General features: G+C 57.6%; 52 protein-coding genes and 2 pseudogenes (2 of these 54 running past the window's edge). 39 read left to right on the top strand and 15 right to left on the bottom strand.

The features are described from left to right. Nucleotides 1-2,479, bottom strand: partial view of a response regulator gene (locus tag LVD08_RS03560; RefSeq protein WP_247267419.1) — the 5' portion only. It extends 1,022 nt beyond the left edge of the window; the window shows 2,479 of its 3,501 coding nt (coding positions 1-2,479); it begins with the start codon at nt 2,477-2,479; the stop codon falls past the left edge of the window. Nucleotides 2,480-2,741: 262 nt separating this feature from the next. Between LVD08_RS03560 and LVD08_RS03555 the strand changes: the two genes are divergently transcribed. The 12 genes from LVD08_RS03555 to LVD08_RS03500 all read left to right on the top strand — a co-directional run bounded on the left by LVD08_RS03555 (nt 2,742) and on the right by LVD08_RS03500 (nt 16,043). Next, nucleotides 2,742-3,104, top strand: coding sequence for a response regulator (locus LVD08_RS03555; RefSeq protein ID WP_247267418.1), 363 nt, complete (start codon nt 2,742-2,744; stop codon nt 3,102-3,104). An 82-nt stretch (nt 3,105-3,186) separates the two neighbouring features. Next, complete coding sequence (locus tag LVD08_RS03550; RefSeq protein ID WP_247267417.1) at nt 3,187-4,479, top strand: glycosyltransferase; 1,293 nt, start codon at nt 3,187-3,189, stop codon at nt 4,477-4,479. 144 nt (nt 4,480-4,623) lie between these two features. Further along, complete coding sequence (locus LVD08_RS03545) at nt 4,624-5,493, top strand: phosphatidylinositol-specific phospholipase C domain-containing protein (RefSeq protein ID WP_247267416.1); 870 nt, start codon at nt 4,624-4,626, stop codon at nt 5,491-5,493. A gap of 68 nt (nt 5,494-5,561) precedes the next feature. Beyond that, entirely contained in the window at nt 5,562-6,467 is a 906-nt protein-coding gene (locus LVD08_RS03540; protein ID WP_247267415.1) for an AraC family transcriptional regulator, read from the top strand. Nucleotides 6,468-6,808: 341 nt separating this feature from the next. Continuing rightward, nucleotides 6,809-8,119, top strand: coding sequence for an ABC transporter substrate-binding protein (locus LVD08_RS03535; RefSeq protein WP_103367022.1), 1,311 nt, complete (start codon nt 6,809-6,811; stop codon nt 8,117-8,119). 153 nt (nt 8,120-8,272) lie between these two features. Further along, a complete protein-coding gene (locus tag LVD08_RS03530; RefSeq protein ID WP_003225141.1) occupies nt 8,273-9,199 on the top strand; it encodes a carbohydrate ABC transporter permease in 927 nt (308 codons plus the stop codon). An 8-nt stretch (nt 9,200-9,207) separates the two neighbouring features. Continuing rightward, nucleotides 9,208-10,038, top strand: coding sequence for a carbohydrate ABC transporter permease (locus tag LVD08_RS03525; protein WP_247267414.1), 831 nt, complete (start codon nt 9,208-9,210; stop codon nt 10,036-10,038). A 164-nt stretch (nt 10,039-10,202) separates the two neighbouring features. Continuing rightward, nucleotides 10,203-11,306 (top strand): ABC transporter ATP-binding protein, encoded by a 1,104-nt coding sequence (locus LVD08_RS03520; protein ID WP_247267413.1) that lies wholly within the window; start codon nt 10,203-10,205, stop codon nt 11,304-11,306. A 17-nt stretch (nt 11,307-11,323) separates the two neighbouring features. After that, nucleotides 11,324-12,799, top strand: coding sequence for a mannitol dehydrogenase family protein (locus tag LVD08_RS03515; RefSeq protein ID WP_247267412.1), 1,476 nt, complete (start codon nt 11,324-11,326; stop codon nt 12,797-12,799). Nucleotides 12,800-12,930: 131 nt separating this feature from the next. Continuing rightward, the gene (gene xylB, locus LVD08_RS03510; protein ID WP_247267411.1) at nt 12,931-14,427 is read left to right on the top strand and encodes a xylulokinase; all 1,497 of its coding nucleotides are present in this window, start codon (nt 12,931-12,933) and stop codon (nt 14,425-14,427) included. Nucleotides 14,428-14,440: 13 nt separating this feature from the next. Then, entirely contained in the window at nt 14,441-15,379 is a 939-nt protein-coding gene (locus LVD08_RS03505) for a carbohydrate kinase family protein (RefSeq protein WP_247267410.1), read from the top strand. A gap of 58 nt (nt 15,380-15,437) precedes the next feature. Beyond that, the gene (locus tag LVD08_RS03500; protein WP_431061421.1) at nt 15,438-16,043 is read left to right on the top strand and encodes a transglycosylase SLT domain-containing protein; all 606 of its coding nucleotides are present in this window, start codon (nt 15,438-15,440) and stop codon (nt 16,041-16,043) included. A gap of 142 nt (nt 16,044-16,185) precedes the next feature. On the opposite strand, the gene LVD08_RS03495 is transcribed toward LVD08_RS03500, so the two are convergent. Next, the gene (locus LVD08_RS03495) at nt 16,186-17,487 is read right to left on the bottom strand and encodes an OprD family porin (RefSeq protein ID WP_247267408.1); all 1,302 of its coding nucleotides are present in this window, start codon (nt 17,485-17,487) and stop codon (nt 16,186-16,188) included. A gap of 374 nt (nt 17,488-17,861) precedes the next feature. On the opposite strand from LVD08_RS03495, the gene LVD08_RS03490 reads away from it, so the two are divergent. From LVD08_RS03490 to LVD08_RS03455, 8 genes are all read left to right on the top strand, one after another. Then, a complete protein-coding gene (locus tag LVD08_RS03490) occupies nt 17,862-19,916 on the top strand; it encodes a type VI secretion system Vgr family protein (protein ID WP_247267407.1) in 2,055 nt (684 codons plus the stop codon). Then, on the top strand, nt 19,907-20,770 hold the full coding sequence (locus LVD08_RS03485; RefSeq protein WP_247267406.1) for a DUF4123 domain-containing protein: 864 nt from the start codon (nt 19,907-19,909) through the stop codon (nt 20,768-20,770). The genes LVD08_RS03490 and LVD08_RS03485 overlap by 10 nt, the downstream gene beginning before the upstream one ends. Nucleotides 20,771-20,803: 33 nt before the next feature. Next, complete coding sequence (locus LVD08_RS03480; protein ID WP_247267405.1) at nt 20,804-24,100, top strand: hypothetical protein; 3,297 nt, start codon at nt 20,804-20,806, stop codon at nt 24,098-24,100. A gap of 14 nt (nt 24,101-24,114) precedes the next feature. After that, nucleotides 24,115-25,089, top strand: a complete 975-nt coding sequence (locus LVD08_RS03475) for a tetratricopeptide repeat protein (protein WP_183779994.1) — start codon at nt 24,115-24,117, stop codon at nt 25,087-25,089. A gap of 116 nt (nt 25,090-25,205) precedes the next feature. After that, complete coding sequence (locus tag LVD08_RS03470; RefSeq protein ID WP_247267404.1) at nt 25,206-26,192, top strand: tetratricopeptide repeat protein; 987 nt, start codon at nt 25,206-25,208, stop codon at nt 26,190-26,192. A gap of 5 nt (nt 26,193-26,197) precedes the next feature. Continuing rightward, nucleotides 26,198-27,166 (top strand): tetratricopeptide repeat protein, encoded by a 969-nt coding sequence (locus LVD08_RS03465; protein ID WP_247267403.1) that lies wholly within the window; start codon nt 26,198-26,200, stop codon nt 27,164-27,166. Beyond that, entirely contained in the window at nt 27,112-28,140 is a 1,029-nt protein-coding gene (locus LVD08_RS03460; RefSeq protein WP_247267402.1) for a tetratricopeptide repeat protein, read from the top strand. The genes LVD08_RS03465 and LVD08_RS03460 overlap by 55 nt, the downstream gene beginning before the upstream one ends. A gap of 157 nt (nt 28,141-28,297) precedes the next feature. Then, on the top strand, nt 28,298-29,272 hold the full coding sequence (locus tag LVD08_RS03455) for a tetratricopeptide repeat protein (RefSeq protein ID WP_247267401.1): 975 nt from the start codon (nt 28,298-28,300) through the stop codon (nt 29,270-29,272). A 103-nt stretch (nt 29,273-29,375) separates the two neighbouring features. Here the strand turns inward: LVD08_RS03455 and LVD08_RS03450 are convergent, their stop codons facing one another. Beyond that, the gene (locus tag LVD08_RS03450) at nt 29,376-29,672 is read right to left on the bottom strand and encodes a hypothetical protein (RefSeq protein WP_047597132.1); all 297 of its coding nucleotides are present in this window, start codon (nt 29,670-29,672) and stop codon (nt 29,376-29,378) included. A gap of 490 nt (nt 29,673-30,162) precedes the next feature. On the opposite strand from LVD08_RS03450, the gene LVD08_RS03445 reads away from it, so the two are divergent. Beyond that, entirely contained in the window at nt 30,163-30,432 is a 270-nt protein-coding gene (locus LVD08_RS03445; RefSeq protein ID WP_247267400.1) for a DUF2790 domain-containing protein, read from the top strand. A gap of 89 nt (nt 30,433-30,521) precedes the next feature. Further along, nucleotides 30,522-30,920, top strand: coding sequence for a hypothetical protein (locus tag LVD08_RS03440; RefSeq protein WP_247267399.1), 399 nt, complete (start codon nt 30,522-30,524; stop codon nt 30,918-30,920). Here the strand turns inward: LVD08_RS03440 and LVD08_RS03435 are convergent. Beyond that, nucleotides 30,917-31,186: a DUF1652 domain-containing protein gene (locus tag LVD08_RS03435; protein WP_007964586.1), complete on the bottom strand. Its 270-nt coding sequence runs from the start codon at nt 31,184-31,186 to the stop codon at nt 30,917-30,919. The two genes, LVD08_RS03440 and LVD08_RS03435, sit on opposite strands and share 4 nt — an antisense overlap. Before the next feature lie 370 nt (nt 31,187-31,556). Here LVD08_RS03435 and eco point away from each other — a divergent pair, with 370 nt between their 5' ends. Together eco and LVD08_RS03425 are read left to right on the top strand one after the other, a co-directional pair. Continuing rightward, nucleotides 31,557-32,042 (top strand): serine protease inhibitor ecotin, encoded by a 486-nt coding sequence (gene eco / locus LVD08_RS03430; RefSeq protein WP_096796565.1) that lies wholly within the window; start codon nt 31,557-31,559, stop codon nt 32,040-32,042. A gap of 21 nt (nt 32,043-32,063) precedes the next feature. Then, nucleotides 32,064-32,369, top strand: a complete 306-nt coding sequence (locus tag LVD08_RS03425; RefSeq protein WP_003225174.1) for an NIPSNAP family protein — start codon at nt 32,064-32,066, stop codon at nt 32,367-32,369. Nucleotides 32,370-32,399: 30 nt separating this feature from the next. Here LVD08_RS03425 and ilvA read toward each other — a convergent pair. Further along, nucleotides 32,400-33,389, bottom strand: a pseudogene (gene ilvA, locus LVD08_RS03420) (threonine ammonia-lyase, biosynthetic); the annotation flags it as partial. Between the two features lie 251 nt (nt 33,390-33,640). On the opposite strand from ilvA, the gene LVD08_RS03415 reads away from it, so the two are divergent. Continuing rightward, nucleotides 33,641-33,976 (top strand): DUF2834 domain-containing protein, encoded by a 336-nt coding sequence (locus tag LVD08_RS03415; RefSeq protein WP_247267398.1) that lies wholly within the window; start codon nt 33,641-33,643, stop codon nt 33,974-33,976. Between the two features lie 112 nt (nt 33,977-34,088). Here LVD08_RS03415 and LVD08_RS03410 read toward each other — a convergent pair whose 3' ends face one another. Beyond that, nucleotides 34,089-35,012: a magnesium transporter CorA family protein gene (locus LVD08_RS03410; RefSeq protein ID WP_103367005.1), complete on the bottom strand. Its 924-nt coding sequence runs from the start codon at nt 35,010-35,012 to the stop codon at nt 34,089-34,091. 7 nt (nt 35,013-35,019) lie between these two features. Next, nucleotides 35,020-36,594 (bottom strand): RimK family protein, encoded by a 1,575-nt coding sequence (locus LVD08_RS03405; RefSeq protein WP_096796561.1) that lies wholly within the window; start codon nt 36,592-36,594, stop codon nt 35,020-35,022. A gap of 92 nt (nt 36,595-36,686) precedes the next feature. Here LVD08_RS03405 and rimI point away from each other — a divergent pair, with 92 nt between their 5' ends. Continuing rightward, nucleotides 36,687-37,796, top strand: coding sequence for a ribosomal protein S18-alanine N-acetyltransferase (gene rimI / locus LVD08_RS03400; protein WP_097087368.1), 1,110 nt, complete (start codon nt 36,687-36,689; stop codon nt 37,794-37,796). Between the two features lie 144 nt (nt 37,797-37,940). On the opposite strand, the pseudogene LVD08_RS03395 reads toward rimI, so the two are convergent. Both LVD08_RS03395 and LVD08_RS03390 read right to left on the bottom strand, forming a co-directional pair. Continuing rightward, nucleotides 37,941-39,086, bottom strand: a pseudogene (locus LVD08_RS03395) (PQQ-dependent sugar dehydrogenase). 52 nt (nt 39,087-39,138) lie between these two features. Further along, the gene (locus LVD08_RS03390; protein WP_247267397.1) at nt 39,139-39,480 is read right to left on the bottom strand and encodes a hypothetical protein; all 342 of its coding nucleotides are present in this window, start codon (nt 39,478-39,480) and stop codon (nt 39,139-39,141) included. A gap of 189 nt (nt 39,481-39,669) precedes the next feature. Here LVD08_RS03390 and ku point away from each other — a divergent pair, with 189 nt between their 5' ends. After that, the gene (gene ku, locus LVD08_RS03385) at nt 39,670-40,542 is read left to right on the top strand and encodes a non-homologous end joining protein Ku (RefSeq protein ID WP_134786487.1); all 873 of its coding nucleotides are present in this window, start codon (nt 39,670-39,672) and stop codon (nt 40,540-40,542) included. A 135-nt stretch (nt 40,543-40,677) separates the two neighbouring features. On the opposite strand, the gene lpxO is transcribed toward ku, so the two are convergent. Next, nucleotides 40,678-41,577: a lipid A hydroxylase LpxO gene (gene lpxO, locus LVD08_RS03380; protein WP_027612715.1), complete on the bottom strand. Its 900-nt coding sequence runs from the start codon at nt 41,575-41,577 to the stop codon at nt 40,678-40,680. Nucleotides 41,578-42,025: 448 nt separating this feature from the next. Beyond that, nucleotides 42,026-42,493, bottom strand: a complete 468-nt coding sequence (locus LVD08_RS03375; RefSeq protein ID WP_247267396.1) for an anti-virulence regulator CigR family protein — start codon at nt 42,491-42,493, stop codon at nt 42,026-42,028. A gap of 394 nt (nt 42,494-42,887) precedes the next feature. On the opposite strand from LVD08_RS03375, the gene LVD08_RS03370 reads away from it, so the two are divergent. Both LVD08_RS03370 and LVD08_RS03365 read left to right on the top strand, forming a co-directional pair. After that, nucleotides 42,888-44,474 carry an ABC-F family ATPase gene (locus LVD08_RS03370; RefSeq protein WP_027612713.1) on the top strand — a complete coding sequence of 529 codons (1,587 nt, stop codon included), beginning with the start codon at nt 42,888-42,890 and terminating at the stop codon, nt 44,472-44,474. 264 nt (nt 44,475-44,738) lie between these two features. After that, complete coding sequence (locus LVD08_RS03365; protein WP_098964135.1) at nt 44,739-45,926, top strand: MFS transporter; 1,188 nt, start codon at nt 44,739-44,741, stop codon at nt 45,924-45,926. Between the two features lie 122 nt (nt 45,927-46,048). On the opposite strand, the gene LVD08_RS03360 is transcribed toward LVD08_RS03365, so the two are convergent. Together LVD08_RS03360 and LVD08_RS03355 are read right to left on the bottom strand one after the other, a co-directional pair. Then, nucleotides 46,049-47,086: an alpha/beta hydrolase family protein gene (locus tag LVD08_RS03360; RefSeq protein ID WP_027612711.1), complete on the bottom strand. Its 1,038-nt coding sequence runs from the start codon at nt 47,084-47,086 to the stop codon at nt 46,049-46,051. A gap of 238 nt (nt 47,087-47,324) precedes the next feature. Further along, nucleotides 47,325-47,936, bottom strand: coding sequence for an FMN-dependent NADH-azoreductase (locus LVD08_RS03355; RefSeq protein ID WP_027612710.1), 612 nt, complete (start codon nt 47,934-47,936; stop codon nt 47,325-47,327). Nucleotides 47,937-48,061: 125 nt separating this feature from the next. Between LVD08_RS03355 and LVD08_RS03350 the strand changes: the two genes are divergently transcribed. Both LVD08_RS03350 and LVD08_RS03345 read left to right on the top strand, forming a co-directional pair. Beyond that, the gene (locus tag LVD08_RS03350; RefSeq protein WP_007964611.1) at nt 48,062-48,970 is read left to right on the top strand and encodes a LysR substrate-binding domain-containing protein; all 909 of its coding nucleotides are present in this window, start codon (nt 48,062-48,064) and stop codon (nt 48,968-48,970) included. Beyond that, nucleotides 48,967-49,326: an MmcQ/YjbR family DNA-binding protein gene (locus LVD08_RS03345; RefSeq protein ID WP_247267395.1), complete on the top strand. Its 360-nt coding sequence runs from the start codon at nt 48,967-48,969 to the stop codon at nt 49,324-49,326. Before LVD08_RS03350 ends, LVD08_RS03345 begins: the two co-directional genes overlap by 4 nt. 133 nt (nt 49,327-49,459) lie before the next feature. On the opposite strand, the gene LVD08_RS03340 is transcribed toward LVD08_RS03345, so the two are convergent. Together LVD08_RS03340 and LVD08_RS03335 are read right to left on the bottom strand one after the other, a co-directional pair. Next, nucleotides 49,460-49,888 (bottom strand): DUF1294 domain-containing protein, encoded by a 429-nt coding sequence (locus LVD08_RS03340; RefSeq protein WP_183780036.1) that lies wholly within the window; start codon nt 49,886-49,888, stop codon nt 49,460-49,462. Next, nucleotides 49,885-50,715, bottom strand: coding sequence for an undecaprenyl-diphosphate phosphatase (locus LVD08_RS03335; protein ID WP_027612707.1), 831 nt, complete (start codon nt 50,713-50,715; stop codon nt 49,885-49,887). Before LVD08_RS03335 ends, LVD08_RS03340 begins: the two co-directional genes overlap by 4 nt. A 304-nt stretch (nt 50,716-51,019) precedes the next feature. Between LVD08_RS03335 and LVD08_RS03330 the strand changes: the two genes are divergently transcribed. The 8 genes from LVD08_RS03330 to LVD08_RS03295 form a co-directional block, all read left to right on the top strand. Continuing rightward, nucleotides 51,020-52,654, top strand: coding sequence for a methyl-accepting chemotaxis protein (locus LVD08_RS03330; RefSeq protein ID WP_247267394.1), 1,635 nt, complete (start codon nt 51,020-51,022; stop codon nt 52,652-52,654). A 168-nt stretch (nt 52,655-52,822) separates the two neighbouring features. Further along, a complete protein-coding gene (gene pnuC, locus LVD08_RS03325; RefSeq protein ID WP_098964140.1) occupies nt 52,823-53,386 on the top strand; it encodes a nicotinamide riboside transporter PnuC in 564 nt (187 codons plus the stop codon). Beyond that, on the top strand, nt 53,383-53,907 hold the full coding sequence (locus tag LVD08_RS03320) for an AAA family ATPase (RefSeq protein ID WP_098964141.1): 525 nt from the start codon (nt 53,383-53,385) through the stop codon (nt 53,905-53,907). The genes pnuC and LVD08_RS03320 overlap by 4 nt, the downstream gene beginning before the upstream one ends. 335 nt (nt 53,908-54,242) lie before the next feature. Next, a complete protein-coding gene (locus tag LVD08_RS03315; protein ID WP_027612703.1) occupies nt 54,243-54,692 on the top strand; it encodes a hypothetical protein in 450 nt (149 codons plus the stop codon). A gap of 1 nt (nt 54,693) precedes the next feature. Then, a complete protein-coding gene (locus LVD08_RS03310; RefSeq protein WP_027612702.1) occupies nt 54,694-55,266 on the top strand; it encodes a hypothetical protein in 573 nt (190 codons plus the stop codon). Between the two features lie 73 nt (nt 55,267-55,339). Continuing rightward, nucleotides 55,340-56,341: a hypothetical protein gene (locus tag LVD08_RS03305; protein ID WP_007964628.1), complete on the top strand. Its 1,002-nt coding sequence runs from the start codon at nt 55,340-55,342 to the stop codon at nt 56,339-56,341. 63 nt (nt 56,342-56,404) lie between these two features. Then, a complete protein-coding gene (locus LVD08_RS03300; protein WP_007964629.1) occupies nt 56,405-57,085 on the top strand; it encodes a C39 family peptidase in 681 nt (226 codons plus the stop codon). A gap of 44 nt (nt 57,086-57,129) precedes the next feature. Beyond that, nucleotides 57,130-57,671 carry the 5' portion of a hypothetical protein gene (locus LVD08_RS03295; RefSeq protein ID WP_027612700.1) on the top strand. Its footprint extends 205 nt past the window's final position, so 542 of the gene's 747 nt are visible here — the first part of the coding sequence; the start codon lies at nt 57,130-57,132; its stop codon lies off the right edge, out of view.

Raw genomic sequence — 57,671 nt, 5'->3', positions numbered from 1 at the left:
GACGCATATCGAGCAGAATCGCGTCCGGCACGAACTCGCGGGCCAGGTCATAACCTTCATCCGCTCCGTGCGCCACCAGACACTGATAACCCAGTTCGTGGGCCAGGTCGTAAAGGATGTGGGCGAAATTCGGCTCGTCTTCCACCACCAGAATGCAGCGCGTGGCGAACGGCGCCTTGCCACGGTCATCGGCAAAACGCGGGATGTGCACCGGCGCCAGCGGCGACACCGCGATCGATGGCGGCTGCACCACTGGGGCCGGGGCCGATACCGGCGGCGTGAAGGTCAGCGGGATCGCAGGGCTGTCACCCGGCTCGCTGTATTGCTGCGGCAGCACCAGGGTAAACACGCTGCCCTGCCCCGGCGCGCTGCTGACGCTGATCGAGCCGCCGAGCAAGGCCGCCAGATCACGCGAGATCGACAGGCCCAGACCGGTGCCACCGTATTTGCGGTTGGTGGTGCCGTCAGCCTGACGGAACGCTTCGAAGATGCTTTCCTGCTGATCTGCGGCGATACCGATCCCCGAATCGCGCACGATGAATGCAATGCGCTCGTTCGGCTGGCCGGCGATGGTCAGGCTGACCGCGCCGTGTTCAGTGAACTTCACGGCGTTGGACAGCAGGTTCTTGATCACCTGCTCCAGACGCTGGCGATCGGTGTACAGCATGATCGGCGCATCCGGCTGCAACTCGACGCTGAACGTCAGTTGCTTGTCCGCCGCCAGCGGTTCGAACACGCTGCGCAGGCCGTCGGCCAGCCGCGCGACACTGGTGTTTTCCGGGATCACTTCCAGCTTGCCGGCCTCGACCTTGGAAATGTCGAGAATGTCGTTGATCAGGTTCAGCAGATCGTTGCCCGCCGAATAGATCGACTCGGCGAACTTGACCTGTTCGGCCGTCAGATTGTCCTGCGGGTTCTCGGCCAGCAACTTGGCGAGGATCAGCGAACTGTTCAGCGGCGTGCGCAGTTCGTGGGACATGTTGGCGAGGAATTCGGACTTGTACTTGCTCGAACGCTGCAGTTCTTCGGCGCGTTCTTCGAGCTGCACCTGAGCCTGATTGAGTTCGGTGTTCTTCTGGTCCATGGCGTCGCGCTGCTCGGCCAGAGTCTGCGCCTGTTCGGCCAGCTGCTCGTTGGTCTGCTCCAGCTCGACTTGCTGGGTTTCCAGATGCGCCTGGGATTCCTTGAGAATCCGCGACTGTTCTTCCAACTCCTCGTTGGCGGTTTTCAGCTCCTCCTGCTGCACCTGCAACTCTTCGTTGAGCTGCTGGGTTTCGGCCAGCACTTCCTGCAGACGCTGGCGATAACGTGCCGCTTCGATCGAGGTGCCGATGTTGCCGGCAATCAGTTCCAGCAAATCGATATCGCGGTCGGTGAGCGGGCGCAGGAAGCCCAGTTCGATCACCCCGTTGACCCGGTCATCATCACTGGTCGGCACCACCAGCACACTGTGCGGCAGGCCCGCGCCCAGGCCGGAGCTGACTTTGAAGTAGTCGGCCGGAACCGAATCCAGGCGAATCAGTTGCCCCTGCTGGGCAACCTGGCCGACGATGCCTTCGCCGCTGTAGATCTGCTGATCTTTTTCTTCCTGTTCGCGGGAGAACCCATAGGACGCCACGCGCTTGAGGCCGCCGTGCTCTTCGCGTACGTACAGCGCCGCCACCGCCGTGCCGAGGTATTGCGCGCAGAACTGCAGAATATTGCGCCCCAGCAGGTTAAGCGTCAGTTGCCCCAGCACCTGTTCCGCCAGTTCGGTCTGGCCGCTACGCATCCACGCCTGGCGCTCCAGACGCTCGGCGCTGGCTTGCTGCGCCGCAAGGTTGGCGCTGTAGCTGTCCGACAGGCTGACCAGATCGCGGCGACCGACATAGGCCAGCAAACCGCTGATCCCGGCTATAAACAGCAGGTACAGAGTGATGCTCCAGATCGTGGTACGGCGCACCTCTTCGTTGCGCGTGGTGCGCAACTGCTGCTCCATGTCGATCACGTCTTCGAACTGCTTGCGGATCTCATCGGTCAAGCGCTTGCCGCGCCCGGCCTTGACCGCGCCCCGGTAGTCACCGCTGGAGCGCTGCAGATCGATCATCGATTGCGCGTAGTTGCTCCACTCGGTCTGCAAGGCCTGCAGACGCCGCAACCGGTCGGTCTGGATCGGATTGTCGGCAGTGAGTTCGAGCAAGGTATTGAGCGCCACGTTGATCCGCGGCTTGGCGGTCTCGTACGGGTCGAGGAAGTGCTCGTCGCCGCTGAGCAGGAAGCCGCGCATGCCGGTTTCCAGATCAACGGTGAGTTTCACCGCTTCGTTGGCGTTATTGATCACCCGATCGGTGTGTTCCACCCACTGGATCACCGAGAGCAAATAGGTGATCAGCGAAATGAAAAACACTGCACTGATCGCGCCGACGCCCAAAGGCAGACTGATGTTGCGCGTCAGGAGTTTACGGAACCGTGTTTCGTCAACTGTAGACCGAGTGGACATGGGGCAGCCTTGTCGAACTGTCGAAACCCGGGAGTTTGCCCCAAAACGGTACTATGGATCCATTTTTCTCACCGCCATGATGGCAATTTCCTACATTTGCTGCACTTCCCGATCAGGCAACGGGTATCCTTGCCGCCCCGATTTGCAGCTAATCTTTTTCGTATCCGCTCGGGAACTTGTGGCTATGCGCCACTTACTCATGCAAGAGCCCGGCATTTTCGACCGGTCGCCGTTCCGATTTCATTTCTTGAGAGCTATCCCTATGTCCACCCCAGCGTCCACCATCCTTGTAGTAGAAGACGACGACATCGTACGCATGCTCATCGTCGATGTGCTCGAGGAGCTGGAATTCAGTGTGTTGGAGGCCGATGACGGCGAGTCTGCGCTGGAGATTCTCGGGGATCAGAGCAAGGCTATCGACTTGATGATGACTGACTACGGCCTGCCGGGCATGACAGGCAGTGAACTGGCCGGCAAGGCACGTGAACTGCGCTCCACCCTGCCCGTTCTGTTCGCCAGCGGTTACGCCGAAAACATCGACGTTCCCGCCGGCATGCACGTGATCGGCAAACCCTTCTCGATCAATCAACTGCGTGACAAGGTCAAGGGCATTCTGACCAAGTGATTGGCCTTGATCCGGCAGCGGCTGCAGATGTGCTCTAATTGCGCGCCATTTTCAGCCGCCTGCCTGCAAGGATTACCCGTCAATGAATGCATCACCCGCCACCAAAGTTCTGGTCATCGGTTACGTCTGGCCCGAACCGCGCTCTTCGGCAGCCAGCGGGCATGTGATGCAGATCCTCGAGACGTTTTTGCAGCAAGGCTGGGACATCACCTTCAGCAGCCCGGCCGGCCCGGGCGAGCACAAGGCTGACCTGACCGCGCTGGGCATCCGCGAAGTGCCGATCGAACTGAACAACAGCAGCTTCGATAGTTTCATCAGTGAACTGGCCCCGGATATCGTGCTGTTCGACCAGTTCATGATGGAAGAGCAGTTCGGCTGGCGCGTCGAAAAGCAATGCCCGAATGCCTTGCGCGTACTGGAGACGTCCGACCTGCAGAGCCTGCGCCACGCCCGCCACCAACGGCTCAAGGAGCGCTTGAAAGACGACCCGGACAATCAGGACTTCAGCGCACTGTTCGCGCCGGCGCTGCGCGAAGAGTTCGAGTTGATGGCCGATACGGACCTGGCCAAACGGGAAATCGCCGCGTTGTATCGCTGCGATCTGAATCTGATGATTTCCGAAGTTGAAATTCAGTTGCTGGTCGAACAGTTTCAAGTCCCTGGCGAGCTGCTGCACTGGTGCCCGCTGATGCTCGAACCACCGCGCGATTCGTTCGTCCCCTTTGAAGAGCGGGCGCACTTTCTGAGTATTGGCAACTTCCGTCACGCGCCCAACTGGGACGCCGTGCTGTGGATGAAGACCGCCATCTGGCCGCTGATCCGCCAGCAATTGCCCGGCGCCCAACTGCATATCTACGGTGCCTATACGCCGCCCAAGGCCACAGCCCTGCACAACGCGGCGCAGGGGTTTCATGTGATGAACTGGGCAGAAGATGCGCTGCAAGTGATGTCGCAAGCCCGGGTTTGCCTGGCGCCTTTGCGTTTCGGCGCTGGGATCAAGGGCAAGATCGTCGATGCAATGCTCTGCGGCACGCCCAACGTCACGACGCCCATCGGCGCCGAAGGCATGGGCGGCGCATTGCCCTGGCCCGGTGCGGTGGCTCAGTCGGCCCAGGCCCTGGCCGACGCCGCTGTGGCGCTGCACGAAGACAGATTGCGCTGGACTGATGCACAGCAGGCCGGCGTCGCGTTGTTGAATGCGCGCTATCGGCAGAATGATCACGGCCCGGCGCTGATCGCTCGCCTGCAACATTGCCGCGACAACTTGTCAGCATTACGTCGCGCCAACTTTACTGGCAGCATGTTGCGTCACCACTTGCATAAAAGCACCCAATACATGGCGCAGTGGATCGAAGCAAAGAACCAGAAAAGTTGATAATTAAAGTGCAAAATCACATTGCCAATACTTTGCAAAGAGTGCTGGCTTGTACTTTTTCCATTTGCACCAAAGAATAACTTCCGAACTGACCAAACAAGTTGACTGGTCGGAAATTAAACTTTATCTGCAACGGAATGCACCATGAGTAATTACCCTTTCAAAAACTGGATGGCGGCTACACCGGATATGGACCGACTGACCCTTGGCGAAGTGGTCTGGCCCGGCGCGCATAATTCCGGGCTGGATTTTGATTTTCCGTACCCGGCTTATCTCCAACCCGCCCAGAACTGGTTTGTCTGTCAGGACGGTCCGTTCATTCAGCAACTTAATGAAGGCGTGCGCGCCTTCGACTTGCGTCTGCATGCCGATGAACACTGGCTGGGCATCAGGAAGTTTCATACCTTTCATGGCGTGAAACTGCTCCAGGGACGCTCCTTGAGCGAGTTGGTAAAAAGTCTCAATTTTTTCCTCAATGAAAATCCGAACGAATTCATCGTATTGGACTTACATGAACTCAAGGGCACCAACGATCAGCCATTCGATTACAAAGGTTTCCATGAAGTCATCACTACGGAACTGGCTTCGCGGCTTATCCCCCGAAACAACAGTCATCTGACCCTTGAACAACTTAAAAGGGCCAGTTCGCTACAACGCGTGGTGTTGGCAAGCAACTCGCACCCGGATTTCAATTCGCCCCTGTACTGGCCGAAAATCCGCCATGAATGGAGCGGGTCGGACATCACCTCGCCAGAGCAACTCAAGCAACACATCACCCGAACCCTGGCCAACCCGCCGGCATACGGCAGCCTCTGGTCGTTGTCGGCCACCAGCTACGGCGAACTGGCCGGCGTCAAGCGGATCACCAACGAACTCGATCATTGGTTCGCCCCAGACTCGGAATGGGCGCCGAAGTGCAGCATTATCAATGCCGACTTCATCGGTGGCACTCCATTGATCAGCCATTGCCAGCAGGTCAACCAGTCCAAGGGTCTACGCAAGGCCCGGGGCTGAGGCGCTGGAACTGTCCGTGACGCGCGTGCATGATGGGCGCCTGAACACCACAACAAGACGCATCGGACATGACTCGGGCAACCAGAATCACTGATCCCTCCTACGAACTGATGGACGACCATAACGGGTTGTCCATCATCTACCGTCAGCATGGTTTTCCTTGCCCGTTAGTGCGCTGGCATTTTCACAAGGAATACGAACTGCACCTGATCGTCGCCAGTTCCGGCAAGGTCTTCATCGGCGACTACATCGGCAACTTTTATCCGCAAACACTATTCCTCACCGGGCCCAATCTGCCGCACAACTGGATCAGCCAGGTGGCCGAAGACGAAGTGGTGGAAAAGCGCGACATGCTGGTGAACTTCACCGATGAGTTGTTCGACAGCGGGCACCAGGTGTTCGCCGAACTCAAGACCCTGGCGCCGCTACTGGAGCGTGCGCAATATGGCATCGAATTTCGCGACAAGGATACGATCCGTCAGGCCATGACGTTGATGCAGCGAATTGCCGACACGCGCGGCGTTACCCGTCTCGGACACTTTTTCATTTTGATGGAGCTGCTGGCGGCGACTGACGATTATCAATTGCTCTCCGGCGCCACTAACACGCAACTGGCCGACGAGCACAACATCGACCGCACCAACCGCGCGGTCGACTTCATCTTCGACCACTACGCCCGCGAATTGACTCTGGAAGAAGTCGCCGAGCATCTGGGGATGAAGCCGACCTATTTCAGCCGCGTGTTCAAACAGGCCACCGGGCGCAACTTCATCGAGTTCGTCAATCGCCTGCGCATCAGTAAATCCTGCGAACTGCTCGCTGACGGCGACAAACCGGTGACCGAGGTGTGTTTCGAGTCGGGCTTCAACAACATTTCCAACTTCAATCGGCGCTTCCAGCAACTCAAGGGCATGACGCCGTCGCACTATCGACGCCTCGCTGTACAGCGCCTGACCGAACAAAACCTCGGCTGATACCACCGCCCCCTGTAGGAGTGAGCCTGCTCGCGAAAGCGGGGTATCAGTCAACTGATCGGCAAACTGACACAGCGCTTTCGCGAGCAAGCCCGCTCCCACAAAAAGCATCTTATGCGATGAAACCTGTACTGATTCAATAGCCCCTCCCCACTGAAAAGCCCTTCCCTGCGTCTACCGCAACAAACACCAGTGCAAAAAAGTATTGATTTGAGTGCGACGGATGATTTGTCAGTCCGTCGATTGAGGGCTGTAATCAGCGCACATTCTTCCTGCACCGGAAGACACAAAAACAATAACTGTCCTTCTGCCTCCCAACGGACGCAGAAAAGGAGTGCACGATGCAACCCACTGCAAAAGCTCTGCTAGCCCTCACCTGCATGACCCTCAGCAGCGTCAGCCTTGGCGCCCAGACCCTGACCATCGCCACCGTCAACAACAGCGACATGATCCGCATGCAGAAGCTCTCGAAAACTTTCGAGTCCGAGCATCCGGAGATCAAGCTCAACTGGGTGGTGCTGGAAGAGAACGTCCTGCGTCAGCGCCTGACTACCGACATCGCCACTCAGGGCGGACAGTTCGATGTGTTGACCATCGGCATGTACGAAGCGGCACTCTGGGGCGCCAAGGGCTGGCTCGAACCGATGAAGGATCTGCCGGCTTCTTACGCCCTCGACGATGTGTTCCCGTCGGTGCGCGAAGGCCTGTCGGTCAAGGGTTCGCTGTATGCCCTGCCGTTCTACGCCGAAAGCTCGATCACCTATTACCGCACCGACCTGTTCAAGGACGCCGGCCTGAGCATGCCCGAGCGCCCGACCTGGGAACAGATCGCCGGTTTCGCAGAAAAACTCACTAATAAAGACAAAGAACAGTACGGCATCTGCCTGCGCGGCAAGGCCGGCTGGGGAGAGAACATGGCGTTGATCACCACCGTCGCCAATGCTTACGGCGCGCGCTGGTTCGATGAGAAATGGCAGCCGGAATTCACCGGCCCGGAATGGAAAAACGCGCTGAATTTCTACGTCGACACCATGAAGAAATCCGGCCCGCCGGGCGCCTCCAGTAACGGTTTCAACGAAAACCTCGCGCTGTTCAACAGCGGCAAATGCGCGATCTGGGTTGACGCTTCCGTCGCCGGCTCGTTCGTCACCGACAAGACCCAGAGCAAGGTCGCCGATCACGTCGGCTTCACCTTCGCCCCGCATCAGGTCACCGATAAAGGATCGGCGTGGCTGTATTCGTGGGCACTGGCGATTCCGACCAGTTCCAAGGCCAAGGACGCCGCCAAAGCGTTCAGCGCCTGGGCCACCTCCAAAGAATATGGGGAACTGGTGGCCAAGACCGACGGCATCGCCAACGTGCCGCCGGGCACCCGCGCCTCAACCTACAGCGATGCTTACATGAGCGCCGCGCCGTTCGCCAAGGTCACGCTGGAATCGCTGAAAGCGGCGGATCCGAGCAAACCGACGCTGAAACCGGTGCCTTACATCGGCATTCAGCTGGTGACCATTCCTGAATTCCAGGGCGTGGGCACCCAGGTCGGCAAGCTGTTCTCGGCAGCGCTGATCGGCCAGACCACGGTGGATCAGGCCCTGACCGCCGCGCAGCAAACCACCGAACGCGAGATGAAGCGCGCCGGTTATCCCAAGTAACCACACTGCTCGCTCCTGCCTTTTGTAGGAGTGAGCCTGCTCGCGATGGCGGTTTTCCATCAAACCCCATTGGTGGCTGACACACCGCTATCGCGAGCAGGCTCACTCCTACATTAGATCTCCATAGGTCTGTATGACTCGGTTGTGATCACCATGAATACTTCAACTGCCAAAGCCCACCTCGACTTGTCGCAACCCCAGCGCAAAGTCCGCGTACGCAATCCCGGCTGGTTTCTGGTCAGCCCTTCGGTGGCCCTGTTGCTGCTGTGGATGATCGTGCCGTTGGGCATGACCATTTACTTCTCGATGATTCGCTACAACCTGCTCGATCCGGGCGTCAACGAATTCGTCGGGCTGGAGAACTTCACTTACTTTCTGACCGACTCCGGGTTCCTGCCCGGTGCCACCAACACCCTGTTGCTGGTGGGCAGCGTGCTGTTGATCAGCGTGGTGTTCGGGGTGTTGATCAGCGCGTTGCTTGAGGCCAGCGAATTTCTCGGACGCGGCATCGTGCGGGTGATGCTGATCTCGCCGTTCTTCATCATGCCCACCGTCGGTGCGCTGATCTGGAAGAACCTGATTTTCCATCCGGTGTCGGGGATTCTCGCCTACGTCTGGCGGCTGTTCGGCGCCGAGCCGGTGGACTGGCTGGCGCATTACCCGCTGCTGTCGATCATCATCATTGTTTCGTGGCAATGGCTACCCTTCGCGATCCTGATCCTGATGACCGCCATGCAGTCCCTCGACCAGGAACAGAAGGAAGCCGCGCGTCTCGATGGTGCCGGCCCCGTCGCGATCTTCTGGCACCTGACCCTGCCGCACCTGGCGCGGCCGATTGCCGTGGTGGTGATGATCGAAACGATCTTCCTGCTGTCGGTGTTCGCCGAGATTTTCACCACCACCAACGGCGGCCCCGGCTACGCCTCGACCAACCTAGCCTACCTGATCTACAACCAGGCGCTGGTGCAGTTCGACGTCGGCATGGCCTCGGCGGGCGGCTTGATTGCCGTGGTCATCGCCAACATCGCCGCGATCATTCTGGTGCGGATGATCGGCAAAAACCTGACTGACAAAGCCTGAGGCCTGCCATGACTCTTCAACAATCCCGCCGGCTGCAAAGCCTGCTGCTCGGCACCCTGGCCTGGGCCATCGCGATCGTGATTTTCTTCCCGATCTTCTGGATGGTGATGACCAGTTTCAAGACCGAAATCGACGCCTTTGCCACGCCGCCGCAGTTCATCTTCACGCCGACGCTGGAGAACTATCTGCACATCAACGAACGCAGCGACTACTTCAGTTTTGCCTGGAACTCGGTGGTGATTTCCTTCAGTGCCACGGCGCTGTGCCTGGTGATCGCGGTGCCCGCCGCCTATTCGATGGCGTTCTACGAAACCCAGCGCACCAAAGGCACGCTGCTGTGGATGCTCTCGACCAAGATGCTGCCGCCGGTGGGCGTACTGATGCCGATCTACCTGCTGGCCAAGAGTTTCGGCCTGCTCGACACGCGCATCGCGTTGATCGGGATCTACACCCTGATCAACCTGCCGATTGTGGTGTGGATGATTTACACCTACTTCAAGGACATCCCCAAAGACATCCTCGAAGCCGCCCGCCTCGACGGCGCCACCCTGTGGCAGGAAATGGTCCGCGTGCTGCTGCCGATCGCCAAGGGCGGCCTCGCCTCGACCGTGTTGCTGTCGCTGATCCTGTGCTGGAACGAAGCGTTCTGGTCGCTGAACCTGACCTCGTCGAAAGCCGCGCCGCTGACCGCGCTGATCGCCTCGTATTCAAGCCCTGAAGGCTTGTTCTGGGCCAAGTTGTCAGCGGTCTCGACCCTGGCCTGCGCGCCGATCCTGATCTTCGGCTGGATCAGCCAGAAGCAACTGGTGCGCGGCCTGTCGTTCGGTGCCGTGAAATGAATATTCCTGAACCAACACCTTCCCCTGTGGGAGCGGGCTTGCTCGCGAAAGCGGTGGGTCATCCAACAATGATGGTGACTGACACGGCCCCTTCGCGAGCAAGCCCGCTCCCACCAAAAGCATGCCCTGCGCCATTGAATTAACTTAAGCGGAGGCCCATCACCATGGCCAACCTGAAAATCAAGAATCTGCAAAAAGGCTTCGAAGGTTTCTCCATCATCAAGGGCATCGACCTTGAGGTGAATGACAAGGAGTTCGTGGTCTTCGTCGGCCCGTCCGGCTGCGGCAAATCCACCTTGCTACGACTGATCGCCGGGCTGGAAGAAGTCAGCGGCGGCACCATCGAACTTGATGGCCGCGACATCACCGAAGTCAGCCCGGCCAAGCGCGATCTGGCGATGGTGTTCCAGACCTACGCGCTGTACCCGCACATGACCGTGAAGAAAAACATGTCGTTCGCCCTCGATCTGGCCGGTGTACCGAAAGCCGAAGTCGAGAAAAAGGTCGGCGAAGCGGCGCGCATTCTCGAACTCGGGCCGATGCTCGAGCGCAAGCCCAAACAGCTGTCCGGCGGCCAACGGCAACGGGTCGCCATCGGCCGGGCGATCGTGCGCAATCCGAAGATCTTCCTGTTCGACGAACCGCTGTCCAACCTCGACGCCGCGCTGCGGGTGCAGATGCGTCTGGAGCTGCTACGTCTGCACAAGGACCTGCAAGCCACGATGATCTACGTGACCCACGATCAGGTCGAAGCCATGACCATGGCCGACAAAGTCGTGGTGCTCAACGGCGGCAAAATCGAGCAGGTCGGCTCGCCGCTGGACCTCTATCACAACCCGGCCAACCTGTTCGTCGCCGGGTTCCTCGGCACGCCGAAAATGGGTTTCCTCAAGGGCAAGATCGCCCGCATCGACGGCCAGAGCTGCGAAGTCTCGCTGGACGCCGGTACGCGCATCACATTGCCGTTCAACGCCGCCAACCTGAGCGTCGGAAGCGCGGTGACCCTGGGCATTCGCCCGGAACATCTGGAGCTGGCACAACCGGGCGACTGCACCCTGCAAGTCACCGCCGACGTCAGCGAACGCCTGGGCAGCGACACCTTCTGCCACGTCACCACCAGCGCCGGCGAAGCCCTGACCATGCGCGTGCGCGGTGACCTGGCGAGCCGCTACGGCGAGCAACTGAACCTGCACCTGGACGCCAGCCATTGCCACCTGTTCGACGCCGATGGCGTGGCGCTGACCCGCCCGCTTCGCGCCGCGGCCTGAATTTCGAGACCTGCCCGATGAAACTGAATGAACAAAACCTGCACCGCCTCGCGCCCGAGGTGCAACTGCCGGCCTACAGCCTCGGCGACACCCGTCACGGCATCGCGCACATTGGCGTCGGCGGTTTCCATCGTGCGCATCAGGCGTATTACACCGACGCACTGATGAACACTGGTCAGGCGCTGGACTGGGCAATCTGCGGCGTCGGCCTGCGCGCGGAAGACCGCCGCGCCCGTGACGACCTCAAAGAGCAGGATTACCTGTTTACCCTGTTCGAACTCGGCGACAGCCATGACACCGAAGTGCGGGTGATCGGTGCGATCCGCGACATGCTCCTGGCCGAAGATGGCGCGCAGGCGCTGATCGACAAACTCGCCGATCCGCAGATCCGCATTGTCTCGCTGACCATCACCGAAGGCGGCTACTGCATCGACGACAGCAACGGCGAATTCATGGCGCACCTGCCGCAGATTCAACACGATCTGGCACATCCGCAGGCGCCGAAAACCGTGTTCGGTTTCCTCTGCGCGGCGCTGGAAAAACGCCGTGGCGCGGGCATACCGGCGTTCACGATCATGTCCTGCGATAACCTGCCGCATAACGGCGCGGTGACCCGCAAGGCGCTGCTCGCCTTCGCCACCCTGCGTGACCCGGGGCTGCGCGACTGGATCGCGCAGAACGTCAGTTTCCCCAACGCCATGGTCGATCGCATCACACCGATGACCAGCACCGCGCATCGCCTGCAACTGGCCGACAAACACGCGGTCGACGATGCCTGGCCGGTGGTCTGTGAGCCGTTTGTACAATGGGTGCTGGAAGATAAATTCGTCAACGGTCGCCCGGCCTGGGAACAGGTCGGCGTGCAGTTCACCGATGACGTTTCGCCCTACGAAGAAATGAAGATCAAACTGCTCAACGGCAGCCATCTGGCGCTGACGTATTTGGGCTTTTTGAAGGGCTATCGCTTCGTTCACGAAACCATGAACGACCCGCTGTTCGTGCGTTACATGCGCGCCTACATGGACCTCGACGTCACCCCGCAACTGGCGCCGGTGCCGGGCATCGATCTGACCGACTACAAGAACACGCTGGTGGCGCGCTTTTCCAATCAGGCGATTGCCGATCAGCTGGAACGGGTGTGCTCGGATGGCTCGTCGAAGTTTCCCAAGTTCACCATCCCGACGATCAATCGCTTGATTGCCGATGGCCAGGAGACCAAGCGCGCAGCGTTGGTGGTGGCGGCCTGGGCGTTGTATTTGAAGGGCGTGGATGAGAATGGCGATACCTATTCGATCCCTGATCCACGGGCGGAATTCTGTCAGGGACTGGTGGCGGACGATGCGTTGATCACCCAGCGGTTGTTGGCGGTCGAGGAGATCTTCGGCACGGCGATTCCGCGTTCGGCGGCGTTTGTGGCGGCGTTCGAGTGGTGCTGCAACAGCTTGCGTGAGGTGGGTGTGACGCGCACTTTGGAGCGGGTTCTGGCTGAGTGATGCGGTGACTCTACAGACGCCTTCGCGAGCAAGCCCGCTCCCACATTTTGAAACGCGTTCCCCTGTGGGAGCGGGCTTGCTCGCGAATGGCAGCCTCACCCTGGCAAACCTGACATCCTGAGGACCTCACTGTGACCACCCGACAACTCTTCCTCGGCATCGACTGCGGCACCCAGGGCACCAAGGCGATCATCCTCGATGCCAGCAGCGGTCAGGTGCTCGGCGAAGGCGCGGCCACGCACACGATGATCAGCGGTGCCAACGGCCGGCGCGAGCAGGACACCCAACAGTGGCTGGACGCCTTCGCCCTCGCCACCCGCCGCGCCTTGCTCGCAGCCAATGTTGACGGTCAGGCGATCCTCGGCATCGGCGTTTCCGGCCAGCAACACGGTCTGGTGCTGCTCGACGATCAGGGCCAGGTGCTGCGCCCGGCCAAGCTGTGGTGCGACACCGAAACCACTGACGAAAACGACCGTCTGCTCAAACACCTCGGCGGTGAAAAAGGCTCTCTGGAGCGCCTCGGGGTGGTCATCGCGCCGGGCTACACCGTGTCGAAACTGCTCTGGACCAAAGAACAGCATCCTGAGGTGTTCTCGCGCATCGCACGCATCCTGCTGCCCCACGATTATCTGAACTTCTGGCTCACCGGCCGCGCCTGCAGCGAGTACGGCGACGCCTCTGGCACCGGCTATTTCAACGTGCGCAGTCGCCAGTGGGATTTACAACTGCTGCGCGACATCGACACCACGGGTCGCCTGCAAGCCGCGTTGCCGGAGCTGATCGACGCACATCAGGCGGTCGGCACCCTGCTGCCGGCGATTGCCGAACAGCTCGGCCTTAACCCTAATGCGCTGGTCGCCAGCGGCGGTGGCGACAACATGATGGGCGCCATCGGCACCGGCAACATTCAGCCGGGAGCGATCACCATGAGCCTCGGTTCCTCCGGCACGGTGTACGCCTACGCCGAGGCGCCAAAAGTCAGCGCTGACGCTTCGGTCGCGACCTTCTGTTCGTCCAGCGGCGGCTGGCTGCCGCTGATCTGCACCATGAACCTGACCAACGCCACCGGTGCGATCCGCGAACTGTTCGACCTCGATCTCCAGCAGTTCAATGACCTCGTGGCCGAGGCGCCGATCGGTGCCGAAGGCGTGAGCATGCTGCCATTTCTCAACGGCGAGCGCGTCCCCGCCCTGCCCCATGCCACCGGCAGCCTGCACGGCCTGACCTTGAGCAACCTGACCCAGGCCAACCTGTGTCGCGCGGTAGTTGAAGGCACCACCTTCGGTTTGCGTTATGGACTGGATCTGTTGCGCCACAATGGTTTACAAAGCCGCAGCATTTGCCTGATCGGCGGCGGTTCGAAAAGCGCGGTGTGGCGGCAGATCGTCGCCGACATCATGAATACCCCGGTGATCTGCACCGAACACAGCGAAGCCGCAGCCCTTGGCGCGGCGATTCAGGCGGCGTGGTGCAAGTCATGGTCGAACGGCCACGAAGACACTTTGGCCGATCTGTGCCAGCGCTGCGTGAAGCTCGATCTGCACAGTGAAACCCTGCCGGTTGCCGCCAATGTCGCGGCGTTCCAGCAGGCCTATGAACGCTATCAACAGCATGTCGCAACCCTATAAAGAGCAAACAATTATGTATTTGGTGTGTGGCGAAGCCCTGTTCGATTTCTTCAGCGAAGACGATGCCAGCGGTCTGGCTTCGAAAGTGAATTTCAAGGCGATTGCCGGCGGCTCGCCGTTCAACGTCGCGGTCGGCTTGCGCCGCTTGGGTGTGGATTCGGCGTTGTTTGCCGGGCTGTCCACCGACTATCTCGGCCGACGCTTGCAGCAGGTGTTGCAGGATGAAGGCGTGCGTGCGGACTACCTGATCGACTTCGCCGCGCCAACCACGCTGGCGATGGTCGCGGTCGGCGCCAATGGCTCGCCGCATTATAGTTTTCGCGGCGAGGGCTGCGCTGATCGCCAATTAAGCCTCACCCACCTGCCCCAGCTCGGCCCTGAAGTGCGTGGTCTGCACATCGGCTCGTTCTCGCTGGTGGTGCAACCGATCGCCGACACCCTGCTGACCCTGGTGCAGCGCGAAAGCGGCAAGCGCCTGATCACCCTCGACCCCAACGTGCGCCTCAACCCGGAACCGAACATCGACCTGTGGCGCGAGCGCGTGGCGACCCTGGTGCAACTGGCCGACATGATCAAGGTCAGCGACGAAGACCTCAGCCTGTTGTATCCCGAGCAGGACCCAAAACGCGTGATCGAAGGCTGGCTGCAGCATCGCTGCCAGTTGGTGTTCCTCACCCGTGGCGGCGAAGGCGCCACCGTATTCAGCCGCGCCCACGGTTCGTGGTCGGTGCCAGCGTGCTCGGTGAAGATCGCGGATACCGTCGGCGCCGGCGATACCTTTCAAGCGGCGCTGATCACCTGGCTGACCGAACAAGGTATGGACTCGGTTGAGGGCGTGCGACAGCTCAGCCGCGAGCAGATCGACGCGATGCTCAGGTTTGCCGTACAGGCGGCCGCCCTTACGTGCAGCAAGACCGGTCCGGATTTGCCCTATCGTCACCAGTTGAGCTGAGCGCGTAGACTGTCGGCCTTTTTGCGCGCATGGGGATGACGGTTTGATGTCGGGGCGGATGGCGGGACTTTTGATACTGGCGGGATTACTCAGCGGCTGCGGCACCTCGCCGCCGCGTTCGCCGGAAGACATTTGCGAGATCTTCCGCGAGAAAAGCGACTGGTACGATGCGGCGCAAGTCACGCAAAAGCGTTGGGGCGTGCCGATCCAGGTGCCCTTCGCGATCATGTATCAGGAGTCCGGCTACCGCTACGACGCCAAGACGCCGCGCAAATACCTGTTGTGGGTAATCCCGTGGGGCCGGGTGACGACTGCCTCGGGCTATGCCCAGGCCAAGGATGAAGTCTGGGCCGATTATCAGAAGAGTACCGGGCGCAACTGGGCCGACCGCGAAGACTTCGATGACGCCATCGATTTCGTCGGCTGGTACATGGACAAGACCACCTCGATCAACGGCGTGTACAAGTACGACGCCTATAACCAGTACCTGAACTACCACGAAGGCTGGGGCGGTTTCCGCAACAAGACCTACGCCAGCAAGGCCTGGCTGATGCCGACTGCGCGCAAAGTGCAGGCGCGCTCCGACGTGTATGCGCGGCAGTATGCCGGGTGCAAAGAGGATCTGAATCGCGGCTTCTGGAGCCGGTTCTGGCATTGGTTGTAGGGATGACTATCAGGCCCAATCGCGAGCAGGCTCACTCCTACAAGGGATCGATGGCGAACACGCTATCGCCGTCTACCTAAATCCCTTTGTAGGAGTGAGCCTGCTCGCGATAGCGGTCATCCAGGCGCCATAGTTCTCAGGGTTACAACACCGAAAAGTTGTAACTCACAATCAACCGGGTCTCATCCACATCCCGGGCAAACTTTTCATAGTTGGTGCGGTAAGTCGCATTGCGCAGGCGCAGGCTGACATCCTTGAACGTGCCTGTCTGGATCACGTACTTCAACTCGCTGTCGCGTTCCCACTCTTTGCCTTCCTGATCGCTGCCCGGGACCTTGATGTGATCACCGTTGACATAGCGGGTCAGGAAGCTCAAACCGTTGATGCCGATGGCCTTGAAGTCATAGTCGTAACGCAACTGCCAGGAACGCTCCTGCGCCGCGGCGAAGTCGTTGACCTGCACGTAGTTGACCAGATACGGATTGCTGCCATCGAGGTACGGCATCGAGTTGTCGCCGTTCATGCGCTGCCAGCCGGCACTGAAGGTGTGGCCGCTGATGCCGTACGAGAGCATGCCGCTCAAGGCGCGGTTGTCGATGGAGCCGGCTTTGGCATCACCGCTGTCGGCACTTTTCAGCAAACGCAGATCGGCCTTCAGCACACCGTCACCCAGCGGTTGGTTGCCGAGCAAGCCAATGAAGTGCTGGCGGTAGATGTCTTCCAGCTCGGCGTAGTAATACTGCGCGGTCAGGCGATCGTTGATCTTGTAATCGATGCCGTACATGTCGAAATGATCGGCGGTGGTGTTGCAGGCGTAGCGCTTGTTCTTACAGTGCACGCGGATGTCTTGCGAATCCGTGGAATCACGCGCGGTGTACTTGTCCAGACGCGCGGCCATGAAGGTCAGATCCTTCACTTCTTTGGAGGTCAGCATCGCACCGTTGAACATGGTCGGCAGCAAGCGGCCGTCGTTGTACTTGAGCAGTGGCAGATCCGGCAGCAGTGCGCCGTACTTCAACACCGTGTCCGAGACCTTGACCTTGGCGGTCAGGCCCATTTTTGCGTACTGACCCTTCGAGCCGCGCGGGTTCTCGCCACTGGACGGCAGCAAGCCGCTGTTGCTGCGATCGGGGCTGGAGTCGAGCTGAAACCCGAGCATGCCCAGCGCATCGATACCGAAGCCGACCGTGCCCTCGGTGTAACCCGATTGCAGATTCAGAATAAAACCTTGCGCCGACTCTTCACGCTTGGAAGCGCCCTGATCGCTGGAGGTATGCCCATCACGGAAGTCGCGGTTGAAGTACACCGTGCGCGATTCGATTTTCGCCGTGGTGTCTTCGAGAAAACCGCTGGCCTGAACCTGCGCGACAAAACCGGCGCACAGCACAACGGCTCCGAAGCCAAACGACTGGCGCGGGGTGATGAGAGGGAATGGGGGACGCATGAAAAACTCCAACAGTACAGCGTTTGCGCCGGGGCGCAGTCAGCCAGAAAAATAGCTCCCGTCCCGGGTCAAAAACAGCCGGGAAGAAGTGGACACGCAGGGGTGAGTTGCAATGATGGCAGATGGCTTTTACGGGTTGAAGGCGACTTTAGTCTGAAACTGACTGGCGATTCTTCGGCCTGCGATTGGCTCAAATCATGCGCTGACCAAGGGCTCACGACTGCGAAGCCCCCGGTTTCATTGGGTTTAAACGCCGTCATAGGGGTTTTCCCTATACCCTGCGGGTCCCTTCCCTACGGCATTTGCGCCTTGAACGAGGCGGTCTAATCCTCCATCATCCGTCACCTGCTTATTCAATGGACGGAATTCAAGGCATGCTGGACGCCAACGCTACCCACATTACCCTTACCCTCGAAGGCGCCTCCGCCGACCTGCAAGTGCTCAGCTTCACCGGTCGCGAAGCCCTCAACGAGCCTTTCCGTTTCGACCTCGAACTGGTCAGCGCCCGCCCCGACCTCAAACTCGAAGAGCTGCTGCACAAGCCCGGCGTCCTGACCTTCGGTGCCACCGGCGAAGGCAAGATTCATGGCCTGGTGTATCGCATCGAACAAGGCGATTCCGGCAAAACCCTGACCCGTTACAGCATCAGCCTGGTGCCGCAGCTGGCCTATCTGCGGCACAACCATGACCAGCAGATTTTCCAGAACCTCACGGTGCCGAAGATCATCGCCCAGGTGCTGGAAGATCGCGGCATTCTGGCCGACGCCTACAGCTTCCAGCTCAACGCTGAGTACCCGCAGCGCGATTACTGCGTGCAGTACGACGAGTCCGACCTGCATTTCATCCAGCGCCTGTGCGAAGAGGAAGGCATTCACTTCCACTTCCAGCACAGCAGCAGCGGGCACAAACTGGTGTTCGGCGACGATCAGACGGTGTTCCGCAAACTCAAGGCCGTGAGCTACCAGCAAGACTCCGGCATGAGCGCCGATAAACCGGTGATCAAGCGCTTCAACCTGCGCCTGGAAACCCGCACCACGCGCGTCAGCCGCCGCGACTACGACTTCGAAAAACCGAAGATCCTGCCCGAAGGCGCGGTCAAATCCGAGTTCGCCCCGGATCTTGAGGACTACGATTACCCCGGTCGTTTCACCACCCGCGAGCGCGGCAAATTCCTCTCGACCCGCGCCCTCGAACGTCATCGCAGCGACTACAAACTCGCCGAAGGCAAAGGTGACGAACCGACCCTGACCAGCGGCCACTTCCTGACCTTGGCCGAACACCCGCGCGCTGAATGGAACGACTTGTGGCTGCTGCTGGAAGTCTTCCACGAAGGCAAACAACCGCAAGTGCTCGGTGAAAACGTCACCAGCGACGTCACCGACAACAAAAGCGATTTCCACCAGGGCTACCGCAACAGCTTCCTCGCCACCCCGTGGGATGCGCACTACCGCCCTGCCCTCGAACACCCGAAACCCAAAGTCCTCGGCAGCCAGACCGCCATCGTCACCGGCCCGGCCGGCGAAGAGATCCACTGCGACCAGTACGGCCGCATCAAAGTCCAGTTCCACTGGGACCGCGACGGCCAGTCCGACGACAAAACCACCTGCTGGCTGCGCGTCGCCAGCGGCTGGGCCGGCGCCGCCTACGGCGGCATCGCCATCCCGCGCATCGGCATGGAAGTCCTCGTCACCTTCCTCGAAGGCGACCCCGACCAGCCACTCGTCACCGGCTGCCTGTACCACAAGGAAAACGTCGTCCCCTACGACCTGCCGGCAAACAAGACCCGCAGCACCTTCAAAACCCTCAGCTCCCCGGGCGGCAAGGGCTACAACGAGTTTCGGATTGAAGACAAAAAGGGTGTGGAGCAGATCTACATCCATGCGCAGCGGGATTGGGACGAGAACATCGAGCACGACCAGAAGATCCGCGTGGGCAATGAGCGGCATGACACGGTTGAGGCCAACACCTACAGCGAATTCAAAGTCGAAGAGCACCGCATCACCCATTTGAATCGTGTCAGTGAAATGCGCGCAGATGATCACCTGACCGTCGCAGTCACCCAGCACCTCAAAGTAGGCACAGCGCAATTCGTCGAAGCCGGCAGCGAAATCCATTACTACGCCGGCCAGAAAGTCGTCGTCGAAGGCGCAATGGAACTGACCGCCAAAGCCGGCGGCAGCTTCGTCAAGGTCGACGCCGGTGGCGTGACCATCAGCGGTGCCGAGGTGAAGGTCAATACCGGCGGTGCACCGGGTGTAGGTACGCCGGCCGCGCCGTTGCTGCCAGGGCCGATGAAAGTGGCGGATGTGGATAAGGCGGGCAAAGTGCTCATCCCGCTGCCCAAACGCCTCAACGAGTCCGGTATCACGCCGTTGTGCGGCAAACAAAGCAACGGCGCTTGCAGCCGTAAGGATTGCACATGCATGTAAAAGCACTGAGCGCCCTCCTCGAAGCGCCGCGCTACGCCTTCGAGGGTTTGCCGAAAGAAAGCTCCGACCTGAGCCTGTGTTTCATCATTGATCGCATCCGTCAGCCAGAAGCCATGAGCCGCCTCTACCGGGTCGGCGAACCCGTCGACACTCAAGGCCTGTTCCTCAACACCGACTTCGCCGAAATCGCCGCTGACGGCCCTCTCTGGCTAGTCGCACCGTGGGGCAGTCGTCTCGCTGCAGAAGCGGCAAGTCTCTGCGAAGAGAACTTTGCCGGCATCGCCCTCACCACAGCAGATCCAGTCAAAGCACTTGCACACGCCCGCTGGCTCCTGCGTGCCAACGATGGCTCCGGCGGTCAAAGTCTGTTGAGTTATCACAAGCCAAGTCTGTGGGCCGCGCTGGCCTACACCGCCGGTGAAAGTTCGCATCAGCTCTACGGCCCTTGGCAACACGTATACAGCCCGGCACCGGTTCACTTCGGGCGCAATCGCGGTCGCTGGCTCAGTTGGCGAGCCCTTTCGGAACTTGAATGGCTGGGCGACGTCTCAGCGTTCAACCTGCCACCAGCAGCGCCAAAGGTTCAGGAGCATCTTGGATGGGTTTACTGGGCAGACGAGCAATACTCTGCCTACGGTGAACCTACCGACGAACAACTGCCCAACCTCGTGGAAAACCTCAATGTGCTGGTTGCCCACAACATTTACGAAGGTCGTCATTTACTGAAACTGGGCCAAATCACCAACGGCCCGCTGCTCGAAACGCAGCCACAGGCAATGGCCATCCTGCAATCAAGGGAAGAGTCGTTCATCAAAGTGCAGCAGTTGCAGCAACTCGCTAACAGCGCTGCTTGATGAGCCCGTCCGTAAAGAATGAATGGAAGCGAAATGGAAACTGAAATTTCAGAAGCACCCGAGGTAGATCTCAACGGACCACGTGCGAACGCGTCGACTTCAGCGGTACCGGTCGAAAGCAAGCCTGCTTTGGAACTTGATCCCCAGCCTGAGGCGCCTGACAGTTGCTCTAACGCGTTCGACGAAGTGAAGGCGGCCTGCTCGACGGAATATGGCGAAGTGATTTACGCCACCAAGGAAAAAATGTTCTACCTGTTGCCTAAGCGAGCGGCCAGCTCGATCAAAGAGGCGATGAATGAACTCGAGCAACACATCAGCGCCAGCAAGTCTCCGGAAGAACGACTCAAGGGAATGAACACCGCAGGGCTTCTAGAGTACTTTCTGGAGCCCAAACTGAGTAATTTCCTGCAAGGCGAGCAAAAAAGCCGAATGCTCGAAATCGAGGCTCAGGAACCCGATATCGCGCAGCCCACCATGGCTATGCGATTGAAGGCTGTCAGCCGAGAGGCCCGGAACTCCGCTGCTTTGGACAAACTGCCAGACCAAAGCGAATACGCTCGCAATCGGGAGCTTGCCAATCAACAGCAAGCGAGCCTGCTTGAAGCCAACTCTGACGGCCAGAAACTGCAGCGCCTCTACAACGAATGGAAGAAGCTGAAAGCGATTGCAGTTGCACAGGCAAAAATTGCTGGCTACACCTACGAGAGCGGCAACCTGTTTTCCCCGGGGGCGATCGAAGCAAGAAATCGCGTGCAGACTTACTTGAAAGCCCGCGCTGCGCTCACGAAGAGTGGCAAGTTGACGACTCTGAAGGAGGCAGACTTTCAGAAAGACAAAAAGGCTTATCTGGACGCCACAAACTGCGTAATCGATGGCAAAGCCCGGATGTGTGGTTATTTAAAGGAAGTCGCTAACGAGCGCAAAAAAGTCGAAAAAGACTTCTCTGCTTATATCGATGCGATTTTGAAAGTTGCCGACTACGGATTGGCCCTACCGGAGTTTGCGCTCATTCCTGAGACGGGTGACATCAGCGCAGGTGTCGAGAAGTTCAAAGCATATCTCGAGATGGAGCAGCAACAGATCAAGCTCACCGAGCAGATCCGCACGAAATATAAAGCCTGGATTGACGCCAGCGGCCAAAACGTCGCGCCCCCCACAGGAATCGTGGAAGCGGAGCAAGCAGAGTGGCAGCGCATCCAACAAGATCGCCTTAAACTCCGCGAAGACGCTGAAGCGGCGGTTGCTGCAGCCCTGCCATTACGACATCTCCTGTGGGAACCAGAGCAGTTTCAACCAAAACCGGAAGAGCGCTTGGTCAAAGCAGAATTTCCTTTGCGCGAAGTTGCACTTTTCAATAGTCCCAACAGTCCCGTTAAACACCTGAGTCTGCTCAATCTGGAGGGCATCACAAAGGTACTGAAAAAGGACGCGAGTGAAATCGGCGCCAAAGCAAGCAAGGACTTGAAGAAACTTCCGGGAAACAGCAACGGAAAAGCAACATCGGACACTGACGACAATCCTTTCCATGAGTGGCTGCGAGCGGAAGGTGCACTAGCCATCAAAGATCAGCAGAGTGACTGGTTTGATGAGAAAGGCTGGTTTGATGTAGAGCTGTTCCATTCTTACCTGAAGTCGAAAAACTACAAGGTCGAAACCTTTGAGGATGCAGGAGCCCGCAAGGACTGGGGACTTCGTCTTCGTCAGTTGCTCTTCAAAGAAGAAGTCAGAAGCTCGTTGCGCCTGTTCGACAATAGCCCCCAAGCGCAACTCGTGCGTTGCCTCACACCGCCGCAGTCATCAATCCACACTGGCGCTAAAATAAACGGCCCGACATTCAGTGTCGCGGATAACTTCAAAGCTTCCGCCAAGGCTGAAGCAAGCCTGGCCATTGACCTCGCACGTGGCGAAGTCGAACTGATGAAAATGGATCTTCCGGGCAGAGATCAGGCCAAAGACATCCTGATTCCTTACCTCGACTACGACAAAAATCGCAAAAACCTGAATCTCGGTCGGTTCTCCATCCACCTGGGCGCCAGAGCGTGGGGATACACGGGTGCCACTCTCCTTCTTTCCTCCAGCGTTCAGTTGGGACGTGCAAACGTACAAGGCGGCCTTAACCTTCCGGAAATCACCGACGCAGAACGTCCAGAAGCGACAAATTCAACCGCTGGAACTGCGAGAAGCGAACCGGTGCTGGAAGGCAATGCCGCCAAAATTCGAGTAGAGGACGGCGCCAAAGCTAAATTTAACCTCTTCGCGGGAGTGCAAGCAGGGATCCTGCTGACCGGCGCTTTGAACTGGGCACCACCGAAAGACATAGCAGCCCTGCGCACCGCGCCAACACCCGGAATGGGTAACAGTGTCAACAGCACAAAGGCCAGCCAATGGTCCAGTCTTGCCAAACTTACTGCTGGTTTTACCGCCGCATACGGGCTAGGCACGAATGCAGACATCGGCATTTCTTTGCACGAAGGCCGCTTCATTATGCGGTTCAAGGCATCACTAATTGTCGGTGCGGGAGCGGGAGGCGAATTCCAGTTCGAAGTCGGTTATGACGGGGTTACTGACCTGATTAATCTCGTGCGTCGAGAAATCCACAAAAACCAGGATAAAACGCTAATTTTTGTAACCGATGATGCAGCTGATTACATAGACAAGCTTAACTTCCTTGGCGCTGCAGGCATGGAAGTTGCGATGTTTTATATGCAAGGCGTGGACATGGTGATGTCCTTATACGAGGCGTTAACTGGCGGTGGCAGAGGGGCGACGATTGCACATACGATCATGAACTATCGCAATCAAACTGAGCTTGAACAATGGATATTAGCAGCAACCCCTGGTGCGCTTGGCCCAATGCTCATGACACTAACCTCTGAGGCCAGCTCATTTAAGATTAGAGAGTATGGGATGCAGGAGACTGATATTAAACCTGCGGAAAAGGAATACTCAAAAGCCCAATGCCACTTAATCCAACAGCAAGCTATTGAGCGCATACTTGGACTGATTGTTCGCCAAGCTGAAACACAGGGAACAATCCCCCTTGCACAAGCACAATTTGAAGAGGCGTGCATGAGCATGAATCGCTTTGGGACAAAAGACGCCAGCGACCCTGAGCAAACTTATTGTGAAAATAGACTAGGAATTGATAACTTCATGTCTGAAGCCGTCCTAAGACTAGTTAGCGTAGATAATGACAGAATGCGCAGTCGATACAAAAAGCACGTTGAGGTGCTTGGCGCACGCCTGGATGGATATTGCAAGCGAATAAAATATTATGGCAATACATTCCTGCCGAGCGGTCAAGCTACTTATGTTGGCCCAAAGAATTAAAGAGAAGATTACTTATGTCAATCAAATCCATATTGTGCGCAGGATTATTTACCCTGACATTATGCAGCCAAGTGCATGCCGATCTTTCTTCATCACAAAAAGAGGCAAAAGAGAGAGGATTGGTACTTTATAACCAATACAAACCCGCAGCCGCAGAATTAAAAATTGCTGCAGAAGCAGGAGACGCCGAGGCGCAATATTATTTAGCGGAAGAACTTCGACAGCAAAAACAATACATTACTTCCGAGGCTCAAAAATGGTATGAATCTGCTGCTTTGCAAGGCGATTTGTACGCAATGTTAAGACTTGCGACATCAAACAATGACTTATGCGAGGTCATGAATAATTGTCCTCAAGGCTCGAAAAAACGCGCCGACTGGTTAGAATTATTAAATAAAGAGACCGTACGAAAGTCAGACGATGGTGACGGTGAGGCGATGTATATTAAATATCTGTCTTCTGGGAAATTAGAGTGGCTGGAAAAATCCGCAACAGCTAACTTCGCCAGAGGGCAGTGGCTTTTGGCAAATCGCTACAAAGAAGGTGAAAAATTTTTTCTGCCTTGGAAACGAACGGAAGAAGTCGGACGTTGGTTAAAAGCATCAGCTGAAAATGGTTTTCCCGCAGGAATGCTTGAATACTCCGCATTTCTTTATGAAAACGGCGGCGATATCGGGGTAGCCCGACATTGGATAGAAGAGGCGGCAAAAACGGGGTATGAGTCTGGCGTTAGTAGCTACGGAGCTTATCTTGCTCATGCCCCTTCTTTATATGACTTCCCGCTTGACCTAGTAAAAGGCTACGCACTGACATCGTTACTGAAGGAACTCGATGGCGGTGGAAACATACAGCCTTACGTAGATGAAGTTCTGCCGGAAATTGCTGAAAAAATGAGTGCTGAGCAGCTAATAGAAGCCAAGGTATTCGCTCAGCAGTGGAAAAGCACACATCCACCTCTATCCTTTTATCCCGGAAAATATGGATTTTGACAAAAAAGTCTTTATTGCGCCAAAGGAACGCATTTTAGAAAAATACTGTGTAAGCACGAAAACAGCTACATACCAAAATCGTCAGCAAGATACTCAGCTCCAGCGAGCAAACCAAATTGAAATTTATAAAATTATTCAACACCTCTCTTTGTATTTTCTTCATATTGCTCTGCAACACTGCGAATGCCGCTCTCACCCAGCAGCAAGAAGAAGCCAAAAAAAAAGGTATTGAACTTTACAATCAATACAAGGCTATTTCTGCAATCGAACCACTCAAAATAGCGGCCGAAGGCGGTGATGATGAAGCACTTTATTATCTGGGTGAGGCATTAAGAAAAAACAACCGCTTCATGACTCCGGAAGCTAAAAAAGCATATGAAAGTTCCGCAAGAAAGGGGAATATCTACTCTATGATTCGCCTCGGGAGAATTGGAGACGACTTGTGTTCAACCATGAAAAACTGTCCACCGGGTGAAGAATCTCCTAGCAGTTGGGTAATCAAAGCTAAAAGCCTTGCAACTCAACGATCAACGCAGGGAGATAGCGAATCAATGTACCTGTTATATGAAATGACAGGGAACGATGACTGGTTGGAGAAATCAGCAGAGAACGGATTCGCATTTGCACAGTTCCGTCTGGCGACTAAATACCAGGAAGGAAGTGGTTCATTTTTACTACCCTCTAGGCGCAACCAAGCTATCGAACGATGGATGAAGGCCTCTGCGGAAAATGGTTACCCACCTGCGATGATGGGGTTAGCCGCGATCATGATCGAAAAAAAAGATTTAGCCTCGTTCAGAAGCTGGAACGAAAAAGCAGCTGAGTCGAGCTTCGTAGAAGGTGTATTTGGATATGCATCCTACATAGGCGAAGAGAACTCAAAATACGGCTTCGTATTCGACCCGATAAAATCACATGCTTTACTGTCAAACCTGCTGGAACTTAATGGCGGAGGCAATGTAATACGAGACGTCAATGACACCTTCCCCGATATAGAAAAAAACATGTCAAAAGCACAAATAGAAATAGCGAAAGACCTCGCAAAAACGTGGAAGGCCAACCACCCGCCTCTCTCGTTCTACCCTGACAAGCTAGGATATTAATTTTAGTGAGCGTATATTTTCGGATCTTAGCGATAGTTATTTCTGCGCTCACCGAAACGTGCGCAGTCGCAGCACAAGAAAACGGATTTAGCAAGGGAATAACTTTATACAACCAGCTAAAAATAGACTCTGCTATAGCTGAACTAAAAAAAGAAGCACAGTCGGGAATCTCGGAATCACAATACTATTTAGGAGAGGCTCTTCGAAAGCGCAATCGCTACATGACTTCAGAAGCTAAAGAATGGTATGAGGCCGCTGCTGCGCAAGAAAATTTATATGCCATGATTCAGTTGGGGCGGAGTGGCAACGATCTTTGCAAAGTAATGAGTAATTGCCCTGATTCCGGTAAACCTCCTGTCGACTGGCTGAAAAATGCTCGTGCGCTTGCGGAACCTTTGGCAGAAAAAGGTGACGCGGAGGCCATGTACGTAATGTATGAAATTACATTGAATCGTGATTGGTTAGAAAAGTCTGCAAATGCCGGCAATCCAGATGCACAATTCTGGATGGCAATTGGTGACAAGCAAGGTGAGGGCTTCTTACTTCCCTGGAAACGTAAGGAGGCAGTGGGAAATTGGTTTAAAGCATCCGCAGAAGGAGGAAATCCTCGAGCCATGATGGAGTATGCCGCTTACCTTTATGAGAATGAAGGTGATCTTAAAGTTGCTCGGCATTGGATAAAAGTAGCGGCTGAGAAAGGATACAAAAGCGGCGTGAGCAGTTACGGTGCTTATTTAGCGCATGCTCCCGAACGATTTGGCTTCGAACTAGACTTGGTTAAAGGTTACGCTATCACTTCGCTTTTAAAAGATCTTGATGGCGGGGGCAACGTGCAGGTCTACGTCGAGGAAGTTCTTCCGGAAATCGCAGAAAAAATGACCTCTCAGCAAATAAAAGAAGCGGAAAACTTTGCCATTCAATGGAAGAAATCTCATCCGCCACTTTCGTTTTTTCCAGACAAACTAAGTCGCTGATTTTGATGAAAGCGTTAACATTTCTATTAGCTGCTTCACTTTTTACCATCTGTAAAGCCACCCCATTAAAACAGCAAGAACAAGTAGTCTCGCCGGGCGTAGCCCTATATAACCAACTAAAAATCGACGCAGCTTTTCCCGCATTAGAAAAAGAAGCAAAATCTGGAAATACAACCTCGCAATATTACTTGGGTGAGGCTATTCGAAAACGTAATGGCTACATGACTCCAGAGGCACTTCACTGGTATGAGTCCGCAGCAGAAAATAACAATGTATATGCAATAATCCAACTGGGACGATTCAAAAGTGAACCCTGCCAAGAAATACGCGACTGCTCACCATCAAAAAAAACACAAGCAGAATGGTTTGAACTAGCTAATGAGCTAGTTTTGCCAAAAGCACAAAAAGGTGATCCTGAATCCCTGTATCTGATGTATGAGATCACTCTTAATCGTGAGTGGCTAGAAAAATCCGCAAATGCGGGATATCCGACTGCACAATATTGGATGGCTGTAAGCGAACGCCAAGGTGAAGGTTTTTTCTTGATTCCTGGAAAACGCGAGGCCTCTATCAAAAAATGGCTACTACTTTCTTCTGAGGGCGGACACCCAAAAGCAATGATGGATTATCTACAAATTTTATTTGAAGAAGGAGATGTCGTAGGCATGCGCCACTGGCTTGAAACTGCAGCAGCGACTGGCGATCAAGCCGCCATAAGCAATTACGGCGCCTACATAGCGCATACACCAGACAAAATAGGCTACCCACTAGACTTGGTCAAAGGTTATGCGCTATTCACGCTTCTTAAGGAGCTTGAGGACAGTGGCGGAATCGGGAGATATGTTGAGAGAAAAAGTGAGGAAATACGCGAAAAAATGACATCAGAACAAACTGAAAAGTCACTAGAAGTGGCAAAAGACTGGAAAGCCACTCATCCACCACTTTCTTTTTTTCCAGACAAGCTTGGCAATTAATTCAGATTATTTATAGACTTCTCGAAATATTTATGGATTGTAGGCCGCCTGCATTTCCTGCCAACTTACAATCATTTTTATTACCTCCTTTTAGCAACCCATACAGTTCCGACCCGGGAATCTGAAGGAGCAAAATAAAATATCACGCAGAATACTCATGACAACCAGAATAATTTTCACTTTATTATTACTGCTGCCACTTGGCTGTCACGCAAACACCCAGATAACGCCGAACCAAATCCCTGCAAAACAACAAGGCATAAATCTATACAATCAATACAAAGCCACCTCAGCAATCCCGTTCTTAACAACCGCTGCAGAAGCGGGCGACCACGAAGCTCAATATTATTTAGGTGAGGCTCTTCGTAAGAAAAATCATTACATGAATAAGGAAGCAAAGAAATGGTATGAAGCGTCAGCAGGTCAGAACGATCTTTATGCCATGATCCAATTGGGCCGTATTGAGCATGACATGTGCGAAATCTCTAACGACTGCTCTCCTTCGCAGAAGCCGGTAATAGAGTGGTTAAACCAAGCAAAACAATTAGCCCAACAAAAAGCAAATGCTGGCGACGCAGAAGCGATGTACATAATGTATGAAATCACTCTAGATGATACTTGGCTAGAACGATCTGCAACTTCAGGAAATGCTCTTGCACAATACTGGCTTGCCACTTCACTTAAGCAAGGTGAGGGATTTTTGCTACCATGGAAGCGAAGTGAGGCAGTTGAAAAATGGTACAAACTTTCAGCTGAAGGCGGCAACCCTAGATCAATGATGGAGTTGGCTGCTCTTCTTTTTGAGAAAGGAGATATTGAAGGCTTCCGACATTGGAATGAGCAAGCCGCAGTATCAGGCTACGCAGAGTCCGTATATGGATACGGTTCATACTTGGCTCACGAGCCCGACACCTATGGCTTTCCGTATGATCCTGTAAAGGGATACTCGCTTATTTTTTCTCTAAGTAGCTTGGATGGCGGGGGCGGAATGCAGGAAAATGTTAAATACAAACTTCCCCTCATTGCTTCCAAGTTGACCCCTTCGCAAATATTAGAAGCTAAAGAGCAATCAAAAAAATGGATATCCATTCACCCTCCCCTGTCCTTCTTTCCTGACAAGCTAAGCCGTTAGCTTGTTTTATTCGAATAGAAGGGCACGAGAATCATACAAACGGGAGGAGTAGATAGCGTGAGGTTCGTCCAACGCGATCCTACTCCCGTTCTCATTCAAGGCATCAAACCGGCGCCTTCCAATCCAGCATCTGCTGCTGTGCCACCTGCAGCAAATCATTGCCGTCCTGCGCCAGCAGGTACAGCGCATGGGTAATGTGTGGAATGTCCTGAACATCGCCATGCCGGAAGCACATGCAGTGCAGGGTTTCGAGCAGGTCGCTGCAGGCGCGGATGCGCTGGACGGCGGACTCGAGGATGTCTTGGGGGTTGGCTTGGGTGTCGATGACCATTGGCGCGCTGTCGGTGACGCCGCTGTTGAGCGGGTGATAGCGGTTTGGAAGCGGATTTAGTATTGGCATACTGATTACTCAACTGTATTAGAGGGTATCCGCCAACACCGTGACCAAACGGTGGGAGGCGGCCGTGTACAGGCTTGGTCAACCGAGAACAGTTCAAACTCAGCTCGCCCGAAGGCGTCCTGCACACAGCCGCCACAGCAGTGCACTTTACGAACATGAGTGTCCGTAGTGCAAATGAAGGCACATATGCAATGAACTCTTCTCAGGTGACCAAACCCGAGCCGCTGATTTTGCAGCGACGCCAAACCATAACCGCCCCGCTCCAAGCGCCGAAAGCAGACAAGGCATCTGCCCTTGTAGGAATCGGCACCGCATCCCCGAGAAATCATCCCGCTGCCAGACAGCCGGCGTTCAGCGAGGTTAACCATCGCTTAACGCCGCAGTCCAAGACTGTACTGAACCGCACACCTCAGCCCCTGGCTGACGCCGAGTGCGGCAGGTTCGGCCGTTTGGCGCCGAACGCTCATTCCGTCGCACGGGAGTCCGATTCATGAACATTCGCACACTGTTGCTTACCAGCGCCCTCGCCTGCACCGCGTTCGCCGGACTGGCTCAGGCCAATGACACCTCAGCCACGTCCAAGGCCGTTCCCTATCAGTACGGCATGCCGTTGCATGTGAACAAAGTGATTTCCCTGACCGAGCCACAGACTCAGCAGTGCAAGGTCATCACCGCCGACATGAAGTACATCGACAATGCAGGCAAGCCGGCGGAAATCACCTACCGGAAAATGTCTGACGCCTGCAGCTTCCAGAACTGACAGAAGGCTCTGATTTGCGGCTTTGCGGTAGGCGGTGAAGGGTTCGCGGGTTATGCTCGGGGCACTTCTCACTGCCGCAGGGACTCGCCATGCAGTTGTCGTTTCGCACGTTGTCGATCATCACTGCTTCGTTGTGTTTTGTGCTCGCGCTGGCCTGGGGCTTTTTCCCGCAGGTGTTGCTGGCGATCTGGAGCATTGAGTATTCGAGCGCTGCCGGTTTTGTAGCGCGGCGCAGTGCGGTGCTGTTTGCGGCGTTGGGGATGATGTTTTATCTGGTGCGCAGCGCGCCGCCGTCGCTGGGTCGCAATGCCCTGAGCAACGGGTTTATCGTCGGTTGTTTTGGTCTGGCGGTACTGGGTTTTGGCGAATGGCTGAACGGCCACACCGGCCCCGGGATTCTGCTCGCGGTGCTGGTCGAGTTCGCGCTGGGCCTTGGCTTTGTGCAGGCCCGGCGCGTGACGGTCGAACTGGGTGAAACGGTGAGTTAAAGCGCTCTGGAGCGAGGACTGTAATGCTGTGGCGTGGTTTGTTGCGCCAGATCCGAACGCAGGCCGGCAATCAGTTCGTTGATCTCGCGACAGCCATTGAGATGGCTGGCGTCGATACCGCTGACGTGCAGATCAACCTGGTCAGTCTGGTGATCGCCGAATACCTTGACGGTCATCGACAGGTCTGGCGACAGCGTGCACTGGCAGCGTTTAGGCAGAAAACTGCTTTCAATGATATTGCGTAGTTCCAAGGCAGACAGAAACATGGTGAACCTCTCCTTATTGATGAAACTGCCAATCAACTCTTCACGTTGACCGCTTTTGCTGCCCCTGCACGGGTGTGTCCCCGTTGATTCCCTGGTGCGGCAAACGGTTGTACTGCGAAATGCCCATTGGAGTGTAGGCGCCCGAAGCCGGTGCGCTGCACCAAAGCGACGCATAAAACGTGCCTTTCATCGGGTCATTTCGACCCTCATGAAATCAAGCACTTGGCACGGTGGCCAGCAGTTGGCCAGTTGCAAAATGCAAGATTGACCTTCCTGAGCACTGCAATTTGCAAGTCGACGCCGGTTTGCATTCATCGCTGATGACAGTGAGAATGCCCGACATCCACCCTACACCCGCCAGGAGGCTTTCATGGGTTCTTTACGCGCTCGCGCGACAATCGGTCTGCTCGTTGCCGGCCTGTCTACCCTGGCCCACGCGGCCAAACTCGAAGACGTCGCGCCGTATCCCAAAGCGGAAAACGGCTTCACCCGCCAAGTCATCTACCTGCCCAAACAGGATCAGGAGGAGAACTTCCAGGTTGAAGTGCTCGCCGGCAAAACCCTGGAAGTCGACTGCAATCGCCAGCGCCTGGGCGGCGCTCTGGACGAGAAAAACCTCGAAGGCTGGGGCTATCCGTTCTACCGCCTGGAAAAAGTCATTGGCCCGATGAGCACGCTGATGGCCTGCCCACCCGGCACCGCGAAGAAACGCGCCTTTGTCCCGGTTGTCGGTGACGGCTTCATGCTGCGCTACAACAGCAAGCTGCCACTGGTGATCTACGCCCCGAAAGATGTAGAGGTGCGCTATCGCATCTGGTCGGCTTCGGACAAGGTCGGCACTGCTATTGCGGAATGACCTGAACAGGGAGCGCCAAACGTGATTACCTGCCATGTGCGATACGTGATCGATCCGTACCAACTGACCGAATTCGAGGCCTACGCCAAGGCCTGGCTGGGCATCGTCGAGCGCTTGGGCGGCACGCATCACGGCTATTTCCTGCCCTCCGAGGGCGCGAGCAACATCGCTTATTGCCTGTTCAGCTTTCCTTCGCTGGCCGATTACGAAAGCTACCGGCACATCGCGCTGACCGACCCGGAAAGCACGGCGCTGGTGGAATCACTGGTGCAGAAGAAATTCATCGTCAGCTACGAGCGCAGTTTTCTGCGCCCATTGCTGCCCTGAGTGTTATCACGCCGGGACGCCGCACACCGCGGCGCGCTCGGCGACATGGCGCAGGCTGTCGAAGTTGATATTCGCGCCGGAGTCGATCGCGACGAAGGTCTGCCCGCGAACACCGCTGCGCGCCACGTATTGCTTGATGCCGGCCACCGCCAATGCCCCGGAAGGCTCGGTGATCGAGCGGGTATCGTCGTAGATATTCTTGATCGCCGCGCACAGCTCGTCATTGCTGACGGTGACCACCTCGTCCACGCAGAACCGGCACACCTCAAAACCATAAGCGCCGATCTGCGCCACCGCCACGCCATCGGCGAACGTTCCGACACTGGGCAACACAACGCGCGCATCCGCTTGCAGCGCCGCCTTCAGGCAGGCCGAATGCTCCGATTCGACACCGATGATCCGTACCTCCGGTCGCAGGTATTTGACGTACGCCGCGATGCCGGCGATCAGCCCGCCCCCACCGACCGGAACGAAGATCGCATCCAGCGAGCCCTGATGCTGACGGAGGATTTCCATGGCCACCGTACCTTGGCCGGCGATCACATCCGGGTCGTCGAATGGAGAGACAAAGGTGCGCCCGGTCTGCTCGGCGAGTTGCAGCGCATGGGCCAGGGCAAACGGAAAACTCTCGCCGTTCAGCAGCGCCTCGGCGCCCCGACTTCGCACCCCAAGCACCTTGAGTTCGGGCGTGGTCGAGGGCATGACGATGGTCGCCGCGATCCCCAGCTCCCGCGCTGCCAGCGCCACGCCTTGGGCATGGTTGCCCGCCGAGGCGGTGATCACCCCGCGTGCTTTCTGCGCATCGCTCAATTGCACCAGCTTGTTGTAGGCGCCACGGATCTTGAAGGAGAACGTCGGTTGCAGGTCTTCGCGCTTGAGCAGGATCCGGTTGCCCAGCGCCTCGGACAGCGCCGGCGCCGCTTGCAACGGCGTGCGCACAGCAATGTCGTAGACCGGCGCGGCAAGGATCTTTTTCACGTACTGCTCAAGCAGGACTTGTTGGACGGGGCTGTACGACATGGTCGTCTCCTGACGTTTTGATCAGAACCCCGGAGACAGAAAATGAAAACCCGCCTCTAGGGCGGGTTGGGTGCTGCAGTCGTGAGCTAGCCCGCCAAATGAGGAATGGCGGTAATAATGCTTGGCTGGCAGCGCGATACGGTGGAAGTCATGGGCCTGAAATTAGCCCGGCGGCGACCGGCGAGTCAATGGCTTATTTGCGGATGCCAAGTTAGGCTGGCGATTATGCTCATCACCCAAGGAAGGAATGCATGATGTCTGTCGCCCTGCCCCTCACTGCGTTGATTGCGTTTACTGGCTACACCGTATCGGTGATGCTCCAGGCCGAACAGTCGTTGATCGACTTCGGCCTCAGCCTGATGTCGCGTCCGGACACAGCGCAGGTGGTGATTGATCTGTATCTGCTGGCGACGCTGGCCGGGTTGTGGATGGTCAAGGATGCGCGAGCGCGGGGGATGTCGGTCTGGTCGGTGGTGCCGTATCTGTTGCTGACGGCGGTGTTTGTGTCGATTGGGCCGTTGTTGTATCTGGTGGTGCGTGGGGTTCGGGAGCGCCGGAAGGTCGCGGCGGCGGACCCGGTGAGCTGATCCGGGTTTTCCGTTGTTGCTGAATACGCCATCGCCAGCAGGCTCACTCCTACAGAGAATCAAATTGTAGGAGTGAGCCTGCTCGCGATGGCGTCGGCAAAGTCACCATTGATTATTTGGCCAGCCGCCGCAACCCAAACAACATCCCCCCCGCCCCCAACAACATCACCAGCAGAAACAGCGGGTATGAAATCCACCACGGCGTGCCCGCCGTCATCATGCTGAATTCCGACATCCCGCCAATGCTCGCAATCAGGTTCAACGGCAGAAACACCACGTTGATCAACGTCAGTTTGCGCAGCAGGTTGTTCATGCTGTTGTTCATCAGATTGCCGCGCGCATCGATCAGCCCCGAGAACACCGTGGAATAGATCTCCGCCTGCTTGTAGCACTGGTTATTCTCGATGATCAGGTCGTCGATCAGCCCGATCGCCTCGCTGCCGAAATGCTGTTTTTCCGCATGATTGCGCAGCCGCGTCAGCACCGCGCCATTGCTGTGCAGGGCATTGATGTAATAGATCAGGCTTTCGCTGAGGTTGAACATCTGCACCAGATGCTGGTTCTGCATCGAGGCGTTGAATTTCTGTTGAAGCTCGCGGGCCACCAGTTTGATCACCTTCAGATGGCCGAGGTAGTGATGGATGTTGTTGAACAGCAAATCGAGCAACACATCCAGCGGCGCGTTGAGCGGCTGGCGCGTGCCGATGCCGTGCAACGGCGTGTCGTCGGTGGCGATCACCAGCAGTTGCCCGGGAGCGAACAGCAGGCCGCAGGACGACACCTCAAACGCCAGGCTGCCACCGCCGGAATAGTTTTCCGGACGTTTCCAGATCAGGAATAAATGATCAGGGTGAAACTCGATTCGCGAGACCTCGTCCGGGTCCAGCGCCGAGGCCAACGCGTGTTCGTCGACCTTGTAGTGGCTGTGCAGCAAATCGCGTTCGGCCGCATCGGGATTGCTGAACAGCATCACCTCGGCATCCAGCCGCTCGACCCGCTGCAACGCGCCATGACTCAATGCGAAACTGCTGATCATCGGCGCGTCACCAGGCCTGGCCGCGACGCTTGAGCTCCAGCCGTCGCACGAACTCCTCCAGCACCAGTGAATACAGATCGTCCTGCAAGTAGGCGTCTTCGATACCGGCATCGAGGTTGGGGTTGTCGTTGACCTCGATTACTACCACTTTGTCGCCGGCCTGTTTCAGGTCCACGCCGTAGAGGCCATCGCCGATCAGGTTGGCGGTCTTGACCGCCAGTTCCACCACCGCTCGCGGCGCCTCGTGCACGGCCAGGGTGCGACACTCGCCGTTGATGTCCTGGCCCTTGGCTTTGTGGTTGTAGATTTGCCAGTGTCCCTTGGACATGAAGTATTGGCAGGCGAAGATCGGTTTGCGGTTGAGCACGCCGATGCGCCAGTCGTACTCGGTGTAGAAAAACTCCTGAGCCAGCAGCAACACCGAGTGCTCGAACAGTTCGGCGGTGGCTTCGAGCAATGCCTGCTGGCTTTCGACCTTGATCACTCCGCGAGAAAAACAGCCATCGGGGATCTTCAGCACCAGCGGAAAACCGAGGCGTTCGCCGACCCGTTCGAAGTCTTCCGGTCGTTCCTTGTAGAGAATTTCCGTGGCGGGCATGCCCAGTTGGTGGCTGTTGAGCAGGTCGGTCAGATACACCTTGTTGGTGCAGCGCAGGATCGACGTCGGATCATCCATGACCACCAGCCCTTCGCTTTCGGCTTTTTTTGCAAAGCGATAGGTGTGGTTGTCGACGCTGGTGGTCTCGCGGATCAGCAAGCCGTCGTACTCGGCGATCCGCGCATAATCCCTGCGCTCGATCAGCTCGACGTCGATGCCCATGCGCTTGCCGACCCGCACGAAATTTTCCAGCGCCTTGGCGTTGGATGGCGGCAAGGCTTCCTGCGGATCGTGCAGGATCGCCAGGTCGTAACGCGCCACTTGTGGCGAGCGTGGCGCCCGCCAGACTTTACGGCTGAAGCCGTCCAGCGCATTGGCGAACTGATCTTCCTGGTCATCACGCAACTTGTGCAGAGCGCCGGACTTTATGCCTTCGATGTGCCAACCGTTAGTTCGACGAAACTCAACTAACAGGATCGGACAAGGAAACACTTCAAACAACTGTCGAGCCAGATCCTGCAGCGGCTCGATATGCGTCTTGCCGAAGTAAAGTGTCAGAGTAAAACCTTCGGTATCGCTGTAGAGATGATGACTGAGGGCCTTTTCCAGGGTTTTATCGAGATCGTCCAGTGCCAGACCGTAAAGTGATTTCTTCGTCAGCTCGCTGATGGTGCGCACCGATGGAATCACCTTGTGGCCACGGGCTTCAGCCAACAGCGAGCAGTAGTAACCGTGCCCGAGGTACTTGTAGCTGCGGCACAGATTGATCACCTGCACCCGCTTGCCCGGCTCGCTGTCACGGGTTTGCTCAAGGTATTCCTGAGCCGTGACGATGTCCTCGCTGGGAAAGTACGAGGCCCAGTCTTCCTTGCGTTCGACGATAATCAACACTTGACTGGAAGTTCTGATGGCTGGATTTAAAAAAGTTGCCGCCGGCAAACTTTGCTCGGATACTTCGCGCCAATGACCCTGTACCGCTGACATAGAGATTGATCCGTTGGAGAACAAGACCATTTCTATTAAGCACGAAGTTTTTCGAAAGTCCCGTTTCGTTACGCAACTTTTACGGTGGTCATATGAATGCTGTTTTTCGTTTGGCGGTAGTTGAAGATCTGCCGGCGCTGCTGGCCCTGGAAATGCAATGTTTCACCACCGACCGGCTCACCAGCCGCAGCTTTCAATGGATGATCACCCGCGCCCATGCGCAGTTAATGGTCGCCGAGATCGACGGTCGATTGCTCGGCTACGCACTGGTGCTGTTTCATCGCGGCACCTCGCTGGCGCGCCTGTACTCGATCGCCATTGCTGGCGAGGCTCGCGGCAGCGGTTTGGGCAAACAGTTGCTGCAACGTATCGAGGCCTGCGCCGTCGAGCATGACTGCGCATACCTGCGCCTAGAAGTGCGTATCGACAACCCCACCGCCATCGCGCTTTACGAGCGCAACGGCTACCGACGCTTTGCGTTGATTCACGATTACTACGAGGACCACGCCGATGCGCTGCGCCTGGAAAAGCGCATTGTTCAGCATCGTGATTCGCGCAACATCAAGGTGCCCTATTACCCGCAAACCACTGAATTTACCTGTGGCCCGGCTTGCCTGCTGATGGCCATGGGCGCGCTGCAACCTGAGCGCTTGCTGGAGCGGCGTGAGGAATTGCAGATCTGGCGTGAAGCGACCACGGTGTTCATGACCTCCGGCCATGGTGGCTGCAGCCCCCAGGGCTTGGCACTGGCGGCCTGGCGACGGGGTTTTAAGGTGCGTTTGCAGCTGAGTATGGCCGGGCCATTGTTCCTCGATGGCGTGCGCGATGAGCATAAAAAAGACGTCATGCGCCTGGTGCACGAGGAGTTCACTGCGCAAATGCACGAAACCGACATCGATCGGCAGATTGGCACCCACCTGGATTTGCCGAAGTTGTTACAGGCTGGCGGACAGCCTCTGGTGCTGATCAGCAGCTATCGCCTGACCCGTTCCAAGTCACCGCACTGGGTGGTGGTCACCGATTGCGATGAAGACTTTGTGTATCTGCACGATCCGGATGTCGATCACAGCCAGCATCGTCAGCCGATGGACTGCCAGCATGTGCCGGTCAGCCATGGCGAGTTTGAGAAGATGAGCCGGTTTGGGCGTGGGAAATTGCGCGCGGCGGTGGTTTTGTATGCCCGGAATGAAATCTCTGGCTGACCCGTTGTAGTGAGGGGATTTAGCGAAACGTCGCACCGCCCCGATGGCGCGAAGCGGGCCCTCCTGAATTTTTAAGGGCCTGCTGCACAGGCCATCGGGGATAAATCCCCTCACTACAGTTGAGACTGAGTGTCTGAAGTGAAGTTATTTCAGACCGATTTTGTACAACGAACCATCCTGTTCATCCGTCAGCACATACAGATAGCCATCCGGCCCCTGCCGTACATCACGAATCCGCTGTTTCAGCTCACCCAGCAGCCGTTCCTCGTGCACCACCTTGTCCCCGTCAAACTGCAAACGAATGAGCTCCTGACTAACCAGCGCGCCGATAAACAGGTTCTGCTGCCAAGGCTTGAAGCGGTCAGCGTCATAGAACGCCATTCCGCTGACACCGGGTGATTTTTCCCAGACATGGTGTGGGTCAACCGCGCCCTCGACGCTCTTGCCCTTGGCTTCCGGGATCGGTTGCAGCGAGTAGTTGATGCCGTGGGTCGCCAGCGGCCAACCGTAGTTCTTGCCGCGCTCAATGATGTTCACCTCATCGCCGCCACGGGGGCCGTGTTCGTTTTCCCAGATAGTGCCATTCCACGGATTGAGCGCCGCGCCCTGCGGGTTGCGCTGGCCGTAGGACCAGATTTCCGGACGCACGCCGGACTGGCCCACGAACGGGTTGTCATCCGGCACCTAGCCGTCGGGGAAGATCCGCACGACCTTGCCCTGCAGCTTGTCGAGATCCTGCGCGGTCGGTCGGTCGTTGTTTTCGCCCAGGGTGATGAACAGATAACCGTCGCGGTCGAACACCAGTCGTGAGCCGAAGTGGTTGCCGGTCGAGAGTTTCGGCTCCTGACGGAAGATCACCTTGAAATCGCTGATCGTCTTCAGGTCATCCGACAGCCGCCCACGCCCCACCGCCGTACCGGCCTTGTCCCCGGCACCACCGCCCTCGGCGTAGGACAGGTACACCAGTCGATCCTGTTTGAAGTCCGGCGACAGCACCACGTCGAGCAAACCGCCCTGGCCCTTGGCCCAGACCTTCGGCACGCCACTGATGGGCTCGGAACGCTTGCCGTCGGCTGTAATCACCCGCAGGTTGCCCGGACGCTCGGTCACCAGCATTCCCTGACGATCCGGCAGAAACGCCAGCGCCCAAGGGTGCTGGAGGCCTTGGGTGACCGTGGTGACTTCAAGGGTGCCCTGCTCGCTTTGCAACTCTTGTGGAGCAGCGGCGAAAGCTGGAGCGCTGATCAGCGCGCTGGCGCACAGCGTGGCTAGAAGGGTTTTACGCAACATGCACGATTCCTTTTGTTCATTTCAAAGGCTGACAGGGACGCAGTCCCGCCGTTCAACGGTTGCTGTCTCCATCGCGTGGCGGTGGGTTGGGGATGAATTTGGGCGGCGTACTCGGCACCGAGCGTTGCTGCTGACCATTGCCAATCCCGCCGTTACCAACGGTGGGCGTACTGGGCGCCGGCACGGTATTCGGCCCGCGAATCGCCGGCGCGCTGGGCTGCGTGCCCTGCATGCTGTTGGGATTGGCCCGGCGGATCGGGCTGTTGTAGGGATTGTTGTTGGTGCCGGTGGGACTTTGCGCCAGCACCAGCGGCGCGGACGGTGCCGCGACGTCGGCATGCGCCAGACCTGCCCCAAGGAGCAGAACGATAATGCCTGGCAGTATTCGGTTCATGGGGTGGCCTCGCGGTGCACAGGTGATAGAGCCTTCGAGTCCACGCTACGCCCCGGGTTCGGATTTGTTAACCCGTAGCCCTTAAACAAGATGTAACACGGCTTGACCGGCAACGCCGCGCGCCACGCAAATGCCGGAAACTTTCGCACTGCGCCACAGGTCACCTGATCATCACTTGGAGAACTCACCATGGCTCGGGCAATCTGGAAAGGCGCGATCAGTTTCGGACTGGTACACATCCCTGTCGCGCTGGTGTCGGCAACCTCTTCGCACGGCGTGGACTTTGACTGGCTCGACAGCCGCAGCATGGATCCGGTGGGCTACAAACGGGTGAACAAGGTCACCGGCAAGGAAGTCACCAAGGAGCACATCGTCAAAGGTGTGGCCTATGAAAAAGGTCGCTACGTGGTGCTCAGCGAGGAAGAGATCCGCTCGGCGCACCCGGTGTCGACGCAGACCATCGACATTTTCTCCTTCGTCGATGCCGAGCAGATCCCGCTGCAGAACATCGACACACCCTACTATCTCGCACCTGACAAGCGCGGCGGCAAGGTCTACGCCCTGCTGCGCGAAACATTGAGCAAAACCAACAAGGTCGCCCTCGCCCGCGTCGTCCTGCACACTCGGCAATATCTGGCGGCACTGATGCCACTGGAATCGGCATTGGTGCTGGTCAAACTGCGCTGGCCGCAGGAAGTCCGCGGCCTTGATGAGCTGGAGCTGGGCAGCGAAGTGACCAAACCGCAACTGGCCAAGGGCGAGTTGGACATGGCTAAACGTCTGGTGCAGGACATGAGCGGCGACTGGAGCCCGGAGGACTACAAGGACGAGTTTGAAGACAAGATCATGGCCTTGGTCGAGAAAAAGGCCCACGAAGGCAAGATCGAGGATGTCGAGACCGTGGGTGGCGAGGAGGAGCGCAAGTCTGCGGATGTTATCGACTTGACCGAGTTGCTTAAGCGCAGCCTGGGCGGGAAAGCGCCGGCCAAAGCGAAGGCAAAAGAAAAGCCTGCCAGTAAGGCAGCCCCGGCGAGAAAGACTAAAAAGGCTTCGGGGGCGTAGTCAGATGCGGTTCCTGTCAGGAAGCTGACAGGTTGGTTTTGAGAGACTCATCGCCAGCAGGTAGCTCCACACAGTTAGAATTCCACTGTAGGAGTCAGCCTGCTGGCGATGACATAAACAGGCGCGGTACAGCAGTCAGATCAGAATGAAGATCGCAAGCAAACCGCCAAAGATCGCCCACTTTTCCATGTAATAGCGCGCGCGATTACGTTTTTTCAGCTCTTTACCACGCAGGCGAACCTTGTAGATTTTGGTAAACAGGCGGTTGATCCCACCGGTGCGGTCACCGGCGTCATTCGGCGCACCGGCCGCGGACATCACGGTACGGCTGAACCAGCTGTTGAACGCCGCCGCCCAGCGATATTTCATCGGGCGCTCGATGTCGCAGAACAGGATGATGCGGTTCTTGTCGGTGGTGTTTTCGGCATAGTGGATGTAAGTCTCATCAAACATCACCGCTTCACCGTCGCGCCAGTGGTAGCTCTCGCCGTCGACATTGATGTAGCAACCGGCATCATTCGGCGTGTCGAGACCAAGGTGGTAGCGGTACGAACCGGCATACGGGTCACGGTGGCGAACCAGTTTCGAACCCGGTGGCAGCTCGGCGAACATCGCCGCCTTGATCGAACCGATGCTCTGCACCAGCTCAGTGGTGCGCGGGCACAGCTTCATCGCCGACGGATGGCTCTCGCCGTACCATTTCAAGTAGAAACGCTTCCAGCCGCTTTTAAAGAACGAGTTGAAACCGACGTCATCGTATTGATTCGAGCGCTTGATCTCGCCGGCACGCAGCAGATCCTGCCCTTCCTGGCGAATTTCTTCCCAATGCGCCTGCAACGGGCTCAGGTCCGGAAACTCGGACGGATCGAGATACGGTTTGTTCGGCTTCTTCGAAAACAGGTAAAGGAAGCAGTTGATCGGGGCCAGAAACGTCGAGTGATCGCTCAGTTGACGGCCCAGTTTGTGACGCACACGTCCACGAAGGTGAACGTATGCAATCGAAATGACATAAATAGCGGCAATGATGAGTTTCACGGAAATCGTCACACGTCAAAAGTGAACAAACTGCGCGCCTGCCGGCCGGAGGCCCAGGGTCTGATGCAGTGGCATAAATACAGATACTATCCCGGTGGCACTTCCTTGAGCCCATGCCGTTAGCGGCTATTGGGTAATCGGATGGCATTTTAGCCATACTTTGTAACCAATAGTGAACCTGATCTGTGAAAAACTGTCCGCAGATTTTGCCAAACGGCAGGCGCGACAATACGCTCGTGCAGGTGCAGGAGTGCTGACGCAGAACAAAACCAAAGGTTGGAATACGCTTCGACCGAGGTCGCTATGCCGCGCCCACGGACGATATTGTGGTCGAGTCCGATAGGTTGACCATGGACGCCATGCTGCCTAAGGGCCCCGCCGTCATGATCCGTTACCTGACCTTCGGCGCGGCCTCTGCTGGAGATGCTGCCTTAGAACCGGCAACCGATTAATCGAAAGCGCCATTCAGCACTTCGTAAATAAGCCCGCTCGCAATGGCTACCAGAATCAAGTCCGTGCCCGCCTGCCGCCATTCGTAGCCATCGTAATGAGGCAGGCGCCCCGCCAGTCTCCCATCCAGTTTTTTGGCGATACCCGGCGGCAACGGCTTGCCGCGCGCCAGATTCTTCTGAATGCCGGGAGGCAGTGCCGGACCGGGGCTCCAGTAGTCTCTGTAGCCGTTGAGCACGCCCAGCACACCGCTTCGATCGATCACCGGTGCATAGTCCCGGTTGCCCGAGTTGGATCCTTTGTTTTTGCCGCCCTGATTGCCGTGACCCTGACTGTTCTGGGAGCCGCCCTTGCCGTTCCCTTTGCCATTACCATTACCATTTCCCGGATCGGCCAGTGCGGTTACTGAACTCACGGCCAAAGCCAGGCAAGTAACAGACGCAACAATTAATCGTGTTTTAAACATGACCGTCCTCTCATGAGAAATTCCTGTTTGAAATGTAGACGATGTTGCTGGTTTTGGTTGCTCCCTGGATTGCTCCAAGCGCGGGACAAGCCAGCAGTCCGGGCCGACCTCAGCCTTGCGCGGCAAGGAACACCGTTACGCAACAGCCTTCAGGTTCATTAGCGTCTGCCATACAACTGCCGCATGACTTATGCGACAATGCGCGCAATGTCTGGCATGAATCCCGCCTTTATTGCCCAACAGCCTGGACACCGCGTCCAGAGGCTGCTCTCGACCCATGCCTGCTGGCTGTACGCCAACAGTGACCGGGCCCGGGAAGAAAACGCTCCAAAATGCCCCAGAAATGGCCCAAGCGCCAAATGTGCGGCTCGCAACCCATTGATAGGTAAAGCAATTGATCTCCACAGCTAACATCACGATGCAGTTCGGCGCCAAGCCGCTCTTCGAAAACGTTTCGGTCAAATTCGGCGCGGGTAACCGCTACGGCCTGATCGGCGCCAACGGTTGCGGCAAGTCGACCTTCATGAAAATCCTCGGCGGCGACCTCGATCCGTCCGGCGGTCAGGTCATGCTCGAGCCGAACGTGCGTCTGGGTAAATTGCGCCAGGACCAGTTCGCCTACGAAGAATTCACCGTGATCGATACTGTGATCATGGGGCACGAAGAGCTGTGGAAGGTCAAGGCCGAGCGCGATCGCATCTACTCGCTGGCGGAAATGAGCGAAGAAGACGGCATGGCTGTGGCCGAGCTGGAAACCGAGTTCGCCGAGATGGACGGCTACACCGCCGAATCCCGCGCTGGTGAACTGCTGCTGGGTCTGGGTATTCCGCTGGAACAGCATTTCGGCCCGATGAGCGAAGTCTCGCCAGGCTGGAAACTGCGCGTATTGCTGGCGCAGGCGCTGTTCTCCGATCCGGAAGTGCTGTTGCTCGACGAACCGACCAACCACCTGGACATCAACACCATTCGCTGGCTGGAAAACGTTCTGACCCAGCGTAACAGCCTGATGATCATCATCTCTCACGACCGTCACTTCCTGAACAGCGTGTGCACGCACATGGCTGACCTGGATTACGGCGAGCTGCGCCTGTTCCCGGGCAACTACGACGAGTACATGACCGTGGCGACCCAGTCCCGCGAGCAACTGCTGTCGGACAATGCCAAGAAGAAAGCGCAGATTTCCGAGCTGCAATCGTTCGTCAGCCGCTTCTCGGCCAACGCCTCGAAAGCCAAACAGGCCACTTCCCGCGCCAAGGCGATCGACAAGATCCAGCTGGCCGAGGTCAAGCCGTCCAGCCGCGTCAGCCCGTTCATCCGCTTCGAGCAGAACAAAAAGCTACACCGTCAGGCGGTCATGGTCGAAAAAATGGCCAAAGGCTTCGACGGCAAGCCACTGTTCAAAGACTTCAGCTTCCAGGTTGAAGCGGGCGAGCGCGTAGCGATCATCGGCCCGAACGGTATCGGTAAAACCACCCTGCTGCGTACCCTGGTCAACGAACTGACCCCGGATGCCGGTAGCGTCAAGTGGACCGACGCCGCGGAACTGGGCTACTACGCTCAGGACCATGCGCACGACTTCGAAGACGACGTGACGCTGTTCGACTGGATGGGTCAGTGGACTCAGGGCGAGCAGATGATTCGCGGCACTCTGGGCCGCATGCTGTTCTCCAACGACGAGATCCTCAAGTCGGTCAAAGTGATTTCCGGTGGTGAGCAAGGTCGCATGCTGTTCGGCAAGCTGATCCTGCAAAAGCCGAACGTGCTGATCATGGACGAACCGACCAACCACTTGGACATGGAATCGATCGAGGCGCTGAACCTGGCGCTGGAAAACTACCCGGGCACGCTGATCTTTGTCAGCCACGACCGTGAGTTCGTATCGTCCCTGGCCACGCGCATCATCGAGCTGAGCGCCAACGGCGTGACTGACTTCAGCGGCACTTACGATGACTACCTGCGTAGTCAGGGTGTGGTGTTCTAAATCGCTGCAGGTTTGAAGAATTAGCCCTGTCCTTGTGACAGGGCTTTTTGCATTTCAGGGGCGAAACTATGTTGGTGCGGCTGCCTTCGCGAGCAAGCCCGCTCCCACATTTTGGAATGCAGCCCCCTGTGGGAGTGAGCCTGCTCGCGATGAGGCCATCGGCAACAATCGGAATAGCCAGGAAAAATAGTTAGTCTGCTTCCTTTTATTTCAGCGCCCAGCCATGATGCCGACTCTCCCACCGCCGCCCGCGAACGAGTCCACATGTCTGCGCAGCAACCGCCTCCGCAAAGCTCCCTGGCGATCACCCTGCAGATCGTCTCCATCGTGTTCTACACCTTTGTCGCCTTCCTGTGCATCGGCCTGCCGATCGCGGTGCTGCCCGGTTATGTGCATGAGCAGCTGGGTTTCAGCGCCATTATTGCCGGGCTGGTGATCGGCTCGCAGTATCTGGCCACCCTGCTCAGTCGGCCGATGGCCGGGCGCATGTCGGATACGCTGGGCACCAAACGGGCGATTGTTTTTGGCTTGTCGGGGATTGTGCTCAGCGGGCTGCTGACGCTGATCTCAACGCTATTGCAGGACTTCCCGATGCCGAGCCTGATCATTCTGATCGTCGGGCGCCTGCTGCTCGGCGTGGCACAGGGCTTGATCGGCGTCGGTACCATCAGTTGGTGCATGGGCCAGGTCGGCGTCGAACACACGGCGAGGTCGATCGGCTGGAACGGTATTGCCTCCTATGGCGCAATAGCGATTGGCGCGCCACTGGGCGTGGTCATGGTCGCCGATTACGGCTTTGCCAGCCTGGGCATCGCTCTGTCGATATTGGCCGCGGGCGCCCTGGTGTTGATCCGCAATAAGCCTTCGGTGCCGGTGGTGCGCGGCGAACGGCTGCCTTTTTGGGCGGTGTTCGGGCGGATTGCACCGTATGGGGCCAGTTTGACTCTGGCGTCGATCGGCTACGGCACGCTGACCACCTTCATCACCCTTTATTACCTCAACCGTGGCTGGAGCGGCGCGGCGTATTGCCTGACGGTGTTCGGTGTATGTTTCATCCTGTCGCGGCTGCTGTTCATTTCGGCGATCAGCCGCTTTGGCGGTTTCAATTCGGCGATCGCCTGCATGAGCATCGAGACCGTCGGCCTGGTGTTGTTGTGGCTGGCGCCCTCTACCGCGTTCGCTTTGATCGGCGCGGGACTGGCGGGATTTGGCTTGTCGCTGGTGTATCCGGCGCTGGGGGTCGAGGCGATCAAGCAGGTGCCCAGTTCCAGCCGTGGCTCGGGGTTGGGGGCTTACGCGGTGTTCTTTGATCTGGCGCTGGCGATTGCCGGGCCATTGATGGGCGCGGTGGCGTTGAATCTGGGGTATGCGTGGATTTTCTTCAGTGCGGCGCTGTTGTCAGTGATCGGGCTGGGGTTGACCTTGGTACTCAAGCGCCACTCGACATCCTGAAATTTCGTACAAATCACTGTGGGAGCGGGCTTGCTCGCGAAGGCGGTGGGTCAGTCAAAATATAGAGTGACTGATCTATCGCATTCGCGAGCAAGCCCGCTCCCACAGGGGGATTGAGTCGTTTATTGATCCGCGGTCTGCATCCCCGCCCGGCTCGGCTTGCCGAGCGTGCGCGAGAAGAACTGCCCGGCCTCGGAAATCAGGTTGCGGTGAATATCTTCGCGATCCACGCCGTCGGCGTCGGTGCACAGGGCCGGCATGGCGCGGATCTGCTCTTCGTTGCACGGCGCCATGAATACGAAGTGCCCTGCCCCGGCCAATAACTTGAAGTCCGGCGCGGTCGGCAGTTTGCGCGCCAGAGCCGCGGCGTTTTTGTCGAAGGCCACCAGTTTGTCGCCATCGCCGCTGTACAGCAGCACCGGCACATGCACGTCCGCCAGGGTGCTACGGCCGAATTTCAGGCTCAGCGGCGCCATCAGCAGCAAGGCATGCACGCGCGAATCGGCCACTGGCTGCAAATCGTCGCGGTCGACGATCAGTTCACCCTGGGTGTTGCAGGCATCATGGTCGTCAGGGCGTTCCTGGCAGTAGCGGCGCAGACGATCCAGATCCGGCTGCGCGCCGGAGAGAATCAACGCGGTTTCGCCACCGGCCGAATAACCAATGACCCCGACCTGATCAGCGTTGACGAACGGCGAGAGCATCGGGTCGCCGAGGGTCGCGGTGATCGCTTCGGAAATCTGGATCGGCCGCCCATACAGATTGCTCAGAGTGCCGAGGCGGCTGTGGTCTTTGGAGTTGTCGCCGGGATGAATCACCGCGACCACCACAAAGCCCTTGCGTGCCAGCGAGGTGGCGAGGTCATGCAGCGCCAGCGGCGTTCCGGTGTTGCCGTGAGACAGCATCAGCATCGGAAAACGACCGATGGCCACCTTGGTGTCAGCGCCGGCCTCGACGGTGTAACCCTCAAGCAGGCTGCTATGTTCGCGGTCGCTGGAAGGATAGAAGGCGATGGCGCGCATCGGTTGCAGATCCAGCGGATCGAGGAATGTCATTTCGTGGTAACCGACACTCCAGACAGGGTGTCGCCCGGGCGCGGCATGCACTGAACCGAGGCTGCCGAGCAGGCAAATCAGTAACGTTGCACAAAGACGCATCATGGGATGGCCCACCCTGTGTTACTCAATCGAAAGATCCTTTGTGTTCCGACACGCCCCAAACCCCGAGGTTCGGAGATCCGGCGCAGCGGTGCACTCAGACGTTGATCGTTTGACTGCATAACCCGGGCCAGATTATGCAACAGTCAGAAACAAAAAACTCCGCATCTGGCCCTTGCAGAACCAGAATATAGAGTTTTTTGAGGCGCTACCTGAACGGCAGCTGGTCTTTACGCAATGCTTACGCGGCGGCAAACAATTGCTCGCTGATCTTCGCCTGAGCAGCGCTCATCGCGTTGTTGCGCACTTCATCACCGTAGGCCAGACCTTCGGCACGGACGATTTCGATGTCGGTGATGCCGAGGAAGCCCAGTACCAGCTTCAGATATTCCTCGTGAGCGATGCCGCTCGCCTGGCCGGCATGGATGCCGCCGGAGGTAGAGACGATCACCACTTTCTTGCCACCGCACAGGCCTTCAGGGCCGGCTTCGGTGTAGCGGAAAGTCTGGCCGGCAACGGCGACGCGGTCGATCCAGGCCTTGAGCTGGGTCGGCACGGTGAAGTTGTACATCGGCGCGGCGATGACGATGGCGTCGGCAGCGATGAATTCAGCCAGGGTCGAAGCGCTCAGTTCGGCTTCGTGCTGTTGGGCGGCGTCGCGCAGTTCAGCGGTGGTACCGGCAGCCACCAGGGTGGTCGACGAGAAGTGACTGATGGCGTCGGCGGCCAGGTCACGGTAGGTGACCACGGCAGTTGGCTCGGCGGCTTGCCAGGCTTTGACGACTTGGCTGCTCAACTGACGGGAAGCGGAGTTGTCGCCCAGAATGCTCGAATCGATGTGCAGCAGTTTCATGTGGAATCTCCTGTAAAGAATCGCCGGCGGCGACGGAATGGAGACAATCCTACGGAAGAAACCAATAGCTGATTAGCCGCCGACAATGCGATAGTTCGTCCCACTGATAGAACGGTGGACTTTTCATGCAGGATCTCAATGATCTCTACTATTTCGCCAAGGTGGTCGAGGCCGGTGGCTTCGCCGCAGCCGGGCGTTTGCTGGGCATTCCCAAGTCCCGCCTGTCACGACGCATCGCCGAACTCGAAGAGCGCCTCGGCGCCCGTCTGCTGCAACGCACCACGCGCCAGTTGAACCTGACCGCGGTTGGCGAGCGCTACTTGCGTCACTGTCAGGCGATGTTGCTGGAAGCGGAGATGGCCGACGAAGCGGTCGCCAGCATGTCCAGCGAGCCACGTGGCCGCCTGCGCGTATCCTGTCCTACCGGTCTGGCGCGGGAAATGTTGCCGTGGGTGATCAGCGAATTCCTCGGCAAATTCCCTCAGGTGCAACTGGAGGTCGTGCTGCTCAATCGCCGGGTGGATCTGGTCGCCGAAGGCTTCGACGTGGCCCTGCGTGTACGCGAGTTGGGCGATGAAGATCCGTTGCTGGTCACCCGGCGTCTGCGCCAGGCGCAAATGGTCGTGGTGGCCAGCCCGGCCTTTGTCGAAGGCAAAACCATCACTCATCCGCAGGACTTGAAGAACCTGCCGGTGCTCGGCGCGCTGGAGGCCGATCGCATGGTGCATGTGCGCTTGCTGGATGAGCAAGGCAACAGCGTCGAACTGAACATGGAGGCGCGGTTGGGCATCGATGATTTCATCGTGCGCAAGGCCTGTGTGCTGGCCGGCCAAGGTTTCACTCTGCTGCCGATGATGTATTGCGAAGCCGACCTTGAGAGCGGCGCGCTGGTGCAACTGTTGCCCGAGTGGTCGTTGCCCGGCGGCTGGTTGCAGGCGGTGTATCCGCATCGACGCGGGGTGATGCCGGCGGTGCGGGCATGGATCGATCATCTGGTCGAATCGTTCAATGCGTGCGGGGAGCGGTTGTTATGAAACAGGGAAAGATGAACGAAGCGGATGTCGCCGCCTTCTGCCTGGCCTTGCCGGGCGCGCGGGAGGATTACAAATGGGGCGGCGTGCGGGTGTTCTCGATTGCCGGCAACAAGATGTTTGCCCTGCAAGGGCTGCGCGGGGACTCACTGGCGTTCAAGGTCGACAAGGACCTGTTTCTCGGCCATTGCGACCGCCCGCGTATTCACCCTGCGCCTTATCTGGCGCGGGCGCAGTGGATCATCATGCACCCGCCCTACCCGCTGGGTGCCGAGGAGCTGCAGGGATTACTGACGCGTTCGCATCAATTGGTGGTAGGCAAATTGCCCAAAAAAACCCAAATCGGATTGTTGCTCTAGCTTTTTGATTTTGGTGGGAGCGGGCTTGCTCGCGAAAGCGGTGTGTCAGACAACATATTCGTCCATTGGCACACCGCTTTCGTCGGAACGCCGCCCGGAGCAAGCCCGCTCCCACATGGGTCATGTGTGAAGCTTAAATATGTGACAGCAGGTTCGAACCGAGAAACAACTGATCGATCCAGAACACCTGATGCAGCGCCACAATCACCCAGAACAGAATCTGAAACGACACCTTGCGCGTCTTGTGCCGGAATACCTGTTGGGCGATCAGCGCGCCGGGCCAGCCGCCAGCCAGTTCCAGCGCGTGCAGGATGTTCTCCGGTGTGCGCCACGCATCGGCGCGGGCCTTGCGCTTGTCTGCCCAGTACATGAAAAACGCCAGCACGCTGACCGCGCCATAAGCGGTCAACGGCACCAGCGAGATGCCGCGCAGCCACATCGACAGCGAGCCGAACAGCGGCAGCGCGCAGACGATCAGCAGCACCGCCAGTTTCAGTTTCAGATGCTGAATGCCGCCACCGGACGGTCGTCCATCCGGGCGGCGCGCGCGGGAATCACTCATGGTTTCGCCGCCGACCAATCCACCCAGCCGAACTGCCAGGTCGCCAGAATCACCAGACCGAAAACAATCCGGTACCAGGCGAATGCCGCGTAGCTGTGGCTGGCGATGAACTTGAGCAGACCGCGCACGGCGATCATGGCGAAGATGAACGCGGTGATGAAACCGATGGCGAACACCGGGAAGTCCGCCGGCACAAACAGATGGCGATACTTGTAACCGGAGTACACCGCCGCACCGACCATGGTTGGCATGGCCAGGAAGAACGAGAACTCGGTCGCAGTCTTGCGCGACAGGCCAAACAGCAGGCCGCCGATGATCGTCGAGCCCGAACGCGAGGTACCGGGGATCATCGCCAGACACTGCGCGAAACCGACTTTCAGCGCGTCCTTCCAGGTGATCTCGTCCACGGTTTCGGCGTGCACTTCATGTTGCCGACGCTCGGCCCACAGCATGATCACACCGCCCACCACCAGCGCGGTTGCGACAGTGATCGGATTGAACAGGTATTGGTGAATAAGGTCGGCGAAAATCACCCCCAGCACCACCGCCGGCAGAAACGCGATCAGCAGGTTGGCGGTAAAACGCCGCGCACTCGGCTGGGTCGGCAAGCCGATCACCACGTCGAGAATCTTGCGACGAAACTCCCAGACCACCGCGAGGATCGCGCCGAGCTGAATAATGATGTTGAACGCCATGGCCCGTTCGCCGCCGAAGTCGAGCAAGTCGGCAACAATGATCTGGTGTCCGGTACTGGAAATGGGCAAAAACTCCGTCAGCCCCTCTACAACTCCAAGAATCAGTGCCTGCAAGGCGGTCCAAAGATCCATCAGTCCCCCAAAGAGCGATGCACAACGGCATGCCCCGATAGTATTTTTTTACGTTCACTGCGATCAACGTAGCTGTTTGTAGCTGTACCGATTCCGCGCACACAGCATCCACACGAAACGGTCAAAATTCCGTGAAATATCAATTTGGATTCAGGTTTTCACGCGCGGGGCCGAAATCCTAACAGACAAGCCTTAATAGTGCTGCGGCGTTATTCGACTTGGGTCGCGTATGCCTGACCACCCAAATGTGGTTGGATGCTGGCGTTGATTTATTACAAGAAAAAGAAATCGGAGTGACAGCGTTATGAACAGCTTGCGCAGTGTGTCGATCAGCCGACGCTTGTGGCTCATTTTGATTGTGGCGGTGGTCATGTTGTTGACCTTGGGCGTGTTGATGCTCAAGCAGATCCACGATGACCTGTACCACGCCAAGGCGCAGAAAACCCAGCATGTGGTGCAGACCGCCAGCGGCCTGCTGACCTATTACCACGACCTGGAAACCGCCGGCACCCTGACCCGCGACGCCGCGCAGAAACAGGCGTTGACCGCGATTCGTGGCCTACGCTACGACCAGAGCGATTACTTTTGGATCAACGACCTCACCCCCGTGATGGTCATGCACCCGACCAACCCCAAACTCGAAGGCCAGAACCTTTCAGCGATCCGCGACCCAGACGGTTTCGCGGTGTTCAACGAGATGGTCGCGATCGCCAAAAGCAAAGGCGCGGGCATGGTCGATTACCGCTGGCCCAAGCCCGGTGCCAGCGAACCGGTGGCGAAAACCTCCTATGTAAAATTGTTCGAGCCGTGGGGCTGGGTGCTCGGTTCGGGCGTTTACGTCGATGATGTGCAGAGCGAGTTCCGGGGGCAGTTAATCAAGGCTTCGGTGATTGGTTTGGTGATCGCCGTGATCATGGCCCTGCTGGTGATTTTGATTGCCCGCAGCATCGTCCGTCCGTTGCAGGAAACCGTGAACGCCATGGCCAACATCGCCAGCGGCGAGAGCGACCTGACCCGTAGCCTCGACACCCACGGTCAGGACGAAGTCACGCAACTGGCGCATCACTTCAACGCCTTCACCGCCAAGTTGCGCCGGGTCATCGGTGACCTGCAGGTTTCGGCCAGTGCGCTGGGTCAGTCGTCCAGTGAACTGGGCAACGATGCGACTCAGGCCCAGCAGCGCAGCCAACAGCAATCGCAGCAGATGGAACTGGTCGCAACCGCAATCAACGAAGTGACCTACGGCGTGCAGGATGTGGCGAAGAACGCCGAACATGCTGCCGCTGAAATGCGCGATGCCGAAGCTCAGGCGCAGCAGGGCCAGATCAACATCGACGGCAGTCTGCAACAGATCGACAAGTTGTCCGGAACCATTGACCAAGCGGTCGAAGTGATTCGCACCCTGGCGGCCGAAAGTACGCAGATCGGCAGTGTGCTGGAGGTGATCCGCTCGATTGCCGAGCAGACCAACCTGCTGGCGCTCAACGCGGCCATCGAAGCGGCCCGCGCCGGGGAACAGGGCCGGGGCTTTGCGGTGGTGGCTGATGAAGTACGGTTGCTGGCGCAGCGCACGCAAAAGTCGACGGCGGAAATCCAGAGCATGATCGAACGCCTGCAGAATCATTCCGAAGCGGCGGTGAAAGTCATTGGCGACAGCAGCAAGGCCTCGCAACTGACCATCGAACAGGCGGGATTGGCCGGCGCGAGCCTGAATGCCATCGGCCAGGCCCTGCGCAATCTCAACGGCCTGAATGCCTCGATTGCCAGCGCCACACTGCAACAGGCGCATGTGGTCGAGGACATCAACCAGAACGTCACACAGGCGGCCGGTCTGTCTCACAGCACGGCGCTGGCGGCCGAGCAGTCGAGTGCGGCGAGCGTCAAGCTTGGGCAGTTGAGTGAACAGCTGAACCAGTTGCTGCGCCAGTTCCGCGTCTGACCCCTCACCCTTGTGGGAGCGAGCCTGCTCGCGAAGGCTTAATGTCAGTCAACATCTGCGTTGCTGACATACCGCTTTCGCGAGCAGGCTCGCTCCCACAGGGTTATTCGTCATTCAAGGTTTTTGGGTACAATTGCGCCCCTTCTTGCACTCCCCCAAGGAACCCCCATGTCCGGGCTTGAACTGTTTGCCGCCGCCCTCGGTGTGATCGCCGTCTGGCTGACGGTCAAACAGAATCCGTGGTGCTGGCCGATCGGCCTGGTCATGGTGTTGCTGTACAGCTGGATTTTCTATGACGTGAAGCTGTACTCGGACATGTTGCTGCAAGTGATTTACGCCGCGCTGCAAGTCTACGGCTGGTGGCAATGGACCCGCGCCGGGACGATGCATGACGGCCGTGAAGTCACGCGCCTGGATCAGCGCTCGATCCTGCTCGGTCTGAGCGTAGGCGCCCTCGGCAGCCTGCTGCTGGGTGCGGCCATGGCGCACTGGACCGACGCGGCGCAGCCGTGGCTCGATGCCGCGCTGACGGCGTTCAGTCTGGTTGCGCAATTGTGGATGGCGCAGAAACGCCTGCAATGCTGGGCGCTGTGGTTCGTGCTGGACGTGATTTTCGTTGGTCTGTTCCTGTACAAGGGTCTGTACCTCACCGCCGCGCTGTATGCCCTGTTCACCCTGATTGCTGTGCAAGGCTGGCGCGAATGGCGCGCCGATCCGGCGTTGCAGCGATGAAGGTAGTTGTCCTCACCGGCCCGGAATCCACGGGCAAGAGCTGGCTGGCCGCTGGCCTTCAGGCGCGCTTCGGCGGCCTGCGGGTGGACGAATACGTGCGCTGGTTCATCGAGCAGAATCCACGCGATACCTGCCTCAACGACATCCCCAACATCGCGCGTGGGCAGCTGCAATGGGAAGATCAGGCGCGGGCGCAGCAACCGCAATTGCTGATTCTCGATACCCATTTGCTGAGCAACATCCTCTGGAGCCAGACCCTGTTTGGCGACTGCCCGGCGTGGCTGGAACCCGAGCTGCTGGCCCGGCATTACGACCTGCATCTGCTGTTGTCGCCGGAGCAGATCGACTGGACCGACGACGGCCAACGCTGCCAGCCGCAACTCAGCGAACGCATGGCGTTCTTTCAGGCCACTCGCGACTGGCTGGAACAACAACGGCAACCGCTGCAGATCATTCAGGGCGATTGGGATGAGCGGCGGTCTCAGGCTTTCGAAGCCGTGGCGCGTTTAATGGCTGATTGACCTGGCAAACAGCTCCTTTCGGAGCCCAAGTGTCCATTCTTGAAACACCCGACCCCGCGCAAAGCAGCCGTTTAAATGGCCTTCATCATTCTGAAAGGGTATCTGTTACGCCGGTGAAACAGTCCCCGGCAAACCCTTGTTCCAGAGCTTTGCACCGCCCCTGCCCCCGCCGCTGTCGGCGTGACTGTTTCAGCGCTGAAACAGGTTATGTATCAAGATTGCGTGCCGCAGCGCCAACCCGTTGAAAACAATAGACAACTCAAAAGCGGCACAGCTTTCGCTCTCTCCTTCCCAACGCTGACAAGAGCCAGCCCACTGAAGAAGGAATTGCCGCCGTGGGGAATATCAATAAAGGCCTGACCTGCCTTCTGCTGATTGGATCAGCCGCCAGCACATTCATCAGTTTCAACGTTCAGGCCGAAGGCAATGGCGTGATCGTTCTCAACCGCGACGTTCAGCCCATTCCTATCGGGCGCAGCGGTGGCAAAGACCCCTACCCAACCACGGTCAATGCCAACCCTTCGGCTCGCATCAATCAGGCGATGACCAGCACCGAGCTCAATGACGGTGAATTTGCCAGTGTAGCCAGTGGCGCTTCGATTCGCGGCAATATCACCACGCCCACCGCCAACATGCCTGGCATGAACACCCTGACCAATCCCAACGGCCTGCCCGGCATGGGCGGCGGTCACGGCGGTGGCGCGGGCGGCTCGATTTCCAACACCGTCAACCGTGCGATGAGTTCCGGTCTTGCTCCGCTGACCCGCATGGCCGGAGGGCAATGAGATGAATCGTTCTCTTCTTTTACTTGCCCTTTTCGGCTGCGTCCAGGCGCTGGCCGCCCCCGACTCGGTCAATAACGCGAACATTCAGGACACCGGCGTCCAGTACCGCGGCAACTACAACGTCAACCAGGCTGCTGGCGACCAGATGCAACAAACCAATACCAAAGCCATCGCCATTGGTACCTCGGCCAGTGCTACCACCAACGTCCGGCAGCACATCGATACACCGGCCAACCCTTCAACGAACGCCAGCGCCACCATTGGCGGCAACTCTTTCAGTAATGGCAACGGAATCCTGGGCGTGAACCAGGGCGCCGGGGCCAACAACCAGATGGCCAACGTGACGCGCGTCAGCATCAGTGCTGCCCCGCAAAGCGTTGACGACAGCGCCCTGTCGCAACAGAACGTGGCGCTTTTACCGAGCTCAGGAGCAACTGGCACCTCACCCGGCAGTCGCCAGGTCACGACAAGTGATCAGGCCTTCACCGGCAGCCGAGGGGTGATTCAGGTGAACCAGAGTGCCGGGGTGGGGAACCGTATGGCTAACACCCTGAGCATCCGGGTCGCTGACTGACCCAAACAACAAAAGCAGTGCAATTAGAAAGTACCAACACTTAACCAACTAATAAGCACGATGGAGAAACACCATGAAACCTACAATGGCTCTCAAACCACTGGTTTTCGCACTTGCAGCAGTAATGGCAATGGCGGCTCAGGCAGGCGGCAATGATCATGGTAACGGGCACGGCAATGGCCATGGCAACCATGAACCCAAAGGCCCTACCCTGGAACAACTTCTGCAAATCGGAGCCGGCGCCGGGGCTGCCGTACTCGACACGCAGAACAGCGATGGCAACCTGGTGGGCAACCAAGGCACCAAAAACGATGCCAACGTCAATAACTCGGCCAATGGCACCAACGGCAACGTCGGCATGAACAACACCGCCGGCGATGGCAACCAGCAAGACAACGCTGCTGCACTGGCGACTGCCGACGAAAGCTTTATCTTCGGCAGCGCGGTATCGGTCTCCAGCGCCACTCAGGTCAACAACAACAACGCGGTTGCCAACTACTCGACAACCAACAACGCCAACCTCAACAACGTGGGTAACGGCGGTTCCGGCAACATTGGCGTGAACAACAGTGCCGGCAACTTCAACCAACAGAAAAACAACCTGGCTATTGCTGTATCGGGTGGTCGTGTAGCTAACGCTGCTGCTGCTGCGAACCAAAGCTCCACTGGCCTGACTGTGTCCAATAACGGCACTCAAACCTACAAAAAAGATACCCTCACCGGCACCGTGGCCGCCGTCGGCGCGTTCGCTGCCGTTGGCAAGGCTACCATCGAAGGTGATAAAGGCCACGGCGGTGGCGGCTATGGCGACAACGATCGCGGCCATGGCGGTAACGGCGGCAGCAAAGATCAGAAAGCCACCTTCGAAGCTGTCGGTGTCTTCGGCCTGGCTGGCGTCACCACTCAACAAGTGCTGACCCCTGATGGCTGGAAAAACCCTGTGACCAACAACGCGAACATCTCGAACGTTGGTAACAACTTCTCCGGTAACGCTGGTTACAACAACGCCGCCGGTGTTGGCAACCAACAAAGCAACTCGCTGTCCATCGCTGCAGGTTGCAAAGCCTGCATGTAATCGCGATCGAAACGAAAGCCCCGGAAACGGGGCTTTTCCTCAGTCCGCAAAGGCGTATCGATCATGCGTAAGACTGCCTTTATCGCCCTGCTTTGCCTGTCCGGCCTGACCCAGGCTGCCCAGATGCCCGTCGCTGCCCTGCCCGGCGGCGTACTCGTCTACAAGAACGTGCAAAGCATTCGTGAACGCAAGTTTGCCGACATCGTCGAACAAAAAACCGATTTCAGCTGCGGCGCCGCCGCGCTGGCCACGGTACTGCGCCAGGCTTATTGGCTCGACGTCGATGAAGAGCACATCATCAAAGGCATGCTGGTCAACGCTGACCAGGACCTTGTTCGTACTCAAGGTTTCTCCATGCTGGACATGAAACGCTACATAGAAAGCATCGGCATGCGCGCCAGGGGCTACAAGATTCCACCGGAAAAACTCGACGACGTAACAATCCCGGTGGTGGTACTGATGGAAATTCGCGGCTACAAGCATTTCGTGGTGCTGCAGCGTTCGGACAAGGATTGGGTTTATATCGGAGATCCCGTCTTAGGCCATAAACGCTACGCCCATGATGACTTTGTCAAAGGTTGGAACGGCATCGTCTTCGCCATCGTCGGCCCCGGTTATGACAAAACCAATGCATTGCGCATGCCGCCGACCCCGCTGACCGCGAAGAACAAGCTGGATAACTTCAACCCTGTCAGAGATGCCGAATTGATGGACTTCGGGTTCATACAGAGCGACTTCTTTTAATCGCCGATTATAAAGAATGGGGCTGGATGTCCCGGGAGCAGCAGATGAAAACCTCATACTGGCTGGCCGCCGCCTGCCTGGCAGCGAGCGCGTCAGGCTATGCCAATGCAGGATTCAAACCCATCGAAGTTCAGGATCAGGAGCTGTCCCAGCTTCGTGGTCGTTACGTCATGCCGGGGCGGATCATCAGCTTCGGCATTGTCATGAGCAGTACCTGGCGCAACGCCAGCGGTGATCTGATCGGCGCTGCGACGTCGATGCAAATCCAGGCCGCCACGATCAAACCGGAATTCTATGTCTCGACCATCAAGGAACAGGGCAACGGCAGCACCCCGACGCCGGGCACTGGCAATGTCATTGGTGGCGCGGCACTCAACAGCAGCCAGGGCGTGACCCAAAGCGTACGCGCCGCCGGCGACGGCAACACCGCCAGCAACAATGTGGCCATCAATGTAAAAGAAGCCAACACCCCTCCTCCGCTGGCCCCCGCACAAGGCCAGGCGCTGATGGCCGGGCAGACCATCGGCGCCAGCAATGCCGCCGGCAGTGTCGCCGTTTCGGCCACCAACAGTGGCGTGCAAATGGC

The sequence above is a fragment of the Pseudomonas sp. YL2 genome, assembly GCF_023063025.1.
Lineage (GTDB): Bacteria > Pseudomonadota > Gammaproteobacteria > Pseudomonadales > Pseudomonadaceae > Aquipseudomonas > Aquipseudomonas putida_A.
This window is presented reverse-complemented; position numbering and strand designations above follow the sequence as displayed.

Excerpts from the sequence above, each read along its gene's own strand:
- LVD08_RS03555 (WP_247267418.1), top strand. The coding sequence starts at position 2,742 with ATGTCCACCCCAGCGTCCACCATCCTTGTAGTAGAAGACGACGACATC.
- LVD08_RS03340 (WP_183780036.1), bottom strand. The coding sequence starts at position 49,888 with ATGAGTGATTCCCGCGCGCGCCGCCCGGATGGACGACCGTCCGGTGGC.
- LVD08_RS03535 (WP_103367022.1), top strand. The coding sequence starts at position 6,809 with ATGCAACCCACTGCAAAAGCTCTGCTAGCCCTCACCTGCATGACCCTC.
- LVD08_RS03355 (WP_027612710.1), bottom strand. The coding sequence starts at position 47,936 with ATGAAACTGCTGCACATCGATTCGAGCATTCTGGGCGACAACTCCGCT.
- LVD08_RS03335 (WP_027612707.1), bottom strand. The coding sequence starts at position 50,715 with ATGGATCTTTGGACCGCCTTGCAGGCACTGATTCTTGGAGTTGTAGAG.
- LVD08_RS03545 (WP_247267416.1), top strand. The coding sequence starts at position 4,624 with ATGAGTAATTACCCTTTCAAAAACTGGATGGCGGCTACACCGGATATG.
- LVD08_RS03410 (WP_103367005.1), bottom strand. The coding sequence starts at position 35,012 with ATGATCAGCAGTTTCGCATTGAGTCATGGCGCGTTGCAGCGGGTCGAG.
- LVD08_RS03415 (WP_247267398.1), top strand. The coding sequence starts at position 33,641 with ATGATGTCTGTCGCCCTGCCCCTCACTGCGTTGATTGCGTTTACTGGC.
- LVD08_RS03300 (WP_007964629.1), top strand. The coding sequence starts at position 56,405 with ATGCGTAAGACTGCCTTTATCGCCCTGCTTTGCCTGTCCGGCCTGACC.
- pnuC (WP_098964140.1), top strand. The coding sequence starts at position 52,823 with ATGTCCGGGCTTGAACTGTTTGCCGCCGCCCTCGGTGTGATCGCCGTC.
- LVD08_RS03475 (WP_183779994.1), top strand. The coding sequence starts at position 24,115 with ATGTCAATCAAATCCATATTGTGCGCAGGATTATTTACCCTGACATTA.
- LVD08_RS03505 (WP_247267410.1), top strand. The coding sequence starts at position 14,441 with ATGTATTTGGTGTGTGGCGAAGCCCTGTTCGATTTCTTCAGCGAAGAC.
- LVD08_RS03490 (WP_247267407.1), top strand. The coding sequence starts at position 17,862 with ATGCTGGACGCCAACGCTACCCACATTACCCTTACCCTCGAAGGCGCC.
- LVD08_RS03520 (WP_247267413.1), top strand. The coding sequence starts at position 10,203 with ATGGCCAACCTGAAAATCAAGAATCTGCAAAAAGGCTTCGAAGGTTTC.
- LVD08_RS03435 (WP_007964586.1), bottom strand. The coding sequence starts at position 31,186 with ATGTTTCTGTCTGCCTTGGAACTACGCAATATCATTGAAAGCAGTTTT.
- LVD08_RS03540 (WP_247267415.1), top strand. The coding sequence starts at position 5,562 with ATGACTCGGGCAACCAGAATCACTGATCCCTCCTACGAACTGATGGAC.
- LVD08_RS03310 (WP_027612702.1), top strand. The coding sequence starts at position 54,694 with ATGAATCGTTCTCTTCTTTTACTTGCCCTTTTCGGCTGCGTCCAGGCG.
- LVD08_RS03525 (WP_247267414.1), top strand. The coding sequence starts at position 9,208 with ATGACTCTTCAACAATCCCGCCGGCTGCAAAGCCTGCTGCTCGGCACC.
- LVD08_RS03460 (WP_247267402.1), top strand. The coding sequence starts at position 27,112 with ATGGAAGAAATCTCATCCGCCACTTTCGTTTTTTCCAGACAAACTAAG.
- LVD08_RS03485 (WP_247267406.1), top strand. The coding sequence starts at position 19,907 with ATGCATGTAAAAGCACTGAGCGCCCTCCTCGAAGCGCCGCGCTACGCC.
- LVD08_RS03305 (WP_007964628.1), top strand. The coding sequence starts at position 55,340 with ATGAAACCTACAATGGCTCTCAAACCACTGGTTTTCGCACTTGCAGCA.
- LVD08_RS03350 (WP_007964611.1), top strand. The coding sequence starts at position 48,062 with ATGCAGGATCTCAATGATCTCTACTATTTCGCCAAGGTGGTCGAGGCC.
- eco (WP_096796565.1), top strand. The coding sequence starts at position 31,557 with ATGGGTTCTTTACGCGCTCGCGCGACAATCGGTCTGCTCGTTGCCGGC.
- LVD08_RS03330 (WP_247267394.1), top strand. The coding sequence starts at position 51,020 with ATGAACAGCTTGCGCAGTGTGTCGATCAGCCGACGCTTGTGGCTCATT.
- LVD08_RS03495 (WP_247267408.1), bottom strand. The coding sequence starts at position 17,487 with ATGCGTCCCCCATTCCCTCTCATCACCCCGCGCCAGTCGTTTGGCTTC.
- LVD08_RS03390 (WP_247267397.1), bottom strand. The coding sequence starts at position 39,480 with ATGAACCGAATACTGCCAGGCATTATCGTTCTGCTCCTTGGGGCAGGT.
- LVD08_RS03480 (WP_247267405.1), top strand. The coding sequence starts at position 20,804 with ATGGAAACTGAAATTTCAGAAGCACCCGAGGTAGATCTCAACGGACCA.
- LVD08_RS03365 (WP_098964135.1), top strand. The coding sequence starts at position 44,739 with ATGTCTGCGCAGCAACCGCCTCCGCAAAGCTCCCTGGCGATCACCCTG.
- LVD08_RS03450 (WP_047597132.1), bottom strand. The coding sequence starts at position 29,672 with ATGCCAATACTAAATCCGCTTCCAAACCGCTATCACCCGCTCAACAGC.
- LVD08_RS03320 (WP_098964141.1), top strand. The coding sequence starts at position 53,383 with ATGAAGGTAGTTGTCCTCACCGGCCCGGAATCCACGGGCAAGAGCTGG.
- LVD08_RS03530 (WP_003225141.1), top strand. The coding sequence starts at position 8,273 with ATGAATACTTCAACTGCCAAAGCCCACCTCGACTTGTCGCAACCCCAG.
- LVD08_RS03455 (WP_247267401.1), top strand. The coding sequence starts at position 28,298 with ATGACAACCAGAATAATTTTCACTTTATTATTACTGCTGCCACTTGGC.
- LVD08_RS03550 (WP_247267417.1), top strand. The coding sequence starts at position 3,187 with ATGAATGCATCACCCGCCACCAAAGTTCTGGTCATCGGTTACGTCTGG.
- LVD08_RS03405 (WP_096796561.1), bottom strand. The coding sequence starts at position 36,594 with ATGTCAGCGGTACAGGGTCATTGGCGCGAAGTATCCGAGCAAAGTTTG.
- LVD08_RS03440 (WP_247267399.1), top strand. The coding sequence starts at position 30,522 with ATGCAGTTGTCGTTTCGCACGTTGTCGATCATCACTGCTTCGTTGTGT.
- rimI (WP_097087368.1), top strand. The coding sequence starts at position 36,687 with ATGAATGCTGTTTTTCGTTTGGCGGTAGTTGAAGATCTGCCGGCGCTG.
- LVD08_RS03360 (WP_027612711.1), bottom strand. The coding sequence starts at position 47,086 with ATGATGCGTCTTTGTGCAACGTTACTGATTTGCCTGCTCGGCAGCCTC.
- LVD08_RS03345 (WP_247267395.1), top strand. The coding sequence starts at position 48,967 with ATGAAACAGGGAAAGATGAACGAAGCGGATGTCGCCGCCTTCTGCCTG.
- LVD08_RS03445 (WP_247267400.1), top strand. The coding sequence starts at position 30,163 with ATGAACATTCGCACACTGTTGCTTACCAGCGCCCTCGCCTGCACCGCG.
- ku (WP_134786487.1), top strand. The coding sequence starts at position 39,670 with ATGGCTCGGGCAATCTGGAAAGGCGCGATCAGTTTCGGACTGGTACAC.
- LVD08_RS03375 (WP_247267396.1), bottom strand. The coding sequence starts at position 42,493 with ATGTTTAAAACACGATTAATTGTTGCGTCTGTTACTTGCCTGGCTTTG.
- LVD08_RS03515 (WP_247267412.1), top strand. The coding sequence starts at position 11,324 with ATGAAACTGAATGAACAAAACCTGCACCGCCTCGCGCCCGAGGTGCAA.
- LVD08_RS03500 (WP_431061421.1), top strand. The coding sequence starts at position 15,438 with ATGGCGGGACTTTTGATACTGGCGGGATTACTCAGCGGCTGCGGCACC.